Raw genomic sequence first — 41,106 nt, 5'->3', positions numbered from 1 at the left:
CCACAGCGCCGGCAGCGCGGTGACTGCCGCCGCCCCCGCGCGCAGCGCCGCCGCCTGCGCCCGCGCGGCGCGCCCGAGCGGCTGGCGGATCTCGCGCGGCACCCAACCGAGGCGCCGCGACACTGCCGCCGGCGATGGGTCCGGCGGGACCGGCGGGGGCGCACCCGGCGCCGCCGCCATGCGCGCATACAGCGCCGTCACGGCCGCCGGCGCCACCTCGCGGAAACCATCGCTGCCCGGACCATGGCGCAGGAAGCCGATGCGGCCGGGATGGTCGCGCAGCAGCGCGGCGGCGATCTCGCAGGACAAGCGCTGCACGCCGCTCGGCCGTGCATGATGCGCGGCATAGGCGAACAGGTCCTCGACATCGAGCCAGAGCTTCATGGCGCGGCGCCCATGCTCCGGCCCGGCCCGGCAGCGATGCCGCGCCCCGGCCGCGCAATCATGGGGAGAAGCGCCGTTGCCACGCTGTTCTCGTAACGCCACCATGGCGCGGCGCCAAGGCGGAACTCCGCGTCGCGGCCGCGGAGGTGCATGGAACCAAGCTTCGATACCGCTCTGGTGACCGGCGGGCGCGGCTTCCTCGGCCGCGGGATCGTCGCGGCGCTGCGCGGGGCGGGCTGGCGCGTCGCGACCATCGGCGCGGCGCGGCGCGGCGACGCCGCCGACCATGTCGCGGTCGCCGGGCCGTCGGATGCCGAGGGGATCGCCGCGGCGCTGGTGGCGCTGCGCCCGGCGCTGGTGGTGCACCTGGCCGCCGCGGCACCCGGCGCACCGCCGGAGGACCACGAGGCCGTCACCGTCGCCGGCACGCGGGCGCTTCTCGCAGCCCTGTCCGGGCAGCGCGCGCCGCCGGTCCTGCTGGCCTTCGGCAGCGCCGCGGAATTCGGCCCGATCGATGCCGGGGCCGGGCCGCTGCCGGAATCCTGGCCCTGCGCGCCGTCCTCGCCCCATGGCCGCGCGAAGCATGCGGCAAGCCTGGCGGTGCAGCGATATCTTGCTGAGTCCGGCGCGCCGGGCGCGGTGCTGCGGCTGTTCACCGCGGCGGGCCCCGGCGCGCCGGCCGCCATGCTGCTCGGCCGGATCGCCGCCGAGATCGCCGCCATGCCGCCCGCCGGCGGCGCCGTGCGGGTGGCCGGGCCGGAGCGCGAGAGGGACTATCTTCCGGTCACGGAGGTGGCGCGGCTGGTCATGCGCCTCGCGCCGCGGGCGCGCGAGCTGCCGGCGCTGCTGCATCTCTGCTCCGGCCGCGGCATCGCGGTGCGCGAATGGATCGCCGCGCTCGCGGCGGCGCGGGGCGTGCCCGTCACGGTGCTGCCGCGGCAGGATGGTGCGCGGCGCGACGACCCGGCCCGCGTGGTCGGCGACCCCGGCCTGCTCCGCGCCCTGGGCCTCGCGCCCGCCGCCTTCGACCTCGCCACGCTGGCGCGGGAGATCATGGCACCGTGGCGCGGCTGATCGTCGATGTCTCGGCTTCCGCGCGCTGGCTCGGCCCGCCGGTCGGGATCCTGCGGGCGGAACGCGAGGTCGCGCTGCAGGCCCTGCGCCGCGGCGGCGCCGTGGAGATCGTGGTGCACGACCCGCTGCACGGCACGCTGCGCCCGGTGCTGCCGCGCTGGCGCGACAGGCTGCTAGGGCCGGACCACGTGCTCGACACCATCTGGGTCGATGTGCGCCGGCATCTGCCGATGTGGCAGCGGCTGCGCGCGCCGCGCTACCCCCTGGCGATGGCGCTGGAGCGCGCGCGGCTGGCCGGCGTCCCGCTCGCGGGCGCGGCGATGGCGCGACTGCTCGGCCGCCATATGCGCCAGCCGCCCTTCGTGGATGCGGCGGGGCGGCGCATCGGCGTGGTGCCGTGGCGCAGCGCGCTGGGCCCGCCGCTGGCGCTCGGCCCCGGCGACACCGTGATCTCCGCCGGCCCCGACTGGCAGCGCAAGGGGCGCGCCTTCGTGGACCTGCGCGCACGGCACGGCTTCCGCCTGGTCGCGATGTGCTACGACCTGTTGCCGCTGGTGCATCCCGAATGGTTCTTCGACGACGACGTGGCACGCTTCGGCGCGTATTGGCGCGCGGTCATCCCCGGCGCGGACCGCATCCTGTGCAACGCGCACTGCGTCGCGCGGGACCTGCGCGACTTCGCCGCGGCGGAAGGCCTCGGTGATGTCGCGCCCGTGGTGGTGCCGCTCGGCTACGCGCCGCCGCCGGCGCCGCGGTCGCTGCCGGACCTGCCTTCGCCGCTCGCCGCCGGGCGCTTCGCGCTGTTCGTCAGCACGCTGGAACCGCGCAAGGGCCACGCGGTGCTGGCCGAGGCCTGGCAGGCGCTGCTGGCGCGCGGCGTGCCGCAGCAGGCGAGCTTCCACCTGGTCTTCGTCGGCCGGCGTGGCTGGAAGGTGGAGGCCCTGCTCGATCGTCTCGATGCGCTCGGCGCCGATCCGGCGAACCGCCTCGTGCATCTCGACACCGCGCAGGACGCGCTGCTGGCGCGGCTGTATCGCGACGCGGCCTTCTGTCTCTATCCCTCGCGCGCGGAAGGCTTCGGCCTGCCGATCATCGAGGCGATGGCGCAGGGCAAGGCCGTCATCGCCTCGACCGGCGGCGCGGTGGCGGAGACCGCGGCGGGCCTCGCGCCCTGCCTCGACCCGCTCGATGTCGATGCCTGGACCGACACGCTCGGCGCCTGGATCGCCGACCCCGCCGCGCGCGCGCCGTGGGAGGCCCGCATCCGCGACGGCTTCCGATTCGAGACCTGGCCCGCCGCGGCGGAGCACATCATCGCGCAGGCGCTGGCATGAGCGGGAGGCTGCGCAGGAACAGCAGCGCCGCGTGGATGCGCGTGCGGACCCGCAGCCCCGGCTGCGCGCGCAGCAGGCGCAGCGCGGCCCGCGCCGCCGCTCCCTCGCCGGCCGCCAGCGCATCCTTCGCGGTGCCGAGCGCGCGCGACATCAGCGTGGCGACCACCTCGGCATCCTCGACGCCTGCCGCGCGCAGCCAGGCGCGGTCGATGACCGAGGCACCCGTGGCCGGGTCGGGCCGGCCGGCGCGCCGTGCCCGCGCCGCCGCGCGCGCGCCCAGTTCCGCCAGCACGCGATGCTCGACCTCCCGCCACGCCGCCTGCCCGGCATGTTCGCGGTAGTCGAGCAGCACATGCGGGATGGCGCGCAGCGGATGGCGTTCCGCCAGGCGCAGCCACAGGTCGTAGTCCTCCGCGCTGCGGAAGGCCCCGCGGTAGCCGCCGATCGCCAGCACCGCGTCGCGCCGCAGCAGCATGGTCGGATGCGCCAGCGGATTGTGGTGCATCAGCGCCGCCGCGATCGCGCCGGGTTCGACCGGCGGGACGATCACGCGACGCACCCTGCCGCCTGGTCCGACCACACGCCAGCCGGTGCCGATCGCGGCGGCGTCCGGGTATCGCGCGGCGGCCGCCAGCTGGCGTTCCAGCCGGTCGGGCGCGGCGATGTCGTCGGCATCCATCCGCGCCACCCAATCGGCGCGCGCGGCACCCAGGCCGGCATTGAGCGCCGGCACGATCCCCGCGCGCTCCAGCCGCAGCACCCGCAGCCGCGCATCGGCCAGCGCCATCCGCGCGAGGATGTCCGGCGTGGCGTCGGCCGATCCGTCGTCGCACACGATGCATTCGAAGTCGCCGTGGGTCTGGCGCAGGATGCTCGCCACCGCGTCCTCGAGATGGCGCGCGCCGTCGCGCACCGGCATCACGACGCTGACCGCGGGGCAGGCCATGCGGGATCCGTTCCTGCGCGGCCCCGCCGCGGGTCCGCATGAGAGGGAAGCTACCGCATGGACGCGCGCCCCGTCAGCATCCTGACCGTCACGCGTGATGGGCTGTTCTTCACGCGGCTGCTGGCGGATCGGGTGCGCGCCACGCTGCGCGACCGGCCCCATGAGATCATCGTGGTCGACCAGGGCAGCCGCGACGGCACGCAGGCCTGGGTGCGCTCGCAGCCCGACATGCGGCTGGTGGTGCAGCGCAACTGGCTGCGCCGCGCCGGGCACCGCCATGGCGAGGCGGCGGAGCGCGGCGCCCGCGCGGCGCGGCACGACCACATCGTGCTGCTCGATTCCGATGCCTTCCCGGTCGCGGATGACTGGCTCGCCACCAGCGTCGACCTGATCGACGATGCGCGGCCGATCGCCGGCGCGGTGTTCCGCAGCCCGCACCGCGGCAACCCGCATGGCTGGTACATCCACCCGCACTTCATGGCGTTCCGGAAGTCCGACCTCGGCGGGCTCGTGGTGCTGCGGAAGCTGCGTGGCGAGGACACCGACACCGGCGAGGAGGCGACGATCCGCGTGCTCGCCGCCGGGCGCGGCGTGATCGGGCACGAGATCGCGCATAGCCGCGACTTCGATGTCGGGCATCCCAATGTGCCGACGGTGGCGGGCGGCGTGTTCCACTGCTGGTACACCTCCCGCCTGCTGCACCACGAGGCCGAGGTGGTGCGCGAGACGCAGGGGCGCGTCTCCCGCGCGACCTATCTCGAACCGCTCGTGGCGAAGCTGAAGGCGGCCTATCCTTCGGTGTGAGGCAGCAGGCCGCCGCAGGACAGCAGCACCGCCTCGACCGCCCGGCAATTCGCCGCGAGGTCGGCGGCTTCCGCGCTGCGCCGAGCCGCCGCGCCGATCCGCGCGCGCAGGCCGGAATCGCGCAGCGCCAGCACCAGCGCCGCCAGCCGCCCGGCATCGTCGGACCGTGCGAGCACGAAGCCGTTCGCGCCATCCGCGATCAGGTCGGACGCGCCATTCGCGGCGGCGTTCACCACCGGCAGGCCGGCTGCCATCGCCTCGATGGTCGCGAGGCTGCAGGCATCCCAGCGCGTCGGATGCAGCATCACGTCGGCTGCGGCCAACAGCGGCTCGATCGCCGCCACCTCGCCGGCGAATACCACGGAATCGGCCAGGCCGAGCCGCGCGACCAGGGCGCGCCACTCGTCATCCGGCACGCCGCCCGCCACCACCAGGCGCGCCGCGATGCCGCGCCGCCGCGCCAGGGCGAGGGCGCGCAGCGACACGTCCACCCCCTTCAGCCACAGGTTGTGCGCGACCGCGAGCAGCATCAGCTCCTCCCCGCGCAGCCCGAGCCGGGCGCGCGCCGCGTCGCGCAGCGGGGCCAGGCGGTCCGGTGCGAAGCGCGCGGTGTCCACGCCGTTCGGAATGACCGCGATGCGATCCGGCGCGACGCCGTGGCTCGCGACGAACAGTCGCCGCAAGGCCTGCGAGACGGCGACGATGCGTTCGGCCCGGCGCATCGCGCGGGCCTCGATCAGCGCCATGGCGCGGCGCAGCCGCATCATGCGCGGGTCGACCCGCCAGCGCAGGCGTTCGCGCACGCCGCGCGCGGACATCATGCGTTCGAGGCTGAGCAGCCGCGAACCGGTCTGCGGGTGGAACACATGCGCGGACCATCCAGTGCCGCTGTCGTGCAGCACCATGGGCGGCAGGCGCGCGGTCGCGTCGGCGACGGCCTCGGCCCGGCCAAGCAGCGTGCCCGGGTCGTCCAGCAGGTGCAGGTCCGCGATGCCGTCGCGATCGCGCGCGGCAAAGGCAATGACGTGCACCTCGTGGCCGCTGCGGCGCAGATGGTCGTGCAGTTGCGCGGTCCAGCGTTCGGCGCCGCCGCCGGCGCGGTCCCAGGTCTCGAGGATCAGGCCGATGCGCAAGGGGTGCCTCCGGCGCGGCGCGGCCACGCCAGCGTCGCGATGGTCGCGAGCCCCAGCAGCGCGGCGGCGAGTTCGATCAACCCGCGTCGGCGCGGCGGCGGTGCGGCGGGCGGCCGCGTTGCGCGCCACCACGCGACGCGCGCGTCGTGCAAGGGTGCCTCCCGTGCGACCGCTTCCACATAGCGCGATTGGGCCGCCAGCACCGCCGCCACCGGCAGGTCAGCCGGCGCGTCCCGCCCCGCCACGGCATAGGGCGCCGGCATGGTCACCGCGAGCAGCACCGGCGCGGCGCTCGACCCGATGGCGATGTGCGCAGGGGCATCGCCGAATTCCAGCCAGGGCGGTTGCTCGACAGGCGCCAGGCAGCGGCAGCGCAGACGCAACGTCCAGTCGAACAGATCCGAACGGCCGATGCTGGCGAGCACCAGCACGCCGCCCGCCGCGACCGGCATGTCATCCCAGGCGGCAACGAGGTCGAGATCGCGCGGGGCATCCGGCCGCCGGATGGCGGCGGCATCGGCCAGCGGCGGGGTGGGCAGCGCCACGAGCAGCAGCGCGACCAGGCAAGGCAGCGCCGCCGCCACGGCCGGCGCCATGCGCGGCAGCAGCGCCGCGGCCCCGAGGCCTGCCAGCAGCCACACCACGGGCAGCACCGTGGCCTGGAAGCGCCACTGCAATTGCGGGTGCAGCACCAGCGCCAGCACGCCGATCGCCGCGAAGGAGACCAGCGCCAGGGGCGCGCGCCGCGCACCCAGCACGGCGAACACCAGCACAGCCGCGGCGATGGCCGGATGGGGCGAGAAACCCTGCGCGAAGCCCTGCCAATGGAAGGCAATGGCGTCGATCAGCCCATGCGGCGCCGTCGCGCCGGCATGGCCGGGCGACAGGAATCCCAGCAGCGCCGGCAGCTTGCCGGGCACCAGCAGCCACAGCGCGACCGGCCAGGCGTGCCAGGCCAGCAGGATGCGCGCCGGGTCGCCCAACGCCACGTCGAAGGCCGCGCCGCGCCGCCGCCAGGCGCGCGCGGCGGCAAGCAGCGCAATGCCCCAGGCCAGCACCGCGACGTGTGCCGGCAGGACCAGCACGCCGCCCACCCGCCAGGCGGGATCGACGGAAAGGCCAAGGGCCGCGACCGCGAGCGCCAGGGCCGCCAGCCGGAGCGGCGCATCCTCCGTCGCGCGGCGGCGATCGACCGCGCGCAGCAGCTGCCTCGCCCAGGGCAGGATCTGCGGGGTCGCGGCCAGGAGCAGCGCCGCCACCGCCATGATCCAGTAGTTGTACTTGTGCAGCGCCAACAACGTCAGCAGCACCGCGAGCCACCGCCAGGGCACCGGCCGCGCCGTCGCGGCGCACAACACCAGCAGCGTCAGCGCCGCGCCCGGCAGTTCCATCATGGCATCCGTGCCGAGCCGCGCCATGGCGGGGCTGGTCGCCGCCAGCGCCACCGCCAGCCCGCCGGCGAGCGCCGCACGCGAGGGGTCCGCGCAGCTCCGCGCGGCCAGCATGGCCAGCGTCACCAGCGTCACCGCCCAGCCGAGCACCGACGGCAGGATAGCCCAGCTGGCGCCTGGCCCGACGACCGCCATCCAGGCCCCGAGCGCCAGCGCCTGCAACGGCGGCCAGACGGTCGGCCGCGCGAGTTCCAGCACGAAGGCCACCGGATCGCCAAGCCGCAGCGCGAGCGAGAGCGTCATCGCGCTGGCAAGATGCGAATGGCGATCGTGGTAGGGATCGCGCCACAGCGCGCCGGGATCGGCGACATGCCCAACCGCCGCCGCCATGACCAGCCCAAGGCCGAGGACGACGATCGGCACCAGCGGCCAGGACCGGGGCAAGGGGGCCATCATGGCGTCGAGTCTATCGCGGCCGCCTGGTCGGGATAGGGGGTGGTTTCGCGCCGGCCTGCGACCACCCATCCGGGCGGCGCGGACGGGCCTTCAGTCGGCGTTCACGGGTGGCGCGGGGCGATGGACGGTGCGGGAGCGTCGCAGCGACGCGCCGCCGCGCGACCTGCCCGAGGGCATGGCGGCGGCGCGGCCCCATCGGCGTGGCCGACCGCCGGCGCGGGCGGCGTGCCGCTGTCGACCTGCCGGAACGGGCCGAGCGGCGTCTGTGCCGCTTGCAGCAGCCCCCAGCCGAAGTGGAAGTACCAGCCATGCAGCGCGAGCCGCCCGGCCGCGATGCCCTCGGCGATGAAGGGGTAGGTCGCGAGGTGGCGCAGGCTCGTCAGCACGGTCGCCTGTTCGGCGCGGCGCGCGATCACCGCGCGGTCGGCATCGGTCACCAGCCCGTCCATCTCGTCGCGCACCTCGCGCGCGATGTTCACCCAGTCCGAGACGAATTCGAAGCGCGCGCCGCCGTGGTCGTGCTCCAGCAGGCAGCGCACGCCGGCGCAGAAGGAATGGCCGAGCACAATGATGTGTCGCACGCCTAGCGCCTTCACGCCGAACTCGATCGCCGCCGATGTGCCGCGCGGGCGATGGTCGGCCTCGTGGCGCGGCACCAGCGCGGCGACATTGCGGATCACGAACAGCTCGCCGGGCTTCGCACCGGTGATGATGGCCGGGTCGGTGCGGCTGTCGGAGCAGGCGATGATCATGACCTCGGGACGCTGGCCGTCGAGCAGCGCATCGTACAGGTCGTGGTCCTGCTCGAAATGCTGGCCGCGGAAGCGGTCGAAGCCATCGACCAGGCGGTGCAGCGCGCTGCTGCGCGGCGCCGGCGGCACGGCGGGGGCGTCAGCCATGGCGGTCAGTCCCGCCGCGCAGCGCGGCCGGATCGCGTGGGGTCGCATCGCGGGATGCGCCCGCGCTCAGTTGACCAGCGGCCCATCCGCACGCGCCTCCCCTTCCGCGCCGAGGATGAATCCTTCGATCGTGGCGCGCGCGGCAAGCACGGCGATGTACTGGCGCACCGCCGCCTGCCAGGCGGCGCGGCGAAGGTCGTCGAGCACCGCGCGGCGGGCGTCGTCGAAGGCGGTGTCGCGCCGCGGCGTGTGGCGGTGCAGGTGGATCACGTGCATGCCGTAGCGCGTCGGCACCACCAGCGGGCAGACCTGGCCGGGTTCGAGGCCGGCGAGCATGGTCTCGAATTCCGGCACGGTGCTGCCGCGCTCGATGCGGCCCAGGTGCCCGCCCTGTTCGCGCGACGGGCAGGCGGAGTGGCGGTGCGCCAGGTCCGGCAGCGCGCCCGGCGTGGCGAGTATCTCGGCCAGCAGCGCCTCGGCTTGCTTGCGCGCGGCGGTGCGTTCGGCGTCGTCCTCGGGGTCGGCGGCGAGCAGGATGTGGGAAGCGTCCCAGGATTCCGGCGTGCCGAAGCGTTCGGGATGTGCCGCGTGCCAGCGGCGCGCGGCGGCATCATCGGGTTCGGGGATGGTGACCTCGGCACGCAGCAGCGCGTCGATGGTGGCGTCCTCGTCCTCATCGGCCAGGGCAGCGTCGCGCGCGGCATCGAGCAGCAGGCGGCGCACGACCAGGGCGCGCGCCGCCTCGGTCCAGGCGGCTTCGGGCGAGGGTGCCGGGTGGTGCTGCATCTCGGCGGCGACCTCGCGCGGCGTGATGGGCGTGCCGTTCACGATGATGTCGTGTTCGGGCAGGGCCGTGCTGGGTTGCGCAGGCGGGGGCGCGGCCTTGGGCGGCGGGGCGTGGAAATGAACGGCCATGGCGCCTACTCCGCCGCCTGCGTGCCGGGGCGCGCCACCGGGCCGGGCCTGGTGGTGGCGCCGCCGCGCATGCGCACGATCTGCCACGACCGGAACAGGTACCAGACCGGTGCGGAGAAGATGTGCACGAGGCGCGTGAAGGGTGTGACGAGGAACAGCGTCATGCCGAGCACGAGATGCGCGAAATACGGGAAGTCGAGCCCGCGAATGAGGTCCGCCGCGCCGGGCTGGAAGGTCACGATCGCCTGGCTCCAGGCCGAGAGCTGCAGCATCACCGAGCCATCGCTGTGACCGAGCGAAAAGGGCAGCGTGATGAGGCCGAGGGACAGCTGCACCCACAGCAGCAGCAGGATGAAGGTGTCGGCGTAGGTCGAGGTGCGGCGGATGCGTTCATCGTACAGCCGGCGATGCAGCAGGATGGTCAGGCCGACGAAGCAGACCGCGCCCGCGATGCCGCCGGCGGTGATCGCCACCAGCTGCTTCTGGTAGGGCTCGATCGCCCATTCATAGGCCCAGTGCGGCGTCAGCAGCCCGATGAAGTGGCCGAAGAACAGGAAGATGATGCCGAAGTGGAAAAGGTTGCTGCCCAGCCGCAGCTGCCGCGCGCGCAGCATCTGCGACGAGCCCGACCGCCAGGTGTACTGGTCGCGGTCGAAGCGGATGAGCGAGCCGATGACGAAGACGCCCAGGCAGATGTAGGGGTAGATCCCGAACAGGAAGCCGTGGAGGTAGTCGGTGAAGCCGTCCCAGATGGCGAACATCGTCGCTCTCCTTCAGCGGGCGTTGGCGGAGGGCCCGCGGAAATGCCGCAGGCGCTGGATCATGGCGGCGACCTTGGCGCGCGCGCCTTCCCTGTCCGGGTCGGATTCCGGGCCGAAGACCACGGGTTCCGATTCATAGGCGGCGTCGAGCTCGGCGAATTCCTCGGCGTCGCTGCGCTCGGCCTCGGCATCGGCCTTGGCCGCCGGCGTGCTGCCGATTTCCGCCAGCGTGGCGGCGAGCAGCACGGCATAGAGCCGCGCCTCGCGGCTGCCACGCGCGATCATGCGTGCATGCAGCGCATCGAGGATCGGCGCGCATTGGCTGAGCAGGTTGCGCGCCACCTCGTCCGGCGCCACCGCGCAGAATTCGAGGAACAGCGGCAGGAAGTCCGGCAATTCGCGCGCATCGAGCGCGTAGCCGGCCTGCTCGTAGACCTGCGCCAGTTCGATCATGGCGGGCCCCCGGTTGCGGGTGTCCCCGTGCACATGTTCGAACAGGTGCAATGACGTGCCGCGGCCGCGGTCGAACAGTCGGACGTATTCCTCCTCGCGGTCGAGGCCGTCGCCCTGCATCAGGCGACGCGGCAGGCGCAGCAGTCGCGGTACCAAGTCAGCGCGGAAGCCCGCCCCGGGAATGGCGGCGGCGATGTCGGGCAGGTCCGCGCGCAGCTCGGCTTCGGGATAGCGGAGCAGGCGCGAGAGGATGGCGAGGCGCTTGTTCACTTCGCGGTCTCCGGCTGCTGTTGCGCGGCCTCGTTGGCCTCGCGGATGCGCGGCGGCGCCATGCGCCCGGCCGAGGGACCGGATGCACTGAACAGGTTGCCCACGCTGCGCCCGTCGTAGCAGCCCTGGCCGAAGGAGAAGCCGCAGGACGACTTCAGGTCGAAGGCGTTCTCGGCGTATTCGCGGTGCGTGGTGGGGATGACGTAGCGGTCCTCGTAGTTGGCGATCGCCAGGGTCTGGTACATGTCCTCGACCTGTTCAGCACTGAGGCCGACCTTGGCCAGGATCTCGAGATCCTCGCGGTTCTCGACGGTGCGCGCGCGCATGTGCATGCGCATCGCCATCATGCGCTGCAGGGCCAGCACCACCGGCGCCTCGGCCCCCGCGGTCAGCAGGTTGGCCAGGTACTTCACCGGGATGCGCAGGCTCTCGATGTCCGGCAGGCCGTCCTTCCAGCCGACATGGCCGGCCTCGACCGCGGACTGCACCGGTGAGAGCGGCGGGACGTACCAGACCATCGGCAGCGTGCGGTATTCGGGGTGCAGCGGGAAGGCGATCTGCCAGTCGATGCACATCTTGTAGGTCGGGCTGAGGCGCGCGGCCTCGAGCCAGGCCTCCGGCACGCCATCGGCCCGCGCCTGCTCGATCACCTTCGGGTCGGAGGGATCGAGGAAGATCTCGAGCTGCTTGCGATAGAGCTGCTGCTCGTTCTCGGTGGACGCGGCTTCCTCGATGCGGTCGGCGTCATACAGCAGCACACCCAGGTAGCGGATGCGGCCCACGCAGGTTTCCGAGCACACGGTGGGCTCGCCGGCCTCGATGCGCGGGTAGCAGAAGATGCACTTCTCGGCCTTACCGGACTGCCAGTTGTAGTAGATTTTCTTGTAGGGGCAGGCGGAGACGCACATGCGCCAGCCGCGGCACTTCTCCTGGTCGATCAGGACGATGCCGTCTTCCTCGCGCTTGTAGATGGACCCCGACGGGCAGGCGGCGACGCAGGCCGGGTTCAGGCAGTGCTCGCACAGCCGCGGCAGGTAGAACATGAAGGTGTTCTCGAACTGCCCGTACATCTGCTTCTGGATGCCCTCGAAGTTGCGGTCCTTCGAGCGCTTGGCGAATTCGGTGCCGAGGATCTCCTCCCAATTCGGGCCCCACTTGATCTCCATGCGCTCGCCGGTCAGCAGGCTGACCGGGCGCGCCACCGGCATGGTCTCGCTCTCCGGCGCGGTCTGCAGGTGCGTGTAGTCGAAGGTGAAGGGCTCGTAGTAGTCGTCGATCTCGGGCAGGTTCGGGTTGGCAAAGATGTTCGCCAGGATGCGCCACTTGGCCCCGATACGCGGCTGGATCTGGCCGTTCCGCTTGCGCTTCCAGCCACCCTTCCACTTGTCCTGGTTCTCCCAGTCCTTGGGATAGCCGATGCCGGGCTTGGTCTCGACGTTGTTGAACCAGGCGTATTCGACGCCCTCGCGGCTGGTCCACACCTGCTTGCAGGTGACCGAACAGGTGTGGCAGCCGATGCACTTGTCGAGGTTGAGCACCATCGCGATCTGAGCGCGGATCTTCATGGCCGTTACTCCGCCGCCTTGAGGTCTGATGCCTGGGGTGTCACGCGCGGGCCGTCCATCCAGTCGACATTGGCCATCTTGCGGACAATGACGAACTCGTCGCGGTTGGTGCCGATCGTGCCGTAGTAGTTGAAGCCGTAGGCGAGCTGCGCGTAGCCGCCGATCATGTGCGTGGGCTTCACCGTGGTGCGCGTGACGGAGTTGTGGATGCCGCCGCGGGCATGCGTGATCTCGCTGCCCGGCACGTTCACGATCTTCTCCTGCGCGTGGTACATCATGATCATGCCCTTGGGCACGCGCTGGGAGACCACGGCGCGCGCGCACAGCGCGCCGTTCACGTTGAAGGCCTCGACCCAGTCATTGTCCTCGATGCCCATGGTCGCGGCATCGGTCTCGCTCAGCCACACGATCGGCCCGCCGCGCGACAGCGTGAGCATCAGCAGGTTGTCCGTGTAGACGCTGTGGATGCCCCATTTCTGGTGCGGCGTGATGAAGTTGAGCGCGACCTCGGTGTTGCCGTTCGGCTTAACGCCATGCATCGGGCCGTGCGCGCGCAGGTCCACCGGCGGGCGGTACAGGCACAGCGCCTCCCCGAAGGCGAGCATCCAGGGGTGGTCCTGGTAGAGCTGTTGTCGCCCCGTCAGCGTGCGCCACGGGATCAGCTCATGCACGTTGGTGTAGCCGGCGTTGTAGCAGACCTCCTCGCTCTCCAGCCCCGACCAGATCGGCGAGGAGATGATCTTGCGCGGCTGCGCCTGCACGTCGCGGAAGCGGATCGCCTCGTGCTCCTTCGACTTCGCCAGGTGCGTGTGGTCGCGGCCGGTGAACTTGCCGAGCGACTCCCACGCCTTCACCGCGACATGGCCGTTGGTCTCGGGGGCCAGGTGCATCAGCGTCTCGCAGGCGTCGATGTCGGTTTCCATCTTCGCGAGCTTGCCGTCCACGCCGGGCACCTCGACCGTGCCGTTGAGGTGGCGCACGAATTCAACCTCGTGCTCGGTCTTCCAGGTCATGCCCTTGCCGTTGTTGCCGAGCTTATCCATCAGCGGACCGAGTGCCGCGAAGCGGGCATGGGTATTGGGGTAGTCGCGCTCGACCACCGTGACCGCCGGCATGGTCTTGCCGGGGATGGGGTCGACCTCGCCCTTCTTCCAGTCGCGCACCAGGTGCGTCTGGCCGAGCTCGCCGGGGCTGTCATGCATCAGCGGCGTCAGCACCACGTCGCGCTCGACGCCCAGATGCCCCTGCGACATGGTCGAGAAGCGCTTGGCGATGCCCTTGAAGATCGCCCAGTCCGTGCGGCTCTCCCAGGCCGGGTCCACCGCTGCGGACAGCGGATGGATGAAGGGATGCATGTCGGATGTGTTGAGGTCGTGCTTCTCGTACCAGGTGGCCGTCGGCAGCACGATGTCGGAGTACATGCAGGTGGTGCTCATGCGGAAATCGAGCGTCACCAGCAGGTCGAGCTTCCCCTTCGGTGCCTCGTCGTGCCAGGCGGCTTCCTCGGGCTTCGTCATGCCCTGTTCGCCGAGATCCTTGCCCTGCACGCCGTGCTGGGTGCCGAGCAGGTGCTTGAGAAAATACTCGTGCCCCTTGCCCGAGGAGCCGAGCAGGTTCGACCGCCACACGAACAGGTTGCGCGGCCAGTTCGCCGGATGGTCGGGGTCCTCGCAGGACATCTCGAGCGTGCCGGCCTTGAGCGAGGACGCGACGTATTGCGGCACCGGCATCCCGGCCGCCTCGGCTTCCGCGGCGATGCCCAGCGGATTGCGCACGAGCTGCGGCGCGGAGGGCAGCCAGCCCATGCGTTCGGCGCGGATGTTGAAGTCGATCAGCGCGCCGGTCATCGGCTTGGGCGCGGTGGGCGAGAGCAGGTCGGCCACCTGCACCGTCTCGTAGCGCCACTGGTCGGTATGCGCGTACCAGCTGGACGTGGCGTTCTGCTGCCGCGGCGGGCGCGCCCAGTCGGTGGCGAAGGCCACCGGGATCCAGCCCGATTGCGGGCGCAGCTTCTCCTGCCCCACATAATGCGCCCAGCCGCCGCCGGACTGGCCGATGCAACCGCACATCACCAGCAGGTTGATGATGCCGCGGTAGTTCATGTCCGAGTGGTACCAGTGGTTCAGCGCGGCCCCGAGGATGATCATCGACTTGCCGCGCGTCTTCTCGGCGTTGTCGGCGAATTCGCGCGCCACGGTGATGATCTGCTGGCGCGGCACGCCGCAGACGGCCTCGGCCCAGGCGGGCGTATAGGGCGCCATGGCGTTGTAGTCGGCCGCGCCGGTCACGCCGTAATTGGCGAGGAACAGGTCATAGACGGTCGCGACCTTCGCCGTGCTGCCATCGGCCAGCGTGACGGTGGTGAAGGGCACGTCGTGCGTGACGGTGTCGCCGAGGTTGGTCGGGTTGAAGAAGGCGACGGCGCCATCACCGAAATACGGGAAGGTCACCGGCGCGGTATCGCCGCCGGCCAGCGACAGGCACGGCGTGACTTCCTCGCCGGTCGCGCCGTCGCGGCCTTCCAGGTTCCACTTGCCCTGCTCGCCCCAGCGGAAGCCGACCGACCCCGTCGGCACATAGGGCGCGCCGGTCGCGTCGTTCACCGCGACGGTCTTCCAGTCGGGGTTGTTGGCCTGGCCGGCATTCTCCGCGAGGTCGCTCGCGCGCAGCTGGCGGTCAGGAACCAGGCGGCCGTCCTTTTCGGTCAGCATCACCAGCATCGGCATGTCGGAATAGCGGCGGCAATAGTCGATGAAGTAGTCGCCACGCCCCTTCGCATGCCATTCGGACAGGATCACATGGCCCATCGCCAGCGCCAGCGCGGCGTCGGTGCCCTGCTTGGGGTGCAGCCACAGATCGGCGAATTTCGACGCCTCGGAATAGTCGGGCGTGACGGTCACCACCTTGGTGCCGCGGTAGCGCGCCTCGGCCATGAAATGCGCGTCGGGCGTGCGCGTCTGCGGCACGTTCGACCCCCACATCATGATGAAGCCGGCATTGTACCAGTCGGCCGATTCCGGCACGTCGGTCTGCTCGCCCCAGGTCTGCGGGCTGGACGGGGGCAGGTCGCAGTACCAGTCGTAGAAGGACATGCACACGCCGCCGATCAGCGACAGGTACCGGCTGCCCGCGGCGTAGCTGACCATGCTCATCGCCGGGATGGGCGAGAAGCCGAACACGCGGTCCGGGCCGTGCTGCTTCACGGTGTGCACATTGGCCGCGGCGATGATCTCCTCCGCCTCGTCCCAGGTGGCGCGCACGAAGCCGCCCTGGCCGCGCACCTGCTGGTATTCGCGGCGCTTCGTCGTGTCGTCCTGGATCGACTTCCAGGCCAGCACCGGATCGGCGTGCAGCGCCTTCGCCTCGCGCCACAGGCGTAGCAGGCGCTTGCGAATCATCGGGTATTTCACCCGGTTCGCGCTGTAGAGGTACCAGCTGTACGACGCGCCACGCGAGCACCCGCGCGGTTCGTGGTTGGGCAGGCCGGGGCGCGTGCGCGGGTAGTCGGTCTGCTGCGTCTCCCAGGTCACGATCCCGCCCTTGACGTAGATCTTCCAGGAGCACGACCCGGTGCAATTGGCGCCGTGGGTGGAGCGCACGATCTTGTCGTGCGCCCAGCGCGACCGGTAGGCGTCCTCCCAGGCGCGGCTCTCGGTCGTGGTCTCGCCATGGCCGTTGCTGAAGGTGCCCGCGTACTTCTTGAAGTAGGTCAGGCGATCGAGGAAGTGGCTCATCGTGCTGGTTCCCTTCGCGTCATGCGGGCAAGGCGGGGCCGCTCGGGCGGCCGCGCTCGATGTCGTGCAGCACGCCGCCGCGGCGCGTGTAGACGCCCCAGGTGACGGCGATGCAGATCAGGTAGAAGGCGAAGAAGCCCCACAGCGCCGCGACCGGGCTGCCGGTCATGGCGATCGAGGTGCCGTAGCTCTTGGGGATGAAGAAGGCGCCATAGGCCGCGACGGCGGAGGTGAAGCCGATGATGGCCGCACTCTCCTTCTCGGCCTGCACGCGGCGCTGCGTCGCGTCCGCCTCGGGCATCAGGCGCGCCATGTCCTTGCCCATGATCGCGGGGATCATCTGGAAGGTGGAGGCATTGCCCACGCCCGAGGCAAAGAACAGGAACATGAAGCTGGCGAAGAAGCCGAGGAACGCGCCAGGCTGGTCCTTGATGCCGATGAAGTGGATGACGCCGTAGACACCCGCCGCCATCGCGACGAAGACCAGCAGGCTGACGCGCCCGCCGCCCCATTTGTCCGACACCCAGCCCGTCATGGAGCGCGACAGCGCGCCCACCAGCGGTCCGAGGAAGGCGAATTGCAGCGCATCCACCTCGGGGAACTGGGTCCGCGACAGCAGCGGGAAGCCCGCCGAGTAGCCGATGAACGACCCGAAGGTGCCGGTGTACAGGAAGCACATGATCCAGTTGTGCTTGCGCTGGAAGATCACCGCCTGGTCCGAGAACGACGCTTTCATGCTGGACAGGTCATCCATGCGGAACCAGGCCGCGAAGGCGGCCGCCGCGATGAAGGGCACCCAGACGAAGCCGGCATTCTGCAGCCACAGCGTGGAGCCACCCTGCACCGCCTGCGGATCGCCGCCGAGGAAGCCGAAGACCCCCGCGGTGATCACCAGCGGCACCACGAACTGCACGACACTGACGCCGAGGTTGCCCAGGCCGGCATTGAGCGCCAGCGCGTTCCCCTTCTCCTTCTTCGGGAAGAAGAAGGAGATGTTGGCCATCGACGATGCGAAGTTGCCGCCGCCGAAGCCGCACAGCAGCGCCAGCGCCAGGAACACCCAGTACGGTGTCTCGGGGTTCTGTACCGCGAAGCCGATCCCCAGGGCCGGGATCATCAGCGACCAGGTCGACAGCGTGGTCCACAGCCGCCCGCCGAAGATGGGCGGCATGAAGGAATAGAAGATGCGCAGCGTCGCCCCGGACAGGCCGGGCAGCGAGGCCAGCCAGAACAGCTGCGCGGTATCGAAGCGGAAGCCGACCGCGGGCAGCTTCGCCACCACCACCGACCACACCATCCACACCGCGAAGGCCAGCAGCAGGCACGGGATCGAGACCCACAGGTTACGCCTGGCGATCGCGCGCCCCTGCATGTCCCAGAAGCCCGCATCCTCCGGCCGCCAATCGGTGATGGCGTGGCCGCGCAGCGCGCCTTCCTGCGCCGCGCCATGGATCGGCTGCATCTCCGGCAGTTCGGGCAGCTTCGCGAGCGCCGGCGCGGCGGCCTCGCGCTCCATCCGCAGGATCGCCATGTGCATCCACACCAGCGCGACCGCGCTGATCAGGAACAGCAGCATGAAGCAGGACTGCCGGATGCCGGTCAGGTCGTTCAGCATGCCGAAGACGATCGGCAGGATGAAGCCGCCCAACCCGCCGATCAGCCCGACCACGCCGCCCACCGGGCCCACGCGGTTCGGGTAATACACCGGGATGTGCTTGTAGACCGCCGCCTTGCCCAGGCTCATGAAGAAGCCGAGCACGAAGACCAGGAAGATGAAAGGGATCACGCCGGTCTCGAGGCGGAATTCCATCGGCCCGCGGATGCCCTGCACCACATAGGTGGTCGGCGGGTAGGACAGGATGAAGCTGACCAGCACGGACACGCCGAGCGTCCAGTACATGATGCGCCTGGCGCCATACTTGTCCGACAACACGCCGCCATAGGCCCGGAAGATCGAGGCCGGCACCGAATACGCCGCGCCGATCATGCCGGCGGTGGTGATCGAAAAGCCGTAGGTGTCGATGATGTAGCGCGGCAGCCACAGCGCGAGTGCGACGAAGGCGCCGAACACGAAGAAGTAGTACAGGCTGAAGCGCCAGACCTGGATGTTCTTCAGCGGCTCCATCAGCGCCGAGATCGGCTCGGGCTTCTGACCCGTCGCGCGGCGCCGCGCGAGGTCGGGATCGTCATCGGTGAAGAACCAGAAGGCCGCCGCGGTGACCAGCAGCGCGACCGCCCACACGATCGCGACGGTCTTCCAGCCGAAGGCCACCATGATCACGGGGGCGAGGAACTTGGTGACCGCCGCGCCGACGTTGCCGGCGCCGAAGATGCCGAGCGCGGTGCCCTGCTTCTCCTTCGGGAACCACTTAGACACATAGGCGATGCCGACCGCGAAGGACCCGCCGGCGATGCCCACGCCCAGCGCCGCCAGCAGAAAGGTCGGGTAGTCATAGGCAAAGACCAGCAGGAAGGTGGCCACCGCCCCCGACACCATGGTGCCGGTATAGACCACGCGCCCGCCATACTGGTCCGCCCAGATGCCCAGGATCAGGCGGATCAAGCTGCCCGTCAGGATCGGCGTGCCGACCAGCAGGCCGAATTGCGTCTCGTTCAGCCCCAGGTCGCGCTTCAGTTGGACGCCGATGATCGAGAAGATCGTCCAGACCGCGAAGCAGACCGTGAAGGCGATGGTGGACAGCCACAGCGCGCGTGATTGCGCGCCGGGGTCTGGTGCCGTGGATGCCTGGGACATGCCCTTCTCCGTGATCCTGTCGAACTCGGCGCAGGTGTGGCGTCCGCGACCCCGCCTTCGAGTTGATCCGGATCAAGTCATCCCGGCGCGCGGCCGCGGAATTCGCGCCCGGCCCGATTGCGGCAAGGCGCCCGATGTCCGGGGTCAGTTCGTCGGTTGACGCAGATCAATGCGTGCAGTGACGCGGCGTCGCATCCATGGCGCATCGTCGGAGACGCTTCATGCAGCAAGCCTCGCGCGCCAGGCACCTGGTCGAGAACGCGCCCTTCTTCCAGGCGGCCGGTGCCGCCGCGATGACGGAGATCCTGCGCCCGAGCTTCGCCCAGCTCCTGCCGCGCGGCACCACGCTGTTCGAACAGGGCGACGAGCCCGACTTCGTGCACATGCTGCTGGAGGGCAGCGTCGGCCTGCAGGCCGCGGCCGAGGGGGACGGGCGCACGATGGTCGAATTCTTCGGGCCCGGGGAGCTGTTCCTCGCGCCCGCGGTGATGCTCCACCTGCCCTACCTCGCCTCGGCCGTGGCCTTGACCGAGGTGCGCGTGCTGATGATCCCGGCCGATGTCTTCCGCGACGGCGTCAGCCGATCGCACGCCTTGTGCCGCGCCACCACGCAGCTTCTCGCGCGGCACTGGCGGCTGATGGTCGACCAGGTGGTCGACCTGAAGCTGCGCAGCGCCGAGGATCGCGTCGCGCGCTTCGTCGCGCGGCGCGTCTCGGAGGAAGCCGGTGCGGGGAACGCGTTGCTGCCCGAACCGCGCAGCGCGATCGCCGCGCGACTCGGCATGACGCCGGAGACACTGTCGCGCGCGCTCGGCAGGCTGGAACGCAAGGGTTGTCTGCAGCGCGGCGCGGGCGGCGCGACGGTGGCCGACAGGACGGCGCTTACGACGTGACGGCTTGGGCCTGGCCGGGCTGATGCGATGGAGCGCGGCGCCATCGCGCGGAAGGCGGTGGTGCGGGCGGTCGGGGTCGAACCGACACTCTGTTGCCAGAAACGGATTTTGAGCCCGTCGCGTCTGCCAATTCCGCCACGCCCGCGATGCCGCCGCCGCGGCGGGCCGGCGGCGCAACCTACTGTCCCCGCCGGCGCATTTCAATTCGTCGCGCGCCATCCCGTGCGGCGCTGGCGCGCAGCCGGCACGGCGGCCGGTCCCGCGGCCACCGCCCAGGGCGGCGCCGCCCGGGTCGTGCCTATTCCGCGGCCGCGGCCGGCGCGGACACTTCCCTGGTCTCGAATTCCGCCGGCCCGGTGATCTCCAGGATCTCGACATCCTCCGAATGCGCCATCTCGCGGTGCTTTACCAGCCGCGGCTGGTAGCAGCTGTCGCCGGCGTGGAAGGTCTTCACGCCGATATCCTCGTATTCGAAGGTCACCCAGCCCTTCAGCACGAAGAACATCTGGAAGGGCAGGTCGTGCGTGTGCCAGGCGCCGGTCGCGTGCGCGCCGGGGATGCCGCGGATCACATGCGCGCCGAAGGCGCCCTCCGTGGCCTTGGCGATGCCCAGGTCGCGGTATTCGAAGAAGGCGCGCAGGCCGCGCTGGAAATCGGCCTCGGCGGCGTGGCTGGTGGTGGTGCGGGTCATGCAGTCCTCCCTTGGTTCAGGCCAGCGGCAGGGCGACATGGGTGGTGAAGCCAGGCCGCGTCTTCAGCGCATCGTAGTAGCGCGCCAGGTTCGGCAGGTCGGGCCGCGCGATCGGCAGCACATGCCAGCGATGCACCCAGCAGCCCAGCGCGATGTCGGCCAGCGTCAGCTCATCCCCGCACAGGAAGCGGCGGCCGGCCAGCGCCGCATCCACGATCTTCCACAGCCGGCCGCAATCCTCGCGCGCCTTGCCCTCGGCCTGCCAGTCGCGGTCGGGCTCGGGGATGCGGACATGGGTGAAGAAGATGGTGACCATGGGCGCGGTGACGTGGCCCAGCGTCCAGTCCATCCAGGTCTCGACCGCGGCGCGGGCGCGCGGCGCGGCCGGGTACAGCGGGCCGCCCGGGGCGTACTGGTTGCACAGGTAGCGCGCGATGGCGTTGCTCTCCCACAGCGCCCAGCCGTCCGCCCCGTCGCCTTCTTGCAACGTCGGCACCAGGCCCATCGGGTTCATGGCGCGGTATTCGGGATCGCGCGTGCGGCCGAAGGCGCCGCCGGCATCGATGCGCTCGTAGTCCAGCCCGAGTTCGTCGAGCGTCCAGAGCACCTTCATCACATTGGACGAACTCGCCCGGCCCCACAGCTTGCGCATCGCGTCCTCCCGCATGTCCGCGACGGAGGCTAGAGCAATACCCGACCCCTGGGGAGCACCCGGCCGCGGACGCCGCCAGACCGGACCGGACCGCGGCAGCGCGGCGCGCGGCCGCCGCAGCCGCTGTCTCGGCGTCAGATCAGCGCGAAGTCCGATGTCGCGAAGGTCACCTGGCCGGTCAGCACCGCGATCGTCACGGCGCTGGCGCCGCCGGCGCCGTCGACGTCCCAGCTCAGCCGGTCCGTGACCGTGTTGAAGATGAACTGTCCGGTGCCCGCCGGCGCCGTCGCCAGGCTCGACGCATGGACCACCAGCCTGGCTGCCGGAAGCGACGCGCCGGCGACCAGCCCACCGCCGAAGCCACTGGCATCGATCTCGATCAGGTCGCTGCCGCGCACGAAGTCGGTGATGGTGTCCGTGCCCTCGGACGCGAAGGCGTAGTGGAAGCGATCCGGGCCGGACCCGCCGGTCAGGCGGTCGCTGCCGGAATCGCCCGCGATCACATCCACGCCCGCCCCGCCATCGAGCGTGTCGCTGCCGGTCCCGCCGGCGAGCCGGTCATTGGCGTCGTCGCCGGTCAGCCGGTCGGCGCCGGCGCCGCCCACCAGCGTATCGAGCCCGAACCCGCCCACCAGCGTGTCGTTGCCCTCGGCCGCCACGATGCTGTCGTTGCCGAGCCCGCCATCGACATTGATCCGCGTATTGGTCGAGGTGCTGGTGGTGAACAGCAGGCGCTCATCCGCGCTGGAGCCGGTGATGTTCAGCACCAGCAGCCCCCGCAGGTCGGTCTGCGCGGCCCCGCCGCCGCTCAGCACCAGCTGCCCGGTGGTGGCGGAGCCATCCGCGGCGGTCACGCCGAAGCTGTCGAGCTGGGCCCCGGTCAGGGTCAGGTCGAACGAATCCAGCAGCAGGTATTCCAGCGACACCAGCGACGCACCCGTGATGTCGACGGCGGTCTGGGCGTCGAGGCTGTCATTACCCAGCCCGCCGGCAATCACCGTGCCGGCGCCTGCCGAGACCACGAGCATGAGGTCGTCGCCCGTGCCGCCGCTGAACTCGCCACCCTGGCGCACGACGAGGGTGTCGTTGCCCTCCTCGCCGCGCAGCGTGTCGGCCCCGCCGCCGCCATCGAGGTAGTCGTCGCCGCCCTTGCCGCTCAGGCGATCGAGGCCGGCCGACGGGAAGCCGGAAAAGGGCGGGAGGACCCATTCCGAGATGAAGCCGGGCGTGATGGTGTCGTCACCGTCCTGCCCTCCCCAGTAGCCCATGGGCGTCGCTCCCTGCTCTCGATGGTTGGGTCTTGGTGGTTTCGAAGCGCGATGTTCGATGCGAACACGGAACACACCGATGTCGCAAGATGATTCGCCCCTGCCCGTCCGCCCGCGCGCATCCCGCAGCCGTTGCACCCGCGCGCGTCCCGCGCCATTGCGCCCGCGCGCGTCCCGCACCGTTGCACCCGCGCGCGTCCCGCGCCGTTGCACCCGCGCGCGTCCGGCAGCCGTTGCCACCCGCGCGCGTCCCGCGCCGTTGCGCCCGCGCGCGTCCCGCACCGTTGCACCCGCGCGCGTCCCGCGCGACACACACACCGGCCATGCTCCGCACCCTCCCGATCGCCGCCCTCGCCGCCGCCGCGCCGCTGTTCGCGCTGGCGAGCGAAACCTGGTGGGGCCTGGCGCCCTGCGCGCTCTGCCTGTGGCAACGCTGGCCCTACTGGGCCGCGGCGGGCCTGGCGGCGGCCGCGGCGCTGCTGCCCGGGCGCGCGCGCGCCGTGCTGCTTGCCCTGGCCGGGCTGGCCGCCTTCGCCTCGGCCGCGATCGGCGGCTTCCATGTGGGGGTCGAGCAAGGCTGGTGGCCCTCCCCGCTGCCGGGCTGCGCCGCGCCCACGGCCGGCGCCGCGCTGTCGATCGACGACATGCTGCGCGGGCTGGCCGCCACGCCCACCAAGCCCTGCGACGCGCCCACCTACCTGATCGCCGGCCTGCCGCTTTCCATGGCCGCGATGAACCTCATCTATGGCGCAGGGCTCGGCCTGCTGGCCCTCGCCCTGGCCCGGAAAGGACGACCCGCATGACCACCCGCACCACCGGCGAGAAGCGCCTGCCCGGCGACCCCACCCCGCGCGAATACGTGGAACGCGCCATCCGCGTCGACCATGCCGGCGAATACGGCGCCAAGCGCATCTACCAGGGGCAGCTCGCGGTGCTCGGCCGCACCAAATACGGCCCGATGATCGAGCACATGAAGGAACAGGAGCAGGTCCACCTCGATACCTTCTCCCGTCTGATCGGACAGCGCCGCGTGCGCCCCACCGCGCTGCTGCCGATCTGGCACGTGGCGGGCTTCGCGCTCGGCGCCGCCACCGCGCTGCTCGGCCACCGCGGCGCCATGGCCTGCACGGTGGCGGTCGAGGAAGCGATCGACGAACACTACCGCGCGCAGGAAGACGCGCTCGGCGATGACGAGGCCGAGCTCAAGGCCCATATCGCCCAGTTCCGCGCCGAGGAGCTGGAGCACCGCGACATCGGCCTGGAAAACGAGGCCGAGCAGGCCCCCGCCTATCGCCTGCTGAGCGCCGCCATCAAGGCCGGCTGCAAGGTGGCGATCCGCATCAGCGAACGGGTCTGACGCACAGCGCGGCGGCGTGACCATGGCGCGCGCGCCGATCCTGCTGGGCGTGGCCGTGCTCGCGTGCGGCGCCGCCTGGCTCGGGCACGGCCAGGGCTGGCGACACGCCGCGCTGTGGGGGGTGGGCGCGGCGCTCGGCATCGCGCTGTACCACGCGACCTTCTCCTTCGCCGGCGGCTTCCGCGCGCTGCTGGCGCACCGACGCTCCGCCGCCGTCCGGGCGCAGCTGGCCATGCTGGCGCTGCTGGTGGTGCTGATGCTGCCGGCGATCGACCACGGCAGCCTGGCCGGCGCGCCGGTGCGCGGGATCGTGTTCCCGCTCGGCGTCGCAGTCGTGGTCGGCGCCTTCCTGTTCGGCGTGGGGATGCAGCTGGGCGGCGGCTGCGGGTCCGGCACGCTCTACACGGCGGGCGGCGGCAGCCTGCGGATGCTGCTGACCCTGGCCTTCTTCGTGGCCGGCGCGACCCTCGCCGCCTGGCAGTCCGAGGCCTGGACGACGCTGCCCGCGCTGCCGCCGGCCACGCTGCCCGGCATCTTCGGCCTGTGGCCGGCGCTGGGCCTCAGCCTGGCGCTGCTGGCCGCGGCCGCGCTCGTCGCCTGGCTGGCGGAACGGCGCCGGCACGGCGTGGCCGAACCCCTGCCCTGGCGCGGCGGCGGGCTGCTGCGCGGGCCCTGGCCGATGCTGTGGGGCGCGGTCGCGCTGGCGGCGCTGAACCTGCTGACACTGTGGCTCGCCGGCCGGCCCTGGGTGATCACCGCCGCCTTCCCGCTCTGGGGGTCGCGCGCGGTGGAAGCCTTCGGCTGGGACGACCCCGCCTTCTGGCCCTTCTGGGAGGACCCCACCCGCGCCGAGGCCATCCTCCGCCCCATCGCGGCGGACCGCATCACGGTGATGGATCTCGGCCTGATGGCGGGCGCGCTGCTGGCGGCGGGGCTCGCGGGCCGCTTCGCGCCGCGGTTCGCGATGCCGTGGCGCCATGCGGCGGCCTCCGCGCTGGGCGGGCTGCTGCTGGGCGTCGGCGCGGTGGTGGCCTCGGGCTGCAACATCAGCGCGTATGTGGCGGGGATCGCCTCGGGCAGCCTGCATGGCTGGGGCTGGATCCTGCCGGCGCTGGCGGGGAACTGGGTGGGGCTGCGGCTGCGCCCCGCCTTCGGCCTGGCGGGCTGATCGGCGCCGTCGGCGATCCGATGCGCGCGGGCCGGGCCGGGCCGCCGCGCCAATTTCTTCTCCCGCGCCAGGCCCCGCGGAGCACGCACGCCACGCCCCGCAGACGCTGCGGAGACGCCAAACATTTCGCTTTGACGCAGGGGCGAAATGCGTAACGTCCGCGTCATCACGCCACGCCACGGGAGACCAGAATGCGGCTCAAGGCCCTGCCGGGATCGCTGTTCGCGCTCGCCATCGCCGGACTTCCCGCCGCCGCCGCCGCGCAGGCGCCGCTGGCCGCAGAGGCCTGCCTCGGCTGCCACGGCCCCGATGGCAAGGGCGTGGCCGGCGCCGCGCCGATCGCCGGGCGCGACCGGGCGGAGCTGGTGGCGATCATGGTCGCCTTCCGCGCCAATGAACGCCCCGGCACGATCATGGGGCGCATCGCCCGCGGCTACACGGATGCGGAGATCGCCGCCATGGCCGACCATTTCTCGCGTATCCGCTGAGGGAGGACGCAGCATGACGACGAACCTTCCCCGCCGCGCGCTGCTGGCAGCCGGCGCGATGCTCGCCGCGCCGGCGCCGCTGCGCGCGCAGGCGGCGATGCGCCTGGTGGTGATCGGCGGCGGCTTCGGCGGCGCCTCGGCGGCGTCCTTTGCCCGGCGCGCCCATCCCGACGTGCAGGTCACGCTGGTCGAACCGCAGCCGCGCTTCGTGACCTGCCCCTATGGCAACCTGCTGCTGGGCGGCGAACGGCAGATCGGCCAGATCACCCATTCCTACGACGGGCTGCGCGCGCGCGGCGTGACGGTGGTGCAGGACCGCGCCGCCGGCATCGATGCGGTCGCGAAGACCGTGCGCCTGGCCGGCGGGCAGACGCTTGCCTACGACCGGCTGATCCTGTCGCCCGGCATCGCGCTGCGCTGGGGCGCGATCGAGGGCTACGACCAGGCCGCCGCCGACATCATGCCCCATGCCTGGGTGCCGGCCGATGGCGCGCAGACTCTGCTGCTGCGGCGCCAGCTGGAAGCCATGCCCGATGGCGGCGTGGTCGGCATCGCCATCCCGCCCAACCCCTTCCGCTGCCCGCCCGGCCCCTATGAGCGCATCAGCATGATCGCGCACTACCTCAGCCGGCATAAGCCGCGCTCGAAGATCCTGGCGCTGGATGCCAAGGAGGCCTTCAGCAAGCAGGGCCTGTTCCAGGATGGCTGGGCCGCGCTGTATCCCGGCATGATCGAATGGGTGCCGGGCAACCGCGACGGCAAGGTGGTCAAGGTCGATGTGCGCGAACGCGTGCTGGAGACCGAATTCGGCACCCGCCACAAGGTCGACGTCGCCAACGTCATCGCGCCGCAATCGGCCGCCGCGCTGGCGATCGACGCGGGCCTTGCCAACGACACCGGCTGGGTGCCGGTGAACGCCCGCACCTTCGAGGCCCGCGCCGCCGCCGGCATCCATGTGATCGGCGACGCCAATATCCCCGGCCCGATGCCGAAATCGGGCTTCATCGCGAATACCACCTCGAAGCAGGCGGTGGCGGCGGCGGTGGCGCTGCACCGCGGCCAGCCGGTGCCCGAGCCGGTGTATTTCAACACCTGCTACAGCCATGTCGGGCAGGACTACGGCATCTCGGTCGTCAACATCTTCCGCCCGAACGCGGACGGCACGGCGATCGCCGAGGTGCCCAATTCCGGCGGCGTCTCCCCGCGCGGCAACCTGCCTGACCAGCGCCGGGCCGAGGCCCTGCATGCCGATGCCTGGTACGACAGCATCACGCGATCCATGTTCGGCTGATGACGACCCGACGTTCCCTGCTGGCGCTGGCCCTGCTGCCGGCCGGCGCCGCGGCCGCCGACGACACGGCGCTGCAGCGCGCCATCCGCGACGCGGTGGGCGACGCGCCCATCACCGATGGCGGCATCGCGCTGCGCGTGCCCGCCACGGCCGAGAATGGCGGCCAGGTGCCGATCGCCATCCTGGCCGACAGCCCGATGACCGCGGCCGACCACATCACCGGCATCCATGTGTTCGCCACCGCCAACCCGGCGCCGGGCGTCGCCAGCTTCAGCCTGACCCCGCTGCTCGCGCGCGCCGAGGTCCACACCCGCATCCGCCTGGCCGAGGCGCAGCGCATCATCGTGCTGGCGCAATCCAACGACGGAAGGGTGCGGCGCGCCACCGCCGAGATCCGCGTCACCACCGGGGGCTGCCTGACATGACCGCGCCGCTCGGCCCGCCGCGCATCCGCATCCCGCGCAGCGCCCGCGCCGGCGAGGTGATCGAGATCCGCACGCTGATCGAACACCCGATGGAGACCGGCCTGCACCAGGCCGGCGCGCGGCGCGACATGCTCACCCGCCTGCTGGTGCGCATGAACGGGGAGACGGTGCTGGCGGCGGATGTCCGCAACGGCACCGCAGCCAACCCGTATCACGTCTTCTTCGTGCGCATCGAACGGACCAGCAGCTTCGACTTCACCTGGACCGACGAAGGCGGCCGCAGCGCGCGGACCGAGGCGCGCGTCACCGTCGGCTGAAGCCTGGAACCGGCGGGCGCCGCCATGGTATCGACGTCGCCATGAAGGTCCTGCCCGGCGATCCGTTTCCCTGGTTCACCCTGCCGTCCACGGACAACCCGCGCTATGCCTTCCATTCGGTGGCCGGGCGCTACGTGCTGCTGGCCTTCCTGGGGTCGTCGACCCAGCCCTTCGCGCAGGCGGCGCTCGCCGCCGTGGCGGCGAACCGCGACCGCTTCGACGACGACACCGCCTGCTTCTTCGGCATCAGCGCCGATCCGGCCGACCGCGCGGAAGCCCGCCTGGTGCAGGCGCTTCCGGGCATCCGCTTCCTGTTCGACCTGGACGGCGCGGTGGCGCGGGACGCCGGTGTGGTGCGCCCGGCCCCGGATGGCGGCGCGCCGATCTACACGCCGGCCTGGGTGCTGATCGACCCCATGCTGCGCGTGATCGAGACCCGCCCGCTGGCCGAGGCCGAGGCGATCATGGCGCGGCTCGCGGCCCTGCCGCCGCCGGATGCGCATGGCGGCACCGACATCCCGCCCCCCGTGCTGGTGCTGCCGCGCATCTTCGAACCGGAACTCTGCCGCGCGCTGATCGGCTACTATCAGGCGCAGGGCGGCAATCCGTCCGGCTTCATGCGCGAGGAGAACGGCAAGACCGTCGGCGTCTTCGACCCCGCCATGAAGCGGCGCAGCGATTGCAGCATTGACGACCAGGGCCTGCGCAGCGCGACGCGCGCACGCATCCTGCGGCGCATCGTGCCCGAGCTGAAGCGCGTGCACCATTTCGACGGCACGCGCATGGAACGCTACATCGTCGCCTGCTACGATTCCGCCGAGCGCGGCCATTTCGCCGCGCATCGCGACAACACCACCGGCGGCACCGCGCATCGCCGCTTCGCCGTGACCATCAACCTGAATGCCGAGGAATTCGTCGGCGGCGAATTGCGTTTCCCCGAATACGGCCGGCGGTCGTGGCGCGCGCCGACCGGGGGCGCGGTGGTGTTCTCCTGTTCCCTGCTGCACCAGGCGCTGCCGGTGACCGGCGGCGTGCGCTACGCCTTCCTGCCCTTCCTGTACGACGAGGCGGCGGCGAAGCTGCGCGAGTCGAACAACGCGAAGCTCGGCGAGGGCGTGGGCGCGTACAATGCAATGCCGAAGGAAGCGGCGGCGGGCTGAGCGGCGGCGGCGGAGCACCCGGATGCACGACCACCCACGTCACCGCGCGACGCAGCGGCCCAGCACCACGGAAGGCGCCCCGGCATGAGCGAGCCCCTGTTTACCGCGCCGCCCACCTTCCTCGGCATCCCCGCCGGCCCGGCGCGGCCGGGCAATCGCGTCGCCATCCTCGGCGTGCCCTTCGACTGCGGCATCCACCCCTTCCGCATCGGCTCGCGGGAAGGGCCCGCCGCGGTGCGCGCGCAATCGCCGCTGATCCGCCGCCACCATCCGGCGCTGGCGGATTTCGACCTGCCGGCGGCGCTCAACGCCGTCGATTGCGGCGATGTCGCCGGCATCACCCCGGGCCGGATCAATGAGGCCCATCCGCGCATCGAGGCCGCCGCCGACGCCATCCTGCAGGCCGGCGCGATCCCGGTGGGCATCGGCGGCGACGGATCGGTCTCGCTGCCGCTGATGCGCGCCGCGGCGCGGCACCACCCGGGCCTGGTCGCGCTGCATGTGGACAGCCACACCGACGCCTATCCCTACGACCCGGCCAACCCCTACGACGCCTCCAACCAGTTCACCCATGCGGCGGAGGAGGCGCTGGTGGACGCCGCCGCCACCTGGCATGTCGGCATCCGCGGCTTCACCGGCGTGCCGGGCGTGGTGCGCCACGCCGAGGGGCTCGGCTTCCGCGTGGTCACCACCGAGGACCTGGTCCGCCGCGGCACCGCGCAGGCCATGGCGGAATTCCGCGACGTGGTGCGCGACCGGCCGCTGTACCTGTGCTGGGACATGGACGTCTTCGACCCCTCCGTGGCGCCGGGGGTCGCGACCCCGGCCTGGGGCGGGCTGTCGGCGCGCGAGGGGATCGCGCTGATGCGCTCCCTGTCCGGGCTGAACATCGTCGCGGCCGACTTCAACACCGTCAGCCCGAACCACGACGTGCAGGGCCTGGCGGCATCGCTCTGCGCGCACATGATGATGGAGCTCCTGGCGCTGGTCGCGCAGCGGCTGCTGCCGAGCGGGTAGAGCCATTTCCGCTCGCCTTGGCTCGCCTCGATGCCTCTAGGTCTTTGTTTTCACGAGCATCGTCGCCCGACCAGACGACTCCGTCCGATCGGGGTCTGCTCTAATTCTCCAGCTCGCTGTCCCAGTACAGGTAGTCGCGCCACGACTGGTGCAGGTAGTTCGGCGGAAACCCCCGCCCATTGTCCTGCAACTCCCACGAGGTCGGCTGCCGCGGCTCCAGCCGCGGGATCATCCGGCATTCGCGCGGCAGGTGGTTGCCCTTGCGCAGGTTGCACGGCCCGCAGGCGGTGACCACGTTGTCCCAGCTCGTGCGCCCGCCACGCGACCGCGGGATCACGTGGTCGAAGGTCAGTTCGTGGGTCGGCCGCCCCTCGCCGCAATACTGGCATTCGAAGCGGTCGCGCAGGAACACGTTGAAGCGCGTGAAGGCCGGCCGCCGCGCCGCCGGGATGTATTCCTTCAGCGCGATCACCGACGGCAGCCGCAGCGCCAACGATGGCGAATGCACCTGCACGTCGTACTCGCTCAGCACCGACACGCGATCCAGGAACACCGCCTTGATCGCATCCTGCCAGGCCCAGACCGACAGCGGGAAATACGACAGCGGGCGGAAATCCGCGTTCAGCACGAGCGCCGGATAGGACTGGCCGCCGGTGAAGTGTCCGCCGTCAGGCAAGCGCCGCTCCTTTCAGAGACGCGCCAACTAGACCTGGGGGCCTGACCCGGCGGTAAGGCCCCAGATACAGTGGCGCCGCCGCGAATACCCTGCATGCATGACATGCGGCGCGACCGCCCGCAACCCTGGTGGCGGCGCACAACCGGCAGTTTCAACGACCTGTCATGCACCCTTCAGCACGGCATGCAGCACCTGCGCCCCGGCCGCGAGGCCGACATCGTCCAGCCCATGCCCGAGCCCCGGGCGGAACACTGCGCGCACCGGCACGCCGGCGGCCTCCATCGCCGCCGCCGCGGCACGGGAGGCCGCGGCCGGCACCACCTCGTCATCCTCGCCATGCACCAGCAGCACGGCGGGGCGCGCGACGATCTCCTCGGCCAGCGCATCGCCGCCGATCATCCCGCCGGCATAGGCCAGCACGCAGGCGGCATCCGGCACCGCGCCGCGCAGCCCGGCCTCCAGCACCGTCATCGCGCCCTGGCTGAAGCCCATCAGCGCGACGCGGTCGGGCGGGACGGACAGGCGCTCCGCCTCGGCCGCCACGAAGGCGCCGAGCGCGGCGGCGGCGGCCTGCACGCCCGCGCGCAACTGCGCCTCGGACCGGTCCCACAGCGCGAACCATTGCCGGCCCTTGGGCAGGCCCTCGATGCGCTCGGGCGCATGCGGCGCCACGAAGACCGCACCGGGCACCGCCGGCGCCCAGATCGTCGCCAGGTCGATCAAATCGTCCCCATCGGCGCCGAGCCCATGCACCAGCACCACCAGCGCATCCGGGGGGCCGCCGTTCACCGGGCCGAAGCGCGGCCCGTCCAGTTCCACCACGATCGGCTCCCCCACCTTCCGACGCGCACCGCATCCGCCCGCCGAGGTGGCCGCGCCCGCCTCCGCCCGGCGCGCCCGATATTGCTTCGCGCGCCCCTGCCCGCTACCCGCTGCACGCCATGGGCGCAACCGCCATCGTCACCCGCTTCGCGCCGAGCCCCACGGGCTTCCTGCATCTCGGCCACGCCCATGCCGCGCTGACCGCCTGGCGCGCGGCACGCGAGGCCGGCGGTCGCTTCCTGCTGCGCATCGAGGATCTCGACCCCACGCGATGCCGGCCGGACTTCACCGATGCCATCCTGGAGGACCTGGCCTGGCTTGGCCTCGATTGGGATGGCGCCGTGCGCGTGCAGTCGCGCCACCTGCCGGCGTATCGCGGCGCGCTGGACCGGCTCGCGGCGCGCGGCCTGCTGTATCCCTGCTTCTGCACCCGCGCCGACATCGCGCGCGAGATCGCCGCCAGCGCCGCCGCGCCGCACGGGCCCGACGGCCCGCTTTATCCCGGCACCTGCCGCAGGCTGCCGCCGGCGCAGCGCGCGGCGCGCATCGCCGCCGGCGAGGCCCATGCACTGCGCCTGGATATGGCGGCGGCGATCGCGACGCTCGACGCGCCGCTGACCTTCCGCGAGCACGGCACGCGCCGCGCCTGCGACCCCGCGCGCTTCGGCGACGCGGTGCTGGCGCGCAAGGACATCCCGGCCTCCTACCACCTGTGCGTCACCCATGACGACGCGCTGCAGGGCGTGACGCTGGTGACGCGCGGGACGGACCTGCTGCCCGCGACGGATCTGCACCGGCTGCTCCAGGCACTGATGGGCTGGGCGGAACCGGACTACGCGCACCACACGCTGCTGACGGACGCCACCGGACGGCGGCTGGCAAAACGCGACAGGGCGGACACGCTGCGGGCGCTCCGCGACGCCGGCATCAGCCCCGCCGAGGCACGCCGCCGGGCGGAGACATGACCATCGGCCCGCGGTGTGCCGCGCGCAGACCCCGATCCGATGGAATCATCGGCTCGGGTGAAGGTGGTGGGAAAGACAACGGCCTGGACCCGCCGGAGCGAGCCGGGACGAGCGGCAATGCCGCCGGATCGCGACCGCGGCGCGGCGCGGACCGCGCTGCCCGCCAGGCGCGACGGCGCCCCGCGCCCCGGCGCCGCATGCCCCTCCGTGCAAGATGCCTTGCGTCCGGCGCCGCAGGGGTGATCCTGCTGCCGTGCCCTACCTGATCGAAGCCCTGCTGTTCCTGCTGCCCTTCGCCGCCTATGGGCTGTGGCGGCGGGCCAACCCCTCGGCCGAACCGAGCACGATCGTGCTGGTGCTGGGCGGCCTCGGCGCCGTGCTGATGATCGGCGGCGCCATCTGGTACGGGCTGTCGCGCAGCATGGAGCACAGCCGCGACTACGTGCCCGCGCAGCTCCAGCGCAGCGACACCCCGCCCAGCCAGGCCGAGCCGCGCCGATGACCGACACGCCCGCGGAGGTCATCGCCCGCCCGGCCTTCCTCGATGCGCCCGCGGTCGCGGCGGTGCTGGCGGCGCTGCCCGGCGCGCGCGCCGTCGGCGGCTGTGTGCGCGACGCCCTGGCGCGGCGCGCCAATGCCGATGTGGACATCGCCGCCCCCCTGCCGCCCGACGACATCGCGGCCCGCCTGCGCGCCGCCGGGCTGAAGGTGTTCGAGACCGGGATGTCGCACGGCACCGTCACCGCCGTGCTGGACCGCGCGCCGGTCGAGGTCACCGCGCTGCGCCGCGACATGCTGACCGATGGCCGCCACGCCGTGGTGGAATGGACCACCGACTGGCGCGAGGACGCATGCCGCCGCGACTTCACCATCAACGCCATGTCGCTGGCCCCGGATGGCGCGCTGTTCGACTACTTCACCGGGCGCGCGGACGTGGCGGCCGGCCGCGTGCGCTTCGTCGGCGACCCCGACACGCGGCTTGCCGAGGACTACCTGCGCGCGCTGCGCTTCTTCCGCTTCCAGGCGCGCTATGGCGTGGGGCAACCGGACGCGGCGGCGGTGGCGGCGATCCGGCGTGCGGTGCCGGGGCTGGGTCGGCTCTCGGCCGAGCGGGTATGGCTGGAGCTGAAGCGCATCATGTCGGTGCCGGACCCTGTGGCGGCGGTGGGGTTGATGGCGCAGACGGGGGTGCTGGGGGCGGTCCTGCCGGAGGCGGCATCGCTCGACCTGTTCCAGGCGGTGGTCGCGGCGGGCGCGCCAGCCGACCCGGTGCTGCGCTTCACCGCGCTGCTGGACCGCGACGACCAGGGGCAGATGATGCGGGCCAGCGGCCACGCCGCGGCGCGGCTGAAGATGTCGGGCGACGAGCAGGGCATGATGGCTGCGCTGCTGGGTGATGTCGCGACATCCGGGCCGCCGAACGCGTTCGCCGTCGCGCCGTCCCTGACGGGTGCCCACCTGCGGCGCCTTCTTGCGCGACTGGAGACGAGCTGGCGCGCACAGGACCCGCACGCGATCCTGCTCGGCCGGTCCTGGCTCGCGCAGGCGCTGCCGCCGGCGCGGTGGTTCCAGTCGAACCTTTGGTCCGGCAGCGCCGCGGCCTGGGAGGCCTTGCGCGACCGCATCCGCGCGGAGCCGATCCCGGTGTTTCCGCTGGCCGGGCGGGATGTACTGGCGCAGGGCATCGAACCCGGCCGGATCGTCGGCAGCTTGATCGACGCGATCCGCGATTGGTGGACAGAAGGCGGTTGCACTGCCAACCGAGACGCATGCCTGGCCGAACTCGCCCGCCGCATCGCCGCTGATGCCGCCGGGCCTGCCAACCGGACGGTGGCGCCCACCGGCACCGGGGGCGGCGACGGGACCGCACTCGGGGGATGAGTGGGGGTCTCGGTCCCGTCGCCTTCACCGGAACGAAACAAGAACTATCACAAGGCCGTCGGCGGTTGCAAGTCTGTTAATGTGACACCCACCCGGGCCGGATGGAGGCCGGGCCGCGCTTGTGGCCCCGCCGGCCATACCGCCCGCCGGCAAAACCCTCTATGCCCGGCGCCCATGGCCGCTGCCCCTGCCCTCGATACCTCCGCCCGCGCCCTGCTCGCCCGCCTGTGGCGCGGCTATGTCGCGCAGCACCGCCGCGGCATCGCCCTGGCGCTGGCCTGCACCCTGGGCGTGGCCGCCACCACCGCGCTCTACCCCGTGGTCATCCAGCAATCCTTCGACCTGTTCACCGAGGGCCGGCAGGATGTGCTCTGGGCCATCCCGCTGGTCATCGTGGTGGTCACCTGCCTGAAGGCGGCCGCGCAATACGGCCAGGCGGTCGCCATCCAGGGCGTGGTGCTGCGGGTGATCGAGGCGATCCAGAACGACCTGTTCCGCGCCCTGACCCGCGCCGACCTGGCCGCCGTGGCGCGCGAGGCCCCGGCGCGGCACGCCGCCCGCTTCACCACCGACGCCGCGCTGATCCGCGAGGCGCTGACCAAGTCGATCAACGCCATCGCCGATGCGCTGACCGTGATCGGCCTGGTGGCGTCGATGGTCTATCTCGACTGGCAGATGTCGCTGGTGGCGGCGCTGCTCTACCCGATCGCCGTCGTGCCGATCCTGCGCCTGGGCAAGCGCATCCGCCGGGCGTCGGGCGGCATGCAGGAACGGGTGGGCGAAGCCGCGGCGGCGCTGACCGAATCCTTCGGCGCCGCGCGCGTGGTCCGCGCCTATCGCCTGGAGGCGGCCGAGGAAGCCCGCGCCGCCGGCCTGTTCGCGCGGCTGCGCGAGAGCCTGTACGGCATCGCGCGCACCCGCGCCTCGCTCGACCCGCTGCTGGAGGCGCTGGGCGGCTTCGCTGTCGCGGCGGTGCTGATCTTCGTGGGCTGGCGGGTGGCCTCGGGCAGCGGCACGCTGGGCGAATTCACCGGCTTCGTGGCGGCGCTGCTGATCGCCTCCCGCCCGGTGCGCGCGCTGGGGTCGTTGAACGCGGCCCTGCAGGAAGGGCTGGCGGGCCTCACGCGGGTGTTCGGCGTGGTGGACGAGAAGCGCCACATCCTGGACGCGCCCGGCGCCGCCGCGCTGCCGGCCGGCCGCGGCCGCATCGTCTTCGAGGATGTCGGCTTCACCTACGCCGCCGACGGGACCGGCGCCGTGCCCGACGCCGCGCTGCGCGGCCTGAGCTTCGCCGCCGAACCGGGCGAGACGGTCGCCCTCGTCGGCCCCTCCGGCGCCGGCAAGTCCACCGCCATCGCCCTGGTGCCGCGCCTGTACGACGCGACCGAGGGCCGCCTGCTGGTCGATGGCGCCGAGATCCGCGGCGTGACGATCGCCTCGCTGCGCGATGCCATCGCCTATGTCGGCCAGGATGCGGTGATCTTCGACGACACCGCCGAGGCCAATATCGCCGCCGGCCGCGCCCAGGCCACCCGCGCCGAGGTCGAGGACGCCGCCCGCGCCGCCGCCGCGCATGATTTCATCGCCGCCCTGCCGCAGGGCTACGCGACGGTGCTGGGCTCGGGCGGCTCCCGCCTGTCCGGCGGGCAGCGGCAGCGCATCGCGCTCGCGCGCGCGCTGCTGCGCAACCCGCGCATCCTGCTGCTCGATGAGGCGACCAGCGCGCTCGATGCCGAGAACGAGGCGCTGGTGCAGCAGGCGCTGGCCCGTCTGCGCGCCGGCCGCACCACGCTGGTCATCGCCCACCGCCTGGCCACCGTGCGAGACGCCGACCGCATCGTGGTGATGGAGGCCGGCCGCGCCGTGGAACAGGGCCGCCACGCGGAACTCATGGCGCGCGACGGCCTCTATGCCCGCCTGGTCCGCACCCAGGCTTTCTCGGCGGAAGGGTAACGCGCGTCAGGCGCAGGCCGGTCGCCGCGCCGCCCCGCGGCAGTGGCATCGCTGGCCAGCCGCCGTCGCGGCAGGCTGGCCGCCAGCCTGCCCTCACGCGCTGCGTGCAGCCGCCCGGGCAGGTTCGTAGACCCCGCGTTCGCCGGGCGTCGGCACCAGGCGTTCGGTCAGCCCCAGCACGGTCTCCGCACCGCCCAGATACACCACGCCATCCGGCGGCAGCAGCCCCGCCAGCGTGCCCAGCACGCGCGACTTGGTCGGCGCGTCGAAATAGATCAGCACGTTGCGGCAGAACACGATGTCGAAGCGCCCCAATGCGCGCGGATCGTCCAGCAGGTTGAAGGCCTGGAACCGCGCCATGGCGCGCAGTTCGGGCTTCACCCGCCAGCGCGTCCCGTCCTGCACGAAATGCTTCACCAGCATCGTCACCGGCAGGCCGCGCTGCACCTCGAACTGCGTGAACACCCCCTCCTGCGCGCGGTCCAGCATTTCGCGCGAGAGGTCGGTGCCGATGATCTCGACCCGCCGCCCGCCCAGGACCGGGCCGAGTTCCAGCACCGTCATGGCGATCGAATAGGCCTCCTGCCCCGAGGAGCAGGCTGCCGACCACACCCGGATGACATGCCCCGGCGGGCGCGCGGCGGCCATGCGCGGCAGCAGCTTCTTCAGGTGCTCGAACGGCTTGCCGTCGCGGAAGAAGGAACTCTCGTTGGTGGTCAGCGCCTCGACCACCTCGGCCGCCAGGGCGGTCGAACCGGGCGCGCGCAGGCGCATCGCCAGCGCATCCAGGCTGCCGATCCCGTCGCGCCGCAGCATCGGCCCCAGCCGCGTTTCGAGCATGTAGCCCTTGTCGGCGGTCAGCACGATGCCGGAGCGCTGCTTCACCAGGCCGGCGACGAAGTTGAAGCTGTCGGGCGTCATGCCGTGACCCTTTCGGCCGCCAGCGCGGCAATGCGTTCGGCCAGCGCCTCGGGCGGCGCCAGCAGGCCGGCAAGCCCGGCGCGCGCGACGGCGCCGGGCATGCCCCAGACCACGGAACTCGCCTCGTCCTGCGCCAGCACCGTGCCGCCGGCAGCGACGACGCCGCGGCAGCCTTCGAGCCCGTCATGCCCCATGCCGGTCAGGATCACCGCCAGCAGCCGCCCACCCAGCGCGGCCACCGCGCTGCGCAGCATGGGGTCCACCGCGGGGCGGCAGAAATTCTCGGGCGGGCCGCTGGACAGCCGCGCGCGCAACCCGCCGGCCGCGGCCTCCAGCAGCAGATGCCGGTCGCCGGGCGCGAGGTGGATGCGCCCGGGCAGCAGCGGCTCGCCCTCGACCGCCTCGGCGCAGCGATGCGGGCCCATCTTGTCGAGGTGTTCGGCCAGCATGGTGGTGAAGCCGGCCGGCATGTGCTGCACCACCACGATCGGCACCGGCAGCCGCGGCAGGCGCTTCACCACCGCCGCCAGCGCCTGCGGCCCGCCCGTGGATGACCCGATCGCCACCAGCGACGGCCGGAACTTTCCTGCACTGGCCGCGCGTGGCGGCGGCGCGGCCGGCCGAGCGACCGGCGCGCTGCCCTGCCGCTTCATCCGCGCCCAGCCGCGCACCTTGGCGATCAGCTCCGCCTTGAAGGCCGGGTCGGCCGCACCGCCCGCGGCACCCTGCGGCTTCGGCACGTAGTCCGCTGCGCCGGCGGCCAAGGCGGCGATCGCCGCCTTCGCCCCGCGCTGCGTCAGCGCGCTGGCGACGATGACCGCCGCCTGCGGCGCCGCCTTCAGGATCAGCGGCAGCGCCGTCATGCCGTCCATCACCGGCATCTCGAGGTCGAGCAGCACCACATCCGGCCGCGCCGTCGGCAGCGCATCCAACGCCGCGCGCCCATCCGCCGCCTGGTGCACCACGCGGATGCCGGGCTCGGCCTCCAGCAGGCGGCGCAGGATGGCGCGCGCGGTGGCGCTGTCGTCGCACAGCATCACCCGCACGTCGGATTGCGGCTGGCTCACGTGGCTGGCCCCGCCGCGCGCCAGGCATTGCGCCCGGCCGCCATGGCCCGGGCATGCGCGCGGCACGACAGCAGGCCACCAGGTCCCGCACGGCCTGCCGGCGGGTCGATCGCGTCGCCCGCCGGCATCACGTGGCAGGCTCCAGCAGCCCGGCCTGTTCGAACTTGTCGCGGATGATGTCGGCGTCGAAGGGCTTCATCACGTATTCCTGCGCGCCGGCCTCGAGCGCCTGCACGATGCGCGAGAACTCCGCCTCGGTCGTGCACAGCACGATGCGCGGGTGCTCCGGCCCGAACTCCGCGCGCGCCGCGCGCAGGAAGGTGATGCCGTCCATCACCGGCATGTTCCAGTCCAGCAGCACGCCGTCGGGCAGCCGGGCGCGGCAGGCCTCCAGCGCCTCCTGGCCGTCCTTTGCCTCGCTCACCTTGAAGCCGAGACCCTCGATGATGCGTCGCGCCGCCTTGCGCACGACCAGGCTGTCATCCACCACCAGGCAGGTGCGGTCGGTCATCCCCGTGCCCTCCCTCAGCCGATCGCCAGCACGCGGTCGACCTCGAGCGCGATGATCAGGCGATCCTCGCGCCGCTGCACCCCGCGCGAGACATCGCGCCAGAAGGGGTCGAGCGTCGGCGGGTTCGGCTCGAAGCCGGCGGCGGGCAGCGGCACCACCTCGCCCACCTCGTCGACCTGCAGCGAGTAGAGCTCGCCCGCCTGTTCCACCACCACGCTCATGGGCGCAGTGCCGGCATCGCGCGGCGGCAGCCCCAGGCGCAGGCGGAGGTCCACCGCGGTCACGATGCGCCCGCGCAGGTTCAGGCTGCCGGCGATCTCGGGCGGCGCCAGCGGAATGCGCGTGATGGCCTGCGGGCCCAGCACGTCGCGCACCATCAGCACCGGCACGGCGCAGCCCTGCCCGGCGACGCTCAGGGTCAGGAAGACATCCTCCTCCCGCTGGGAAGGTGGCGGGGCGGCCCGCGACGCGGGGGCGGCGGCGATCTGTTCCATGATGTCGGTCCCTCAGGCCGCGAGCGGCGCCGAGAGGCAGTCCTGCAGCGATTGCAGCAGCGCCTCGCGGTCGTATTTCGCGACATAGTCGGTGAAGCCGGCCTCCCGCCCGCGCGCCACGTCGCCGGGCTCGGCACGGGAGGACAGCGCGATCAGCGGCATCGCCTCCCAGGCGCCGCCGGCGCGCACCGCCTTCGCGAAGGCGATGCCGTCCATCTCCGGCATCTCGATGTCGGAGACCACGGCGTCGAAGACGTGGCCTTCCTCGCGCAGGCGCAGCGCGGCGGCCGGGCCGTCCACCGCCATCACCTCGTAGCCGGCGGCCGACAGGGCGGGCACCACCAGGTGGCGGAAGAAGGCGCTGTCCTCGACCATCAGCAGGCGCGGGCGGGCTTGCCCGGCCGCCGCCGGCCGCGCCGTGCGGAACCAGTCGTCGCCGGCCTGGGAGAGCCACCAGGCGGTGTCCAGCACCTCCGTCACGCGCCCCGACACCACCGCCGAGCCGATGAACCCGGCGCGCCCGGAGCCCGGCTGGATGTCGAGCCGTTCGTCGATGACGTCCAGGATCTCGTCGACCATCAGCCCCATGGCGCGGTCATTCTCGGTGAAGACCAGCACCGCCTGGCGCGCCGCGCCCTCCGGCCGCATCCAACCGGGCGAGACCGGGATCAGCGGCATCAGCGATCCGCGATACTGCACCACCGGCGTCGCGCCCGACATCTCGATGCGCTCGGCGGGAATGTCCTCGAGCCGGGCAACCAGGCCGAGCGGCACCGCCTTGGGCGTCTCGTCGCCGGCGCGGAACAGCAGCAGGGACGCGCTGGCGTTCGACCGCAGGCTCTGTGCGGCGGTCGCGGTGCGGCGCACATCCTCGGTCGGCGCATCGGCGCCCACGCCGGAGGCGCGGCCGATCCCGTTGGGATCGAGGATCATGATCACCGACCCGTCGCCCAGGATGGTGTTGCCGCTGAACATGGTCACATGGCGCAGGATCGGCGCCACCGGCTTCACCACGATCTCCTCGGTGTCGAAGACACGGTCGAGGATGATGCCGAAGGCCTGCCCGCCGACCTGCATGACCGCCACGAAGCCCTCGGCCTCGGTGGCCGGGGAGGGCAGGCGCAGCAGCCCGGCCAGCGAGACCAGCGGCAGCAGCCGGTCGCGCAGGCGCAGCACCGGCGCGTCCTTGATGCGTTCGATGCGCGGCCCGCCGGCGGCATCGCCCGCCGGCACGCCGCCCTGCGCACCTGCGCCGCCGGCGGCGACGCGCACCAGCTCCACCACGCCGATCTGCGGCAGCGCGAAGCGTTCGCCGCCGGCCTCGACGATCAGCGCCGAGACGATCGCGAGCGTCAGCGGGATCTTGATGGTGAAGGTGGTGCCGCGCCCTTCCTTCGAGGCCAGTTCGACGGTGCCGCCGATCTTCTCGATGTTGGTCTTGACCACGTCCATGCCGACCCCGCGGCCGGACACCGACGTCACCTGCTGCGCGGTCGAGAAGCCGGGCGCGAAGATGAAGCGCAGCACTTCGCGCTCGTTCATCTGGGCCAGTTCGGATTCGGTCGCGAGGCCGTTCGCCAGCGCCTTGGCACGGATGCGTTCGACCGGCAGGCCGCGCCCGTCGTCGCCGACCTCGATGATGATGTGCCCGCCTTCATGATAGGCATTGAGCAGCACGCGCCCGGTCTCGGGCTTGCCGGCGGCGCGGCGCTGCTCGGGGGTTTCCAGCCCGTGGTCGCCGGAATTGCGGACCATGTGCGTCAGCGGGTCGCGGATCAGTTCCAGCACCTGCCGGTCCAGTTCCGTCTGCGCGCCGCGCATGTCGAGCTCGATCTTCTTGCCCAGTTCGATCGACAGGTCGCGCACCAGCCGCGGCAGCTTCGACCAGGCATTGCCGATCGGCTGCATGCGCGTCTTCATCACCCCCTCCTGGAGGTCGGAGGTGATGTGCGACAGCCGCTGCAGCGGCACCGCGAAGGCATCGGAATGATGCGCGCGCGCCAATTGCATGAGCTGGTTGCGGGTCAGCACGAGCTCGCTGACCAGGGTCATCAGGTCCTCCAGCACCTCGACCGCGACGCGGATGGTCTGCGGCGCGGCGATGCCGCCGGTGGCTTCGGCCGGCGGCGCGTCGGGCGGCGCGGCGGCGGCGGCGGGCGGGGGCGGCGCGGCCTCGGCGGCCTGGACAACCGGCGCGACCTCGGCGGCGGATGGC

General features: G+C 72.1%; 37 protein-coding genes, 1 tRNA gene and 1 pseudogene. 17 read left to right on the top strand and 22 right to left on the bottom strand.

The window, feature by feature from the left end; all coding sequences use genetic code 11:
- Positions 1-384, bottom strand: a pseudogene (locus LQ222_RS20650) (hypothetical protein); the annotation flags it as partial.
- A gap of 150 nt (positions 385-534) precedes the next feature.
- Here LQ222_RS20650 and LQ222_RS20645 point away from each other — a divergent pair.
- Both LQ222_RS20645 and LQ222_RS20640 read left to right on the top strand, forming a co-directional pair.
- The gene (locus LQ222_RS20645; RefSeq protein WP_230168737.1) at positions 535-1,458 is read left to right on the top strand and encodes an NAD(P)-dependent oxidoreductase; all 924 of its coding nucleotides are present in this window, start codon (positions 535-537) and stop codon (positions 1,456-1,458) included.
- Positions 1,446-2,792, top strand: coding sequence for a glycosyltransferase family 1 protein (locus tag LQ222_RS20640; RefSeq protein WP_230168736.1), 1,347 nt, complete (start codon positions 1,446-1,448; stop codon positions 2,790-2,792). The genes LQ222_RS20645 and LQ222_RS20640 overlap by 13 nt, the downstream gene beginning before the upstream one ends.
- On the opposite strand, the gene LQ222_RS20635 is transcribed toward LQ222_RS20640, so the two are convergent.
- The gene (locus tag LQ222_RS20635; protein WP_230168735.1) at positions 2,770-3,738 is read right to left on the bottom strand and encodes a glycosyltransferase; all 969 of its coding nucleotides are present in this window, start codon (positions 3,736-3,738) and stop codon (positions 2,770-2,772) included. The two genes, LQ222_RS20640 and LQ222_RS20635, sit on opposite strands and share 23 nt — an antisense overlap.
- A gap of 57 nt (positions 3,739-3,795) precedes the next feature.
- Between LQ222_RS20635 and LQ222_RS20630 the strand changes: the two genes are divergently transcribed.
- Entirely contained in the window at positions 3,796-4,542 is a 747-nt protein-coding gene (locus LQ222_RS20630) for a glycosyltransferase family 2 protein (RefSeq protein WP_230168734.1), read from the top strand.
- Here the strand turns inward: LQ222_RS20630 and LQ222_RS20625 are convergent.
- The 9 genes from LQ222_RS20625 to LQ222_RS20585 form a co-directional block, all read right to left on the bottom strand.
- On the bottom strand, positions 4,527-5,675 hold the full coding sequence (locus tag LQ222_RS20625) for a glycosyltransferase family 4 protein (RefSeq protein ID WP_230168733.1): 1,149 nt from the start codon (positions 5,673-5,675) through the stop codon (positions 4,527-4,529). The two genes, LQ222_RS20630 and LQ222_RS20625, sit on opposite strands and share 16 nt — an antisense overlap.
- Positions 5,660-7,510: a hypothetical protein gene (locus LQ222_RS20620; RefSeq protein ID WP_230168732.1), complete on the bottom strand. Its 1,851-nt coding sequence runs from the start codon at positions 7,508-7,510 to the stop codon at positions 5,660-5,662. The genes LQ222_RS20625 and LQ222_RS20620 overlap by 16 nt, the downstream gene beginning before the upstream one ends.
- Positions 7,511-7,623: 113 nt before the next feature.
- On the bottom strand, positions 7,624-8,421 hold the full coding sequence (locus LQ222_RS20615; protein WP_230168731.1) for a carbonic anhydrase: 798 nt from the start codon (positions 8,419-8,421) through the stop codon (positions 7,624-7,626).
- Positions 8,422-8,487: 66 nt separating this feature from the next.
- Positions 8,488-9,336 carry a peptidylprolyl isomerase gene (locus LQ222_RS20610; protein ID WP_230168730.1) on the bottom strand — a complete coding sequence of 283 codons (849 nt, stop codon included), beginning with the start codon at positions 9,334-9,336 and terminating at the stop codon, positions 8,488-8,490.
- A 5-nt stretch (positions 9,337-9,341) separates the two neighbouring features.
- Complete coding sequence (gene narI / locus LQ222_RS20605; protein WP_230168729.1) at positions 9,342-10,097, bottom strand: respiratory nitrate reductase subunit gamma; 756 nt, start codon at positions 10,095-10,097, stop codon at positions 9,342-9,344.
- 12 nt (positions 10,098-10,109) lie between these two features.
- The gene (narJ, locus tag LQ222_RS20600) at positions 10,110-10,820 is read right to left on the bottom strand and encodes a nitrate reductase molybdenum cofactor assembly chaperone (protein ID WP_230168728.1); all 711 of its coding nucleotides are present in this window, start codon (positions 10,818-10,820) and stop codon (positions 10,110-10,112) included.
- Entirely contained in the window at positions 10,817-12,385 is a 1,569-nt protein-coding gene (gene narH / locus LQ222_RS20595) for a nitrate reductase subunit beta (protein ID WP_230168727.1), read from the bottom strand. The genes narJ and narH overlap by 4 nt, the downstream gene beginning before the upstream one ends.
- A 5-nt stretch (positions 12,386-12,390) precedes the next feature.
- On the bottom strand, positions 12,391-16,119 hold the full coding sequence (locus LQ222_RS20590; protein WP_230168726.1) for a nitrate reductase subunit alpha: 3,729 nt from the start codon (positions 16,117-16,119) through the stop codon (positions 12,391-12,393).
- A gap of 19 nt (positions 16,120-16,138) precedes the next feature.
- Entirely contained in the window at positions 16,139-18,874 is a 2,736-nt protein-coding gene (locus LQ222_RS20585) for an MFS transporter (protein WP_230168725.1), read from the bottom strand.
- 221 nt (positions 18,875-19,095) lie between these two features.
- Between LQ222_RS20585 and LQ222_RS20580 the strand changes: the two genes are divergently transcribed.
- Positions 19,096-19,767, top strand: a complete 672-nt coding sequence (locus tag LQ222_RS20580) for a cyclic nucleotide-binding domain-containing protein (RefSeq protein ID WP_230168724.1) — start codon at positions 19,096-19,098, stop codon at positions 19,765-19,767.
- Between the two features lie 58 nt (positions 19,768-19,825).
- Here LQ222_RS20580 and LQ222_RS20575 read toward each other — a convergent pair.
- From LQ222_RS20575 to LQ222_RS20560, 4 genes are all read right to left on the bottom strand, one after another.
- Positions 19,826-19,912 (bottom strand) — tRNA-Leu (locus LQ222_RS20575).
- Between the two features lie 153 nt (positions 19,913-20,065).
- On the bottom strand, positions 20,066-20,458 hold the full coding sequence (locus LQ222_RS20570) for a cupin domain-containing protein (protein ID WP_230168723.1): 393 nt from the start codon (positions 20,456-20,458) through the stop codon (positions 20,066-20,068).
- Between the two features lie 16 nt (positions 20,459-20,474).
- The gene (locus LQ222_RS20565; protein ID WP_230168722.1) at positions 20,475-21,110 is read right to left on the bottom strand and encodes a glutathione S-transferase family protein; all 636 of its coding nucleotides are present in this window, start codon (positions 21,108-21,110) and stop codon (positions 20,475-20,477) included.
- A gap of 134 nt (positions 21,111-21,244) precedes the next feature.
- Positions 21,245-22,378: a calcium-binding protein gene (locus LQ222_RS20560; RefSeq protein WP_230168721.1), complete on the bottom strand. Its 1,134-nt coding sequence runs from the start codon at positions 22,376-22,378 to the stop codon at positions 21,245-21,247.
- A gap of 323 nt (positions 22,379-22,701) precedes the next feature.
- Here LQ222_RS20560 and LQ222_RS20555 point away from each other — a divergent pair, with 323 nt between their 5' ends.
- The 9 genes from LQ222_RS20555 to LQ222_RS20515 all read left to right on the top strand — a co-directional run bounded on the left by LQ222_RS20555 (position 22,702) and on the right by LQ222_RS20515 (position 29,601).
- Positions 22,702-23,181 (top strand): disulfide bond formation protein B, encoded by a 480-nt coding sequence (locus tag LQ222_RS20555; protein ID WP_230168720.1) that lies wholly within the window; start codon positions 22,702-22,704, stop codon positions 23,179-23,181.
- Positions 23,178-23,735 carry a demethoxyubiquinone hydroxylase family protein gene (locus LQ222_RS20550; protein WP_230168719.1) on the top strand — a complete coding sequence of 186 codons (558 nt, stop codon included), beginning with the start codon at positions 23,178-23,180 and terminating at the stop codon, positions 23,733-23,735. The genes LQ222_RS20555 and LQ222_RS20550 overlap by 4 nt, the downstream gene beginning before the upstream one ends.
- 22 nt (positions 23,736-23,757) lie before the next feature.
- Positions 23,758-24,903, top strand: coding sequence for a YeeE/YedE thiosulfate transporter family protein (locus tag LQ222_RS20545; protein WP_230168738.1), 1,146 nt, complete (start codon positions 23,758-23,760; stop codon positions 24,901-24,903).
- Positions 24,904-25,094: 191 nt separating this feature from the next.
- The gene (locus tag LQ222_RS20540; RefSeq protein ID WP_230168718.1) at positions 25,095-25,391 is read left to right on the top strand and encodes a c-type cytochrome; all 297 of its coding nucleotides are present in this window, start codon (positions 25,095-25,097) and stop codon (positions 25,389-25,391) included.
- A gap of 13 nt (positions 25,392-25,404) precedes the next feature.
- Positions 25,405-26,682: an FCSD flavin-binding domain-containing protein gene (locus tag LQ222_RS20535; protein ID WP_230168717.1), complete on the top strand. Its 1,278-nt coding sequence runs from the start codon at positions 25,405-25,407 to the stop codon at positions 26,680-26,682.
- Entirely contained in the window at positions 26,682-27,107 is a 426-nt protein-coding gene (locus LQ222_RS20530) for a thiosulfate oxidation carrier protein SoxY (protein WP_230168716.1), read from the top strand. Before LQ222_RS20535 ends, LQ222_RS20530 begins: the two co-directional genes overlap by 1 nt.
- Positions 27,104-27,424 carry a thiosulfate oxidation carrier complex protein SoxZ gene (locus tag LQ222_RS20525; RefSeq protein ID WP_230168715.1) on the top strand — a complete coding sequence of 107 codons (321 nt, stop codon included), beginning with the start codon at positions 27,104-27,106 and terminating at the stop codon, positions 27,422-27,424. The genes LQ222_RS20530 and LQ222_RS20525 overlap by 4 nt, the downstream gene beginning before the upstream one ends.
- Before the next feature lie 41 nt (positions 27,425-27,465).
- Positions 27,466-28,584: a 2OG-Fe(II) oxygenase gene (locus LQ222_RS20520; RefSeq protein WP_230168714.1), complete on the top strand. Its 1,119-nt coding sequence runs from the start codon at positions 27,466-27,468 to the stop codon at positions 28,582-28,584.
- 84 nt (positions 28,585-28,668) lie between these two features.
- Positions 28,669-29,601, top strand: a complete 933-nt coding sequence (locus tag LQ222_RS20515; RefSeq protein WP_230168713.1) for an arginase family protein — start codon at positions 28,669-28,671, stop codon at positions 29,599-29,601.
- 100 nt (positions 29,602-29,701) lie between these two features.
- Here LQ222_RS20515 and LQ222_RS20510 read toward each other — a convergent pair whose 3' ends face one another.
- Entirely contained in the window at positions 29,702-30,277 is a 576-nt protein-coding gene (locus LQ222_RS20510; RefSeq protein ID WP_230168712.1) for an HNH endonuclease, read from the bottom strand.
- 162 nt (positions 30,278-30,439) lie between these two features.
- Positions 30,440-31,114, bottom strand: a complete 675-nt coding sequence (locus LQ222_RS20505) for an alpha/beta hydrolase (protein ID WP_230168711.1) — start codon at positions 31,112-31,114, stop codon at positions 30,440-30,442.
- A 104-nt stretch (positions 31,115-31,218) separates the two neighbouring features.
- On the opposite strand from LQ222_RS20505, the gene gluQRS reads away from it, so the two are divergent.
- The 4 genes from gluQRS (at position 31,219) to LQ222_RS20485 (ending at position 35,898) form a co-directional block, all read left to right on the top strand.
- Entirely contained in the window at positions 31,219-32,064 is an 846-nt protein-coding gene (gene gluQRS, locus LQ222_RS20500; RefSeq protein ID WP_230168710.1) for a tRNA glutamyl-Q(34) synthetase GluQRS, read from the top strand.
- A 253-nt stretch (positions 32,065-32,317) separates the two neighbouring features.
- Entirely contained in the window at positions 32,318-32,566 is a 249-nt protein-coding gene (locus LQ222_RS20495) for a hypothetical protein (protein WP_230168709.1), read from the top strand.
- Positions 32,563-33,945: a CCA tRNA nucleotidyltransferase gene (locus tag LQ222_RS20490; protein WP_230168708.1), complete on the top strand. Its 1,383-nt coding sequence runs from the start codon at positions 32,563-32,565 to the stop codon at positions 33,943-33,945. The genes LQ222_RS20495 and LQ222_RS20490 overlap by 4 nt, the downstream gene beginning before the upstream one ends.
- Positions 33,946-34,119: 174 nt before the next feature.
- Complete coding sequence (locus LQ222_RS20485) at positions 34,120-35,898, top strand: ABC transporter ATP-binding protein (protein WP_230168707.1); 1,779 nt, start codon at positions 34,120-34,122, stop codon at positions 35,896-35,898.
- A 93-nt stretch (positions 35,899-35,991) separates the two neighbouring features.
- On the opposite strand, the gene LQ222_RS20480 is transcribed toward LQ222_RS20485, so the two are convergent.
- The 5 genes from LQ222_RS20480 to LQ222_RS20460 form a co-directional block, all read right to left on the bottom strand.
- Positions 35,992-36,819: a protein-glutamate O-methyltransferase CheR gene (locus LQ222_RS20480; protein WP_230168706.1), complete on the bottom strand. Its 828-nt coding sequence runs from the start codon at positions 36,817-36,819 to the stop codon at positions 35,992-35,994.
- Positions 36,816-37,886, bottom strand: coding sequence for a chemotaxis-specific protein-glutamate methyltransferase CheB (cheB, locus tag LQ222_RS20475; RefSeq protein ID WP_230168705.1), 1,071 nt, complete (start codon positions 37,884-37,886; stop codon positions 36,816-36,818). The genes LQ222_RS20480 and cheB overlap by 4 nt, the downstream gene beginning before the upstream one ends.
- 127 nt (positions 37,887-38,013) lie before the next feature.
- The gene (locus tag LQ222_RS20470) at positions 38,014-38,397 is read right to left on the bottom strand and encodes a response regulator (RefSeq protein ID WP_230168704.1); all 384 of its coding nucleotides are present in this window, start codon (positions 38,395-38,397) and stop codon (positions 38,014-38,016) included.
- Positions 38,398-38,411: 14 nt separating this feature from the next.
- Positions 38,412-38,891, bottom strand: a complete 480-nt coding sequence (locus tag LQ222_RS20465; RefSeq protein ID WP_230168703.1) for a chemotaxis protein CheW — start codon at positions 38,889-38,891, stop codon at positions 38,412-38,414.
- A 12-nt stretch (positions 38,892-38,903) separates the two neighbouring features.
- The coding region (locus LQ222_RS20460) for a chemotaxis protein CheW (protein WP_230168702.1) at positions 38,904-41,106 on the bottom strand (2,203 nt) is incomplete at its 5' end.

The organism is Roseomonas sp. CECT 9278, assembly GCF_918698155.1.
GTDB lineage: Bacteria > Pseudomonadota > Alphaproteobacteria > Acetobacterales > Acetobacteraceae > Neoroseomonas.
The sequence above is the reverse complement of the archived record's forward strand: the minus strand, read 5'-3'. Positions and strand labels throughout refer to the sequence as shown.

Bases quoted from the DNA above. Each gene is read 5' to 3' on its own strand.
- LQ222_RS20530 (WP_230168716.1), top strand. From the start codon at position 26,682: ATGACGACCCGACGTTCCCTGCTGGCGCTGGCCCTGCTGCCGGCCGGC.
- LQ222_RS20515 (WP_230168713.1), top strand. From the start codon at position 28,669: ATGAGCGAGCCCCTGTTTACCGCGCCGCCCACCTTCCTCGGCATCCCC.
- gluQRS (WP_230168710.1), top strand. From the start codon at position 31,219: ATGGGCGCAACCGCCATCGTCACCCGCTTCGCGCCGAGCCCCACGGGC.
- LQ222_RS20585 (WP_230168725.1), bottom strand. From the start codon at position 18,874: ATGTCCCAGGCATCCACGGCACCAGACCCCGGCGCGCAATCACGCGCG.
- LQ222_RS20525 (WP_230168715.1), top strand. From the start codon at position 27,104: ATGACCGCGCCGCTCGGCCCGCCGCGCATCCGCATCCCGCGCAGCGCC.
- LQ222_RS20610 (WP_230168730.1), bottom strand. From the start codon at position 9,336: ATGGCCGTTCATTTCCACGCCCCGCCGCCCAAGGCCGCGCCCCCGCCT.
- LQ222_RS20545 (WP_230168738.1), top strand. From the start codon at position 23,758: ATGGCGCGCGCGCCGATCCTGCTGGGCGTGGCCGTGCTCGCGTGCGGC.
- LQ222_RS20490 (WP_230168708.1), top strand. From the start codon at position 32,563: ATGACCGACACGCCCGCGGAGGTCATCGCCCGCCCGGCCTTCCTCGAT.
- narH (WP_230168727.1), bottom strand. From the start codon at position 12,385: ATGAAGATCCGCGCTCAGATCGCGATGGTGCTCAACCTCGACAAGTGC.
- LQ222_RS20485 (WP_230168707.1), top strand. From the start codon at position 34,120: ATGGCCGCTGCCCCTGCCCTCGATACCTCCGCCCGCGCCCTGCTCGCC.
- LQ222_RS20580 (WP_230168724.1), top strand. From the start codon at position 19,096: ATGCAGCAAGCCTCGCGCGCCAGGCACCTGGTCGAGAACGCGCCCTTC.
- LQ222_RS20470 (WP_230168704.1), bottom strand. From the start codon at position 38,397: ATGACCGACCGCACCTGCCTGGTGGTGGATGACAGCCTGGTCGTGCGC.
- LQ222_RS20465 (WP_230168703.1), bottom strand. From the start codon at position 38,891: ATGGAACAGATCGCCGCCGCCCCCGCGTCGCGGGCCGCCCCGCCACCT.
- LQ222_RS20630 (WP_230168734.1), top strand. From the start codon at position 3,796: ATGGACGCGCGCCCCGTCAGCATCCTGACCGTCACGCGTGATGGGCTG.
- LQ222_RS20550 (WP_230168719.1), top strand. From the start codon at position 23,178: ATGACCACCCGCACCACCGGCGAGAAGCGCCTGCCCGGCGACCCCACC.
- LQ222_RS20615 (WP_230168731.1), bottom strand. From the start codon at position 8,421: ATGGCTGACGCCCCCGCCGTGCCGCCGGCGCCGCGCAGCAGCGCGCTG.
- LQ222_RS20590 (WP_230168726.1), bottom strand. From the start codon at position 16,119: ATGAGCCACTTCCTCGATCGCCTGACCTACTTCAAGAAGTACGCGGGC.
- LQ222_RS20555 (WP_230168720.1), top strand. From the start codon at position 22,702: ATGCTCCGCACCCTCCCGATCGCCGCCCTCGCCGCCGCCGCGCCGCTG.
- LQ222_RS20520 (WP_230168714.1), top strand. From the start codon at position 27,466: ATGAAGGTCCTGCCCGGCGATCCGTTTCCCTGGTTCACCCTGCCGTCC.
- LQ222_RS20565 (WP_230168722.1), bottom strand. From the start codon at position 21,110: ATGCGCAAGCTGTGGGGCCGGGCGAGTTCGTCCAATGTGATGAAGGTG.
- LQ222_RS20635 (WP_230168735.1), bottom strand. From the start codon at position 3,738: ATGGCCTGCCCCGCGGTCAGCGTCGTGATGCCGGTGCGCGACGGCGCG.
- LQ222_RS20645 (WP_230168737.1), top strand. From the start codon at position 535: ATGGAACCAAGCTTCGATACCGCTCTGGTGACCGGCGGGCGCGGCTTC.
- LQ222_RS20570 (WP_230168723.1), bottom strand. From the start codon at position 20,458: ATGACCCGCACCACCACCAGCCACGCCGCCGAGGCCGATTTCCAGCGC.
- LQ222_RS20540 (WP_230168718.1), top strand. From the start codon at position 25,095: ATGCGGCTCAAGGCCCTGCCGGGATCGCTGTTCGCGCTCGCCATCGCC.
- LQ222_RS20535 (WP_230168717.1), top strand. From the start codon at position 25,405: ATGACGACGAACCTTCCCCGCCGCGCGCTGCTGGCAGCCGGCGCGATG.
- LQ222_RS20480 (WP_230168706.1), bottom strand. From the start codon at position 36,819: ATGACGCCCGACAGCTTCAACTTCGTCGCCGGCCTGGTGAAGCAGCGC.
- narI (WP_230168729.1), bottom strand. From the start codon at position 10,097: ATGTTCGCCATCTGGGACGGCTTCACCGACTACCTCCACGGCTTCCTG.
- LQ222_RS20560 (WP_230168721.1), bottom strand. From the start codon at position 22,378: ATGGGCTACTGGGGAGGGCAGGACGGTGACGACACCATCACGCCCGGC.